Below are 57,131 nucleotides of genomic sequence, written 5' to 3'. Positions count from 1 at the left end.
GTGCTTTTCCGGTCGTTGCGGCCAAGGCGTTTGTGCCACCAGCGCAACAGGTGATCGATCAGGACGCCCAGCACGATCGCGAAAACAACGGCGATCCCGGCGCTCAGCAAGGGGTTGTGATGCAGCCACGGGAAAGAGCTGGCCAGAACGCCGATGCCGAGGGAGTAGATCACCCAGGTGAGGCAGGCGAAAGCGTCCAGGAAGAAAAATCTCCGGTGCGGAAAGCCTGTGGTGCCCGCAACGTAGTTCACTGCCACACGGCCCCAGGGGATGTAGCGGGCCGTGAAGATCAGGACCGCCCCGCGTTTTTCAAGTTCGTACCTCGCCCAGCCGAAGACCTTCTGGACTTTGGGTTTCCGCATCCACCGGAACCGCTCCAGTCCGATCTTCCGGCCCAGCATGTAGGCCATGTTGTCGCCCGCGATCGCGCCGAGGAGCGCCGTCACACCCAGCATCCAAAGGTTGGGCTGACCGCTGTGGCGGGAGTACGCCGCGAGAGCCACAATGAGGGTTTCGCTCGGGACCACCATGGCGAAACCGTCAACAAAGAAGAAGACCAGCAGGAGAGGATATATCCACCACTGGCCCGCTGCATGGAGCACAGCTTCATTAATGAACTCCATGCAGGCATTGCTCCTAGATAAAAATGAGGGACTTAAAGGTGACGTAAATCGCTCCTAAGTGTCCCATGACCGGGGCGGCGTTCGCTACGTTGACTGGCGGGCCGGCGAATTAGGTGCTATTCCGCGCGCGGACCCTGGCCGCGGCGCTTCCGGGCCGGCCGTGTTCCATCAGTGCCGCGGCCTCGCGCCCCGGGGCCGGGCGCCGGAGACTCACCAACGGCGCTTTCCGGGACGCCGCCGCGAAGCCGGCTGATGAGCAGGTCCACGAGGATCCCCAGGACCATTGCGCACACGATGGCGATGACTGCTCCCAGCAGGTGGTTGTCGTCGAACCACTGCCCAAAAAACATGCCGATGGCAACCGAGTACGAGGCCCAGAGCACCGCCGACAGGACGGTAAACCCCACGAACCGCGGTCGCGAAAAATGCGTGGCACCGGCGGTAAGGTTGACCGCCACCCGGCCGATGGGAACAAAACGGGCCACCAGGACAAGGGAGGCCGGCCGTTTTCGAAGCTCGCGGCCCGCCCATCGGAAGGCGGTCTGCATCCGGCGGCCGCGCATCCAGCGCCAGCGGCGGGTGCCCGCTTTTCGTCCGATCAGATAGGCGACGTTGTCACCGCCAAACGCGCCGAGGGCGGCGATCAGCGTCAGCATCATGGGGTTGGGGACGCCCGCTGTGGCCGCCACTGCCGCGAGGCCAACCACCACGGACTCACTGGGGATTGGCGGAAAGAACCCGTCGATCACGCAGCACAGCAGCACCAGGAGAAGGACCCAGGGCTGCCCGGCCGCGGCCAGGATGAAGTCGTTGATTGCCTGCACAGTCTCCCTAACGCACAGCGGGGCACGGATTCTCCCGGGCCGGCGCGCCGCGCTTACATTCAGGCGACGCCCCGCGGGCACCGGTGCGGACGCTGAACCTGGGAGAGTTGTGTCGTGTCAGTGTACTGCCCGCCCGCACCCCCGCTTGCGCTATCACTTTTGGCTGCTAACGCGGGGGTTTAGCAGCCAAAAGTGATAGGGCAAGCAGGCGGGCGGGGACTCAGGAGAGGCGGGCCGGGGGCGCGGACTCAGGAGATGCGGTCGATGATCAGCCGCTGGGCGGGGCGGGAGCCCTCGGGCGCGATGGTCACCGCGTGCGCGAGCGCTTCCTTGGCACGATCGAACTTCTCCGGCGTGTCCGTGAGGAGCGTCATCAGGGGTTCCCCGGCCCGAACAATGGCGCCGGGCTTGGCGTGCATGCGGACACCGGCGCCGGCCTGGACCTGGTCCTCCTTGCGGGCCCTTCCGGCGCCGAGCCGCCACGCGGCCACGCCCACAGCCATGGCGTCAAGCTCCACGAGGGTGCCGTCTGCCGGGGCGTAGATGACCTCGGACTCCTTGGCCACGGGCAGCTTCGCGCGGGGGTCGCCACCCTGGGCGCGGATCATGCGGTTCCAGACGTCCATGGCGCGGCCGTCCTTCAGGGCCGCCCGGGGATCGGCGTCCTGGACGCCCGCGCAGGCGAGCATTTCCTCGGCCAGCCGCACTGTCAGTTCGACGACGTCCTCCGGCCCCCCGCCGGCCAGCACCTCGACGGATTCCGCCACCTCGATGGCGTTTCCTGCGGTCAGGCCCAGGGGCGTGTTCATGTTGGTCAGCAGGGCAACGGTGTTGACGCCCGCGTCCTTGCCCAGGGCCACCATGGTCTCGGCCAGTTCGCGTGCCCGGGCCTCGTCCTTCATAAAGGCGCCGCTGCCCACTTTGACGTCGAGGACCAGCGAGCCGGTTCCCTCGGCGATCTTCTTGCTCATGATCGAGGAGGCAATCAGGGGGATGGCCTCCACGGTTCCGGTGACGTCCCGAAGCGCGTAAAGCTTCTTGTCCGCGGGAGCCAGTCCGGCGCCGGCGGCGCAGATGACGGCACCGACGTCCTGGAGCTGGGCCAGCATTTCCTCATTGCTCAGGTCGGCGCGCCAGCCCGGAATCGATTCCAGCTTGTCCAGCGTCCCCCCGGTGTGGCCCAGGCCGCGGCCCGAGAGCTGCGGGACGGCCACGCCGAAAACAGCCACCAAGGGTGCCAGCGGGAGGGTGATCTTGTCCCCGACCCCGCCCGTGGAGTGCTTGTCGGACGTGGCCCTCACCCCGCCGTCGTGCCGCCGCAGGCTTGAGAAGTCCATCCGTTCGCCCGAGGCGATCATCGCCGTCGTCCAGCGCGAGATCTCCGAACGGTTCATGCCGTTGAGCAGGATGGCCATGTTCAGGGCCGCCATCTGCTCATCGGCAATGACACCGCGGGTGTAGGCGTCGATGGTCCAGTCGATCTGTGCGGGGCTCAGGACACCCTTGTCGCGCTTGACGCGGATGATGTCGACGGCGTCGAACGCCTCTGTGTTGCTTGGGGTTTGTGTCACCGGGGTTCCTCCAGGTCTTGGGGGCCAAATGCATCGGGAAGGACCTGATCCATCGTCTTGATTCCCTGCGTGGTCATGATTTCCATGCCCGGAGCGTGGAATTCGTAAAGCAACTGGCGGCACCGGCCGCACGGCATCAGGATGCTGCCCTGCGCGTCGACGCAGTAGAAGGCGCGCAGCAGTCCGCCGCCGGTCATGTGCAGGCTGCCAACCAGTGCGCATTCCGCACAGAGCGTGAGTCCGTAGCTGGCGTTCTCGACGTTGCAGCCGCTGATGATCCGCCCGTCCAGGGTGAGGGCCGCCGCCCCCACCGGAAACTTCGAATAGGGCGCGTAGGCGTTCCGCATCGCGGCCACCGCGGCGGCCTCCAGCAACCGCCAGTCAACGACGCCGGAAATGCCGGGTGCCCCGCTGTCATCAGGCATCACTCAGCCCTTCACATACGGTATGCCGCTGGCCGCAGGCGGCCGCGAACGCCCCACCAGGCCGGCCACGGCGATCACCGTCAGCGCGTAGGGCAGCATCGCCATGAACTGGCTGGGCACCGGCGAACCGATGATGGTGATGATGCTCTGGAGGTTGTCCGCGAACCCGAAAAGGAGCGCGGCCAGGAATGCTCCGATGGGGTTCCACCGGCCGAAGATCAGCGCGGCCAGGGCAATATAGCCGCGGCCACCGGACATGTCCTTGCTGAAGGCGTCCACCGAGACCAGGGTGAAGAAGGACCCGCCGATGCCGGCAACCGCACCACCCATCAGCACGTTGCGGAACCGCGTCCGGTTGACGTTGATGCCCACGGTGTCCGCTGCCTGGGGGTGCTCCCCCACGGCCCGCACACGCAGCCCCCACTTGGTGTGGAACAGCCCCACGTAAACCACGATGACGGCCACGTACATCAGGTATCCCACCAGCGACTGGCGGAAGAGGATGGGGCCGATGACAGGGATGTCCGCCAGGAACGGGATGTCCACGGGCTGGAGCCGACCGGGCTTGTTCAGGTGCTGCGGGTCCGCAGTCAGCAGGGTGGAGAACAGGAAGCTGGTGAGGCCGCTGATCAGCACGTTGAGCACCACGCCCACAATGATCTGGTTGACCAGGTATTTAATGCTGACCACCGCCAGCACCAGGGACACCAGCGCACCTGCCACTGCAGCGGAGATGAGCCCGAGGTAGACGTTCCCGGTCACAGTGGCCACGACGGCCGCGGAGAACGCGCCAAGCAGCAGTTGGCCTTCGATGGCGATGTTGACCACACCCACGCGCTCACACAGCACCCCGGAGAGCGAGCCGAACACCAGGGGCACAGCGAGTGTCACCGATCCTGCCAGCAGCCCGCCAAGGGAGATAGAGGGCTCGTTGTCGCGGCCCCCGGCCACAATCCAGACCATGAATCCGACCAGGAAGACGACGGCGAAGGTGCCGCCCAGCCAGCGCGGAGTCCGGCGGTGGTTCAGGGTCAGGAAGATGGCATACCCGGCCAGGCCCAGCAGGAGAACCGAGCAGATCCAGCCCAGCGCCATGGAGGGCACGGCGATCTTTTCCACCCCCGCCACGCCCAGCGCTGCAAGGCCGAGGACCACGACTGCCGCTATGGTGGCGGCCGGAACCCAGCGGTCCCCCGCTCCGCCGTTGCCGCGCTGCGTGTTCCAGCGGTATCCCAGGTAGGAGGCGGCCGTCAGCGCCACCACCAAGGTGATCCAGGCAGTGACCGTTGAGGCGTTCGGGTCGCGGGGCTCGGCGATCCGGAAACCCGCCGTCTTGGAGTTGGCCAGGAAGCCGAAAAGGACCGTGGCGAGCAGGGCGAGCAGCCCCAGCCCGATTCCGGCCTTCCAGCTCACGAGCTCCGACGCCCCCGGCTTCATGCGCGGGCCGCCGGAAGGTGCGGCGCCGTCGGCCGTCGGCTGGCTGGCGGGAGGTTGGGTGGTGGCGCTCATGCTGCCGCTCCGCTCTTTACGCCGCCGGCAGCGGACCGTGGGGCCCCGCCTTTAGCGGACTTCTTCGTTCGGGGATTTAGTCCGAATATCGCCCGGACCAGCGGCGGGGCCGCGATGAACAGAACGATCAAGGACTGAATCACCAGCACAATGTCGATGGGGGTTTGGGTCTGGGCCTGCATGGCCACGCCGCCGGCGCGGAAAGCGCCAAACAGGAGGCCGGCAAAGAAGGTGCCCCACGGGGTGGAACGACCCAGCAGCGCCACGGTGATGGCGTCGAAACCGATCGATGCTGCCACGCCGCCGGAGAGGTACTTCTCCGTGCCGGAAACCTGGGCGATGCCGGCGAGGCCCGCCAGTGCTCCGGCGATAGCCATCACCAGGATGGTGCTGCGCGAGACGTTGATCCCCGCGGTCCGGGCCGCGCTGGGGTTGGCGCCGACGGCCCGGAACTCAAAGCCGATCGTGGACCGGTTCAGCAGCCACCACACGAGGGCCGTGGCGAGCACGGCCATCACGAAACCGGCATGAAGCCGGAACTGGGGTCCCAGGAGTTCGGGGAACAGCGCGCTCTGGTCCAAAAACGGCGAGATTGGGTTTGTGGAGCCCTTGCGTTGGAAGGCAGGCGTGGTCAGCAGGAACAACAGCAGGAAGTTGGCAATGTAGTTGAGCATGATGGTCACGATGACCTCATGCGCCCCGGTCTTCGCCTTCAGCAGGCCCACCACCCCGCCCCACACGGCGCCGCCCACCAGACCGGCGAGGATGACTACCAGCAAGTGGAGACCCGCGGGAAGATGCCATGCGAACCCGGTGTAGGCGCCGAACAACGCGCCGAAAATGATCTGCCCCTGGGCGCCGATATTGAACAGACCCGCGCGGAACGCGAGCGCAACGCCCAGTCCGGCGCAGATAAGCGGGGTTGAAACAGTCAGCGTCTCGGTGACCGGATACATCTGGGCGCCCAGGTCGGTACCGGCCCAATTGAAGATGGAGCCCTGGACCAAGGCGGCGTACGGGCGGAAGACCTCGCCGAGGAGGTCACCGGGCTGGGCAAAGAAATAGCCCGCTGTGGCGGCAACCCTGGGATTCGTTACAGCCATCAGGATGCCGCCCAGCACAATGGCCAGGAGCACGGACAACACCGAGACCATGGCGTTGCCGGCGAAAATCTGTCGCAGGACGGAGTCGCCGCTGCCGGGCCGGACGCTGCCGCTCTGACTCGTTGCAGGAACGGCCGACGGCGGGATCTGGCCGCCGGCGGTGTCAAGAACAACCTCCGACGCCGCTGCGTCCGCCGGCGACGGCAAAAGTGTGGTGTCTTCCGCGGGTTCCGCTGCTGTTTGGTTGCGGCCCGGCGCGGCCGGTTCCGGCGTGGTCTTCTCAGACATGTGATTCTCCTTCGTGGCCGGCCGTTTCCGGGACGGCGGGCTGCACGCTGGGGTGGGCGTGCGCTGCGGCGCTGGCTTCGGCTTCCCTGACCGGGACGCCGGCCATCATCAGGCCCAGGACGTCTCGGGAGGTGCTGGCGGGGACTATGCCCACCAGCCGTCCCCTGTACAGCACCGCGATGCGGTCGGCCAGCTGCACCACCTCGTCGAGTTCGGTGGAAACAATCATCACCGGGGTTCCATGGTCGCGTTCGGCAATGACGCGCTTGTGGACGAACTCGATGGAGCCCACGTCCAGCCCCCGCGTGGGCTGCGAGGCGATGAACAGCCGCAACGGCCTGGACAATTCGCGCGCCAGGACCACCTTTTGCTGGTTGCCGCCCGACAACGTGCCGACTGCGGCGGACACGGAGCCGGCGCGGACGTCGAACTCCTCGACCTTTTTCGCGGCGTTCCGGGCGACCACCGAGGCGTTCATCCCCAGGCCCCGGGCGAACGGCGCCTTGTCGTACAGATCCAGGATCATGTTTTCCGAGATCGAAAACGTGCCCACCAGCCCGTCGACGGTGCGGTCTTCGGGCACGAAGCCGACGCCGGCACCCAGGATGTGCTTGACGCTGCGGCCGAGCAGTTCCTCGCCGTCCAGGGTGATCGATCCGGACGCGTGGGGCTGGATGCCGAGGATGGCCTCGGTCAGTTCGGTCTGGCCGTTGCCCTGGACGCCAGCGATTGCAAGCACTTCACCCTTGGCAATATCGAAGGAAAGATCGTCCACCACGTGCTGGCCGTTGTGATCGATCACGGTCAGATGCCGCACTTTGAACGTGGTGTCCCCGGTCTGTGGCGGGTTCTTCTCCAGCGTCAGGCTCACCGCGCGGCCCACCATTGCCGAAGCCAGTTCGGTGGTTGACGCACTGGGCTCCGCCTGGCCCACAACCTTTCCCCGGCGGATTACGGTGATCGTGTCCGAAATTGCCTTGACCTCGCGCAGCTTGTGCGAGATGAAGACAATGGACTTCCCATCGCTCTTGAGCTGCCGGATGATGTCGAGCAGCTCGTCGGTTTCCTGCGGTGTGAGCACCGCCGTCGGTTCGTCCAGGATCAGGACCTCAGCGTCGCGGACCAGGGCCTTGATGATCTCAACACGCTGCTGGACGCCAACGGGGAGGTTCTCCACCAAGGCGTCGGGGTCGACGTCGAACCCGTATTGATCCGAAATCTGGCGGATCCTGCGCCGAGTCGCGTCCAGGTCCAGAAACCCTGCGGACTTCGTGGCCTCATTTCCGAGCGCCACGTTCTCGGCCACGGTAAACACCGGGATCAGCATGAAGTGCTGATGCACCATGCCGATTCCCGCCGCCATCGCCTCTCCGGGGTCCTTGAACACAACGGGCTTGCCGTCGATAAGGATTTCGCCCTCGGTGGGGTCGTAAAGACCGTAGAGAACATTCATCAGCGTGGATTTGCCGGCGCCGTTCTCTCCCAACAGGCAATGCACCTGTCCCGGCTCTACCACCAAATCAATGTGGTCGTTGGCTACCAGGGATCCGAATCGCTTCGTGATCCCCCTTAGTTCGAGTTTCAAAACCCTAACCAATCTGTGTGTATGGATCTGCTCCGGCGCATGGTCAGCGGCAGGGCAACGGGTAGTCACAGCCTAGTGTCCGCAGTGGGCCTTGGGCAGGGCGGCTGGTACACACAGCAAGACGCGCCGCACTTCGGCCGAGGTAACGGCGAAGGGCAGCGCGCCCCACTGTTCAGTGCCTATTTGCTTGTTCAGTGCTTATTTGCTCGGGCTGGACTTCGATTCGACCTTGATCTTGCCGGAGATGATGTCCTTCTTCAGCTGGTCAAGTTCGCTCTTCAGGTCTGCCGGCACGGCCGAATCCAGATCGTGGAACGGAGCAAGGGCCACCCCGCCGTTTTCCAGCGTTCCGATGTACGGCGTGGCATCGAACTTGCCGTCCTTGTCGTCCTTGATGACCGTTTCGACGGCCGTGGACATGGTCTTCTGGACGGAGGACAGGATCACGGACTTGTAGTCGGGAGCCGTCAGGTAGCCGTCGGAGTCGACCCAGATGAGCTTGGCGTCCTTGCCCTTGGCCTTAGCCTCCAGGATGGCGCTGCCCGCTCCGGAGCCGACCGGTCCGGCCACGGGAAGAACAACATCCGCGCCCTGGTCCAGGAAACCCTGGGTCAGCACCTTGCCCTTGTCGACCTGTTTGAAGTCACCCACAAAGGTGCCGTCCTGCTTGTCCTTGTCCCAGCCCACCAGTTGGACGTTCTTTCCCTTTTTCTCGTTGTAGTACTTCACGCCGTCGGCAAAACCGTCCATGAAGATCGTCACGGTGGGGATGTTAATGCCGCCGAAGGTGGCGACCTTCCCGGTCTTGGATGTGCCAGCGGCCAGGTAGCCGGCCTGGAAGGCCGCCTGGGCCGTATCGTAGACGATCGGCTTCACGTTCTTGGGGAATGTGGGGTCGTTGAAGTCGATGATCGCGAAGTGGCTGTTCGGGTTCGCGGTGGCGATTGACTTCGTGGCGTCCCCGAGGAGGAAGCCAACCGTGACGGTGAGCTTGCATCCCTGTTGGACCATGGAGCGGAGGTTGGGATCGTAGTCGGTGTCCGCTTTGGACTGGACGTGCTTCTCCTGGATGCCCAGATCCTTGACCGCCTGCTGCAGACCTTCATAGCCGGACTGGTTGAAGGACTTGTCGTCAAAACCGCCCGAGTCGGACACCATGCATGCGGTGTAGTCCGACTTTGTGGCGCTGCTGGAGCCGCCCGACGAGGACGGAGCGGCACCGCAGCCGGTCAGCAGCAGGGCGGCCGCACCCGCGGTGGCGACGCCGGCCATGGAACCGCGCTTGAAGTTTGCACGCAGGGAGTTCTTCAATTTTCCTCCAGGAAGAAGAGATTGGCGCTACGACGGGAATTCAATGAGTGTCCGTTTCCAATGGTGCACACCGAAATTCTGTTTTCACTGATGGGTTCGCAGCACTGCGCCGAGGCGCACTGATGACAGTCACTGTAGTGGCCTGCGCCACGTCCAGATACCACACTTCCCTGGAAGTTCGAAGATTGTTGAGAACTTGTTACCTACCGGTAGCGGCACCGGCCGCCACCGGAGGGCAGCCTCAGATCCGGACGAGCATCTTCCCGGTGTTGGCGCCGTCCAGGAGGTCCATAAAGGCCTGGGGGGCGTTTTCCAGCCCGTCCACCACGGTTTCGTCATAGCGGATGGTGCCATCGGCAAGCCAGCGGGACATGGTTTCGACGAACTCGGCCATGTATTGCCAGTAGCCGCTGACGAGGAAGCCCTTGAGGGTCAGCTGCTTACCGATAGCCTGCATGAGGTTCCGGGGGCCCGGCGTGGGCTCAGTGGAGTTGTACTGCGAAATGGCGCCGCACATGGCCACCCGGCCACCGACGGTGAGCGCCGACAGGGCAGCTTCCAGGTGTTCGCCGCCGACGTTGTCAAAGTACACGTCGATTCCGCGTTCGCCTGCCGCCGCGGCGAGCTGCTCGGCAACCGGGCCGTCGTGGTAGTTGAATGCCGCGTCGAAGCCCAGCTCCAGCAGGCGGGCCACTTTCTCCGGGGTTCCCGCGCTGCCGATCACGCGTGAGGCGCCCATGGCCTTGGCGATCTGGCCCACGAGCGAGCCGACCGCGCCGGCGGCCCCCGAGACAAAGACCACTTCCCCGGGCTTGAATTCGGCGACCTTGAGCAGCCCCGCATAGGCGGTGAGGCCGGTCATACCCAGCACGCCCAGGAAGGTCGAGGCAGGTGCCAGATCGGTACGCGCAAGCGTGGTGGCGGAGGCGTCAAGCACCGCGTATTCACGCCATCCCAGGGAATGGACGACGGCGTCGCCCACCTTTCGGTCAGCGGAACGGGACGCGATAACCTCGCCGACGGCCCCGCCGTCGAGCGCTGCGCCCAGCGCAAACGGCGCCGAGTAGGACTTCACGTCGTTCATTCGGCCGCGCATGTACGGATCCACCGAGATGAAGCGGTTGCGGACCAGGACTTGGCCGTCCTGCAGCTCAGGCAGCTCCGCCTCGGCCAGGCGGAAGTTCTCCGGAGCCGGACGGCCGTGGGGTCGGGATGCCAGCTGAATCTCTCGCGTGACTGTGGGCAGTGATGTGGTTTCGGTTTTGGCGCTCATGCGGCCACCTCCAGGATCTTGATGTCGACGTTGATGTTGCCGCGGGTGGCGTTGGAGTAGGGGCAGACGTCGTGGGCCTTGGCCACGAGGGCCTCTGCCGTGGCCAGGTCCAACGCGGGCAGGGCGATCTCAAGCTCCGCGGCGATGCCATAGCCGGCGCCGCCGTCGAGAGCTCCGAGGTGGATCTTCGCGGCAACGGCGGAATCGGTCAGGTCCGCCTTCTGCTGACGGCCCACGAGGCGCAGGGCCGAGTGGAAGCACGCGGCGTAGCCGGCCGCGAAGAGTTGTTCCGGGTTGGTGCCTTGGCCGTTCCCGCCGAGCTCAACCGGGCTGGCCAGGTTGACCTCGAGTTTGCCGTCCTTGGTCCGCGCGGTGCCGTCGCGGCCTTCGCCGGACGCCAGCGCTTCAGCGGTGTAGAGGGTCTTCACAATTGTTCCGTTCAGTTGGAGTGGGAATCGTGTGTCAGGGGGGAAACGTGTCAGTGGGAATCGTGGAGGGCCGCGGTGAGGCGGCTCAGGGTGTTGCGGAGTTGATCCAGGTCCGCGGCTGACAGACCGGCGGCGGCCGCGAGCCGTTGCGGGATGCTCTGTGCCTTGGTGCTCAGGCTCACGCCGGCGTCTGTGAGGAATACCTCCACCCGGCGTTCATCCTGGGCCGAACGTCGTCGCTCAACAAGGCCCAGCGCCTCGAGCCGCTTGAGCAGCGGGGAGAGCGTGCCCGAGTCGAGCCCCAGCTCCTCCCCCAGTTCACGGACACTTCGAGGATCGCTCTCCCACAGCACGAGCATGACGAGGTACTGCGGGTACGTCAGCCCAAGTTCCTCAAGCATGGGTCTGTACACCGCTGTGGCTGCCTTCGAGGCGGAATACAGCGCGAAACACACTTGGCGGTCAAGCCTGGGAGCATCGGTCATGGCTATAACCATAGTCCACAATTAAGTTGTGCACAACTAATCACGGCCGAATTAGCGCGAACGGACACTTGAGCCCCTCGACGACGGGGCTTAAGTGCCCGCTCGCGCTCGACGAGGGGGCTTAAGTGCCCGCTCGCGCTCGACGAGGGGGCTACGGGAGGGCGGGGCTTAAAGGTCCCGGACGGTGCGCAGGGCGGCCGCCGTGAGCACCTGGATGCCGAGGCCCAGGGCGCGCTCATCCAGGATGTAGTCTCCGCGGTGAAGGTCGTACTCCTCGCCGCCCGGGGTCTTGGTGCCCAGGCGCATCATGGCGCCGGGCAGGTCCGCCAGGAACCAGGCGAAGTCCTCCCCGCCCATGGACTGCGGCGTGAGAACCACGGCGCCTTCGCCGATCTCGGCCCGGGCGGCGGCCTCGATCAGCGCCGTCTCGTGCTCGGAGTTGACCACCGGAGGCACCCCCCGGGTGTGCTCCAAGTGGACATCCACACCGTAGTGGTCGGCGACCTGCTGAACCACTTCGTCGAGCAGCTCACCGGCGCTGTGCCAAGCGTCGCGGTCCAGGCACCGCATGGTTCCGGCCATGTAGCCGCTGCCCGGAATGGCGTTGGGTGCCGAGCCGGCTGAAATCTGGCCCCACACCACGGAGACACCGCTGCGGACATCGACCCGGCGGGACAGGACGGCGGGTACGTTGACGGCAATCTGCGCCAGCGCAAACACCAGGTCTTCTGTGAGGTGCGGGCGGGAGGTGTGCCCGCCCCGGCCGGAAAGTTCGATCCGGATGGTGTCCGAGGCCGAGGTGATGGCGCCAATACGCGTACCGATCTTCCCCACTTCGATCCGCGGGTCGCAGTGGAGGGCGAGGATCCTGGGCACGCCTTCGAGCACTCCCTGCTCGATGCAGGCGTGGGCTCCGCCCGGCATGGTCTCCTCGGCGGGCTGGAAGATGATCCGGACCGTGGCGCCCAGCGGGGACTCCTGGTGCATGCGGTGCAGCACCAGGGCGATGCCCAACATGGTGGTGGTGTGGACGTCGTGGCCACAGGCGTGGGTAACACCGTGGTTTTTCGAGGCAAACGCCAAGCCTGTTTCCTCGATGATGGGAAGTGCGTCGATGTCTCCGCGCAGCGCCGTGGCGATGGGACCCTCACCAATGTCCACGGTAAGGCCCGTGCCTTCGAGCCGGCGGGGCTGCAGTCCGGCTGCCTGAAGCCGCTCCACCAGCTTGTTGGTGGTGCGGAACTCCTTGAAGGACAGCTCGGGGTGCGCATGCAGGTCCCGCCGGAATTCGATCAGTTCCGGCAGCAGCGGTTCCAACCAGGGACCCACAAGGGCCGTGGGCTCAGCTTCAGTAGTGTAGTTGCGCACGGATCAACTCTAGCGAGCGTCCCCCGAATAGCCGCATCAGGGTCGGCTGGTTACGGTTGGGTGCCTGACCTGCACGGGCACGCGTCCTCAGAGAACGTCGGTGTCGCCGCTGGCCTTGAGCGCGTCCACCGCGGCCTTGACCCGCTGGGAGTTTGCCATGGTGGTGACCAGCAGGGCATCGGGCGTGTCCACAATGACCACGTCCTTGATGCCGATGAGGGCGATCACGCGCTTGGTGTCAGTGACCACCACGCCGCTGGCGTTTTCCGTAAAGACGCGGGCGCCCTCGCCCAGGACGGTGACGTCGTCCACTTCCCTGGCGCTGTTGAGCCGGCCCACGGAGGCGAAGTCCCCGACGTCGTCCCAGCGGAAAGTGCCGGGAACGACGGCGACGTCGCCGGCGGCGGCGGCCGGTTCGGCCACGGCGTAGTCGATGGCGATCTTGGGCAGGGTGGGCCAGACCCGGGCGGTGACTTCATCCCGCTCGGGGGTGTCCCAGGCCTGCGCGATTTCCTGCAGTCCCTTGAAGAGCTCGGGCTGGTTGGCTTCGAGGTGCTTGAGCATGAGCGAAACCGGCGCCACGAACATGCCGGCGTTCCAGACGTAGTCTCCGCTGTCGATGTACTGCTGGGCCACGTCCTCGCTCGGCTTCTCAACGAACTCCACCACGGCCTGGGCGCTGGGCGCCTTCGGAATGCCGAGGTTTCCGCCGGAGCGGATGTAGCCGAATCCGGTCGAGGGGTGCGTGGGCTTGATTCCGATGGTGACGATCTTGCCTGCGGCGGCGGTGTGGATGGCCTCCCGGACGGCGTCCTGGAAGAGTTCGTCAGGACTGATGACCTGGTCCGCGGCGAAGGAACCCATGATGATGTCCGGGTCCCGTTCGTAAAGGATTGCAGCGGCCAGGCCGATTGCCGCGCCCGAGTCCTTCGGTTCGCTTTCGAGGACCAGGTCGGCGTCCTGCACCTCGGGCAACTGCCGGCATACGGCGTCGCGGTGGGCCTTGCCGGTGACAACGAGTACGCGGTGACCGGCGAGCGGCTCCAGGCGGTCGTAGGTGGCGCGCAGCAAAGTGCTGCCAGACCCGGTGAGGTCATGGAGGAACTTGGGGGCTGCTGCACGTGACAGGGGCCAGAGGCGGGTCCCCACTCCGCCTGCAGGAATTACCGCAATGAAACGGCTCAGCGGTGAATCCTGGCTTGTCACTATGTCTGTACTCATCACCGCTACTTTAGCGGAATCCGCACCTGCGGCGGAGAAAAGCCACTCCCAGACAGTCCAATGGCCGCCAGAATGTGGCGTTCGTCTCAAAAACGGACGAAAACCGCGCAGGCCGCCGTCACTCGCGTGTCCCTGAATTGAATAAGCTGTGAGCGAAGCCTAGATTTAGGCTTGAGCTTACGAGTGCTCTCGCAGCAGGCGTTCCCCCCGCGTGGATCCCATGCCAGCGCCGCTGTGTTGCAGGGAGGTTTATTCAGTGCCGACAAAACCAGCTGGCACCTTGTACCGCGGCCGTGAAGGCATGTGGTCCTGGGTTGGACACCGCATTACCGGTGTAGTGATTTTCTTCTTCTTGTTGGTCCATGTGCTGGACACCTCATTGGTGCGTGTGTCCCCGGAGGCTTACACCGCCGTGATCGGCGCCTACAAGAACCCCCTTATGGCCCTGGGTGAAACGGGCCTTGTCGCAGCGATCGTTTTCCACGCCTTCAACGGCCTGCGGATCATCGCCGTCGACTTCTGGAAGAAGGGTGCGAAGTACCAGCGCCAGATGCTCTGGACCGTCCTGGCCCTCTGGGTCATCGTGATGGTGGGCTTCTCCATCCGTCACCTGTCCCTCGCCCTCGGAGGTCACTAAGCCATGACTGCAACGCAGATTCAGAGCCCGCGCAGCGGAAAGATCGATCCCAAGTACCGCCGTGCAGGCTCGTCCAAGGGAAACTTCGAAATGTTCGCGTGGTTGTTCATGCGGCTTTCCGGTGTTGTCCTGGTGGTGCTGATCTTCGGTCACCTGTTTGTGAACCTGATGGTCGGCGAAGGGATCCACGCGATCGACTTCGGCTTTGTGGCCGGCAAGTGGGCGGATCCTTTCTGGCAGGTCTGGGACCTCGCCATGCTGTGGCTCGCCATGCTTCACGGCACGAACGGTGTCCGCACCATCATCAACGACTACGCGGAGAGGGACTCCACCCGCCTCTGGTTGAAGGTGGTCCTCTTCGCCGCCGCTACCGTCATTGTGGTCCTGGGCACTCTGGTCATCTTCACCTTCGACCCGTGCCCCGTTGTCAACGGCGCGCAACTGCCCGGCGGTTTCTGCCCGGCCTTATAGGGCGTCTCTTTACGGCACGTGTCCAGGAATGCCGGAGAGAGCATCTGATTTTGCCTGCACGGTGAGCAGGCAGCGATTTTACGGCGCAGGCTCCGCCTGCCCGTGGTTTTATAGCGAATTTTGAGAGAAAGAGCGTCTGGTATGCAGGTCCATAAGTACGACGTCGTCATCGTCGGTGCCGGTGGCGCTGGCATGCGCGCCGCGATCGAATCCGGTCAGCGCGCGCGCACAGCAGTACTGACCAAGCTCTACCCCACCCGCTCGCACACCGGTGCGGCGCAGGGTGGCATGTGTGCGGCACTGGCCAACGTCGAGGAAGACAACTGGGAGTGGCACACCTTCGACACGATCAAGGGCGGCGACTACCTGGTGGACCAGGACGCGGCCGAGGTCATGGCGAAGGAAGCCATTGACGCCGTGCTGGACCTGGAAAAGATGGGGCTGCCCTTCAACCGCACGCCCGAGGGCCGGATCGACCAGCGCAGGTTCGGGGGCCACACCCGTGACCACGGCAAGGCACCGGTGCGCCGCGCCTGCTACGCGGCAGACCGCACGGGCCACATGATCCTCCAGACCCTGTACCAAAACTGCGTCAAGCACAATGTCGAGTTCTACAACGAGTACTACGTCCTTGACCTCCTGACCGTCGAGGAGGACGCTGTCCGCGAGGACGGCACGCCGTACAAGCAAAAGCGCGTGGCCGGCGTCGTGTCCTACGACCTCGCCTCCGGCGAGCTGCACGTTTTCCAGGCCAAGTCCGTGGTGTTCGCCACCGGCGGCGCCGGCAAGGTCTTCAAGACCACGTCCAACGCCCACACCCTCACCGGTGACGGCATGGGCATCGCGTTCCGCCGCGGCATCCCCCTGGAGGACATGGAGTTCTTCCAGTTCCATCCGACAGGCCTGGCGGGCCTGGGCATTCTCCTCTCCGAGGCTGCCCGCGGCGAAGGCGCCATCCTGCGTAACTCCGAGGGTGAGCGCTTCATGGAGCGCTACGCGCCCACCATCAAGGACCTCGCCCCCCGCGACATCGTGGCCCGCTCCATGGCCAACGAAGTGCGTGAGGGACGCGGCTGCGGCCCGAACAAGGACTACGTCCTGCTGGACCTGACGCACCTCGAGCCGGCGCACATCGACGCCAAGCTGCCGGACATCACCGAGTTCGCCCGCACCTACCTGGGTGTGGAACCGTACACGGAGCCCGTTCCGGTGTTCCCGACGGCGCACTACGCCATGGGCGGGATCCCCACGAACATCAGCGCCGAGGTGCTCCAGGACAACGACACCGTGGTCCCGGGCCTCTACGCCGCCGGTGAGGTGGCCTGCGTGTCCGTACACGGCTCGAACCGCCTCGGCACCAATTCGCTGCTGGACATCAACGTGTTCGGCAAGCGCGCCGGCATTGCCGCCGCGGAATACGCCAAGACCGCTGACTTCGTGGAACTGCCCGCAGATCCCGAGGACTACACGTTGAACCTGCTGGACCACGTCCGCACGGCTGACGGTACCGAGAAGGTGGCCGCCATCCGCAAGGAACTGCAGGACACCATGGACGCCAACATGCAGGTGTTCCGCACCGCGGACACGCTGAACCAGGTCCTGAAGGACATCGCGTCCTTCGAGGAGCGGTACCAGCGCATCAGCGTCCAGGACAAGGGCAAGCGCTTCAACCTGGACCTGCTCGAGGCCGTGGAACTGGGCTTCCTGCTGGAACTGGCCAAGGTGATGACCGTGGCGGCCCTGCACCGCGAGGAATCCCGTGGCGGCCACTTCCGCGAGGACTTCCCCGAGCGCGACGACGAAAAATTCATGAAGCACTCCATGGCGTACAAGGATGAGCATGCTCCGGCGGATGGTACTGCGGTGTCCGCAGAAGCGATTGCGGGCATCCGACTTGCCACCAAACCGGTGGTCTTTACGCGCTACGAGCCGATGGTGAGGAAGTACTAAGATGAGCGCTGAACTCGCTGAGCCAGCATCAAAGATCGAACTGCCGGCCCACGTCGGCGGGGGCGGGGATATCCCGTCCTTCGACGTCCACCTCCGGGTGCGCCGCTACAACCCGGAGATCTCCGACGAGTCCACCTGGGATGACTTCCACGTGACGATGTACGGCACCGACCGCGTGCTCGATGCCCTGCACAAGATCAAGTGGGAAATCGACGGCAGCGTCTCCTTCCGCCGGTCCTGCGCCCACGGCGTCTGCGGTTCCGATGCCATGCGCATCAACGGCCGCAACCGCCTCGCCTGCAAGACCCTCCTGAAGGACCTGGACACGTCCAAGCCCATCACGGTCGAGCCCATCAAGGGCCTGCCGGTGGAGAAGGACCTGATCGTGGACATGGAACCGTTCTTCCAGTCCTTCCGCGAAGTCATGCCCTTCCTGATCAACCGCGGCCACGAGCCCACCAAGGAACGCCTGCAGTCCGCCGAGGACCGCGAGCGGTTCGACGACACCACCAAGTGCATCCTGTGCGCCGCGTGCACCTCGTCCTGCCCGGTGTTCTGGACCGACGGCCAGTACTTCGGCCCGGCGGCGATCGTCAACGCGCACCGCTTCATCTTCGATTCCCGGGATGACGCCGGCGACATGCGCCTGGAGATCCTCAACGACAAGGAAGGTGTGTGGCGCTGCCGCACCACCTTCAACTGCACCGAAGCGTGCCCCCGCGGCATCCAGGTCACGCAGGCGATCGCCGAGGTCAAGCAGGCCATCCTGTCGCGCAAGATCTAGTCATCTCCGTACCACCAAGTAACAGCCGACGGCGCTGCTCACCTTCCGGTGAGCGGCGCCGCCGTCGTTCAGCTCCAAACGAAAGAGAATGCAGTGTCCCGCTCCGAGAAGATCTCCTTTGAAGGTTCCACCGGCGAGGTGCTCTCCGGCATCATCGACGTCCCCGAGGGGCGGGTGAAAGGCTGGGGCGTCTTCTCCCACGGGTTCACGCTCGGGAAGGACAGTCCGGCCGCGGCGCGCATGTGCAAGGCGCTGGCGGACAACGGTGTGGGCATGCTCCGCTTCGACAACCTGGGCCTTGGCGAGTCCGCCGGGCTGTGGTCCGAAGGTTCCTTCAGCCATAAGGTGGCGGACACGGTGAAAGCGGCCGAGTTCATGCGCGACTCGGGCCGGGCAGTGTCGCTGCTGGTGGGACACTCGTTTGGCGGGGCCGCTGTCCTGTCGGCCGCCAGGCACATTCCGGAGCTCGACGCCGTGGCCACAGTGGGCGCTCCGTTTTCACCCAAGCATGTGGCCCACGTTTTCGACGCCGCCCTGGACCGGATTCTCAGCGAAGGCAGCGCGGAGGTGGACCTCGGCGGCAAGCGCGTGGAGATCCGCCGGCACTTCGGGGAGGACCTGGAGAACGCGGACCTGACCGACTGCATTAAGCAGCTGCACAAGCCGCTGATGGTGCTGCACTCCCCCACGGACAATACGGTGGGCATCGAAAACGCCAGCACCATCTTCCAGACTGCCCGTCATCCGAGGAACTTCATTTCGCTTGAAGGCAGCGACCACCTGCTGACCGGCAAAGGCCAGGCGGCGCGGGCGGCAAAGATTATCTCAGCGTGGGCCGATCAGTACCTCGACGCCGGAGCATAGCCGGGCGGGTGACGGGACGCTTTCCCGCTGGCGGAGTGTTTCCCGGCTGAACCTGCCGCGCACCCCAGCCGGTGGTCTTGGCTGCAGGCGCGCTCTTCAGGTCCTCCTCCCGGATGGCGGCCCACGCGGCGGAGACAAGATAGACCTGGCTGACCAGGTTGAACCAGATCAGCAGGCCGATGATGATGGCGAAGGGCGCCAGAATGGGGTTTCGGCCGGAATTGGCAAGCAGCTCTGTGCTGAATATCTGGAGGACGGTGGTTCCCACCGCTGAAAGTATGGTTCCTTCCAGGAGCGCCTGCCGGGCAAGCTTGAGGCCGCCGCCCAACCTGAACATAATGAGGCCCGTTACCCAGCCGAGCAGCAGCGGCACCCCGATCTTGATCGCCGTGGTCAGGGGCCACGCCACTACCGGGTCCAGGTGCAGCTGCCCAGTCACCCAACCGGCCGCCGTGCCGAACACCAGCGAGACCCCGGCGCTGAGGACCAGCGCCGCCCCGAGGAGCAGCAGGGTTCCGGTGTCGCGGAGTTTCTGGATCACGGGATTCATCTTCAGGGGTGGCAGCCCCAGCACACCACGCAGACCGTCGCGGACTCCGGCGATCCAGCCCAGGGACGTAATGACCGTTACGGCAGCGGCGATTACGGCCGCCCAGCCCAGGCCGTTGGGATTGAGAAGGTTCTGCGGATCAACCAGGCCTTCCTTGCCGCCCACTTTCAGAAGTCCTGGAGCGCTGGCTGCCACGCTGCTGATCATCCGGTCCAGTAACGCCGGCTGGCCGCTGAGCAGAAGCCCGGCGACGGAAAAGCCGGTGGCCAGCAGGCCGGTGATGGAAAAGAACATGTTGAAGCCGATACCGGCTGCCATCAGTGGACCGTGCTGCAGGTTGTACTGCTGAAACGCCCGCATGGGCCGGAACGCGTTCAGCCGCGCCAGCAGCCATTGAAACACGGCCACAAGGCCTGGGACGGTGCCGCCGGACCTGCGGACCTTGCCCCATTCCTGCCGCTTCCGGATAACCTCCAGCTTGAGCAAGGCCTGTTCTGTGGGGAGCGGCGCCTCAGCTGCGTTCTGCTGCGCCGGCCGGGCCTCGGGGGTCTTCAGTGTCGGTGCCAAAATCGAGCTCTTCCCGTAGCTGCCATATGCCGTTGATGTCGTGCTCGTAAAGTCCCATGCTAGCCACTGGGAACGTGGCCCTATAGTCCTTGAGCACCGTTTCGGCCTCGTCCAGGCTTTCCGGCGCCACATCGTGGGCAATTGTCACGTGGGGATGGAACGCGAACGGCAGATCACGTTCCAGCGGCCCGGTCTGCAGTTGCTCGTGCAGGTTCACGCAGGCGTCGAAGCCCTCTTCGACGTTGAGGAAGACCACAGGTGAGATGGGCCGGAACGAACCTGTCCCCGCTATGGTCACGGTGAACGGCTGCTGTTTGCGTGCCACCTCGCGGACGTGGGTGCGGGTGGCCTCCCAGTCCTTCGTCGGGGTGGTGGTGACCAGCGTGATGTGCGCCGGAATAACTCCCGCCATGGGATCGCCGAAGGACGCCCGCCAGCGCTGGAGCTCCTCGGCGATGGCGGCCGGGAACCCGAGGATGACGCCGATGCTCATGCCGTCCGTATGGGGGCGCCGGCGCACCGGTGCCGGTCCGCGGCCAAGGGTGTTGTCTTCATCGGCTTCCACGAACTTCCCCGTGCCACGATACGTGGCACGGGCCTTCCCGCTTGCTGAGACCTTGCTGGCGGACGACATGTGGCTAGCGGACCCCCGCCAGGCTCAGCGATGGCAGGAACCCCATGCGCTCATACACTTGGCTCAGCGTCACGGAGGCGATTTCCCGGGCCCGCTCGGCGCCTTGGGCCAGCAGCCGGTCCAGCTCGGCGGGATCTGCCATGAGCTCGTTCGTGCGGTTCCGCAGGGGCGTAATGAAGTCCACCATGACCTCGGCCAGATCCACCTTCAGGTGACCGTACATTTTGCCTTGGTACTCGGCCTCAAGGTCCGGCACCGATTTGCCCGTCAGGGTTGAGTAAATGGTCAGCAGGTTCGAAATTCCGGGCTTCGCCTCGGCGTCAAAGCGGATCTCCGTGCCGGTGTCCGTCACCGCGGACTTGATCCGTTTGGCGGCAATCTTAGGGTCCTCCAGGAGTTGGATGATGCCGTTCGGGGATTCGCCGGTCTTGGACATCTTCGCGGTGGGATTCTGGAGGTCGTAGATCTTGGCGCTGGCCTTGAGGATGGTGGCTTCCGGCACGGTGAACGTCTGGCCGAAGCGCGTGTTAAAGCGCTGGGCGAGGTTGCGGGTGAGCTCCAGATGCTGCCGCTGGTCCTCTCCCACGGGGACCAGATCGGTCTGGTACAGCAGGATGTCGGCGGCCATCAGGGTGGGGTAGGCGAATAGTCCCAGCGTCGCGGCGTCGGCGCCGGACTTCTGGGTCTTGTCCTTGAACTGCGTCATGCGCGATGCCTCGCCGAAGCCCGTGATGCAGTTCAGGGCCCAGGCCAGTTGCGCGTGCTCGGGGACGTGCGACTGCACAAAGAAGATGCTCTTGTTCGGATCGATGCCCGCCGCGATGTACTGCGCGGCAACGACGCGAGTGCGCTTGGCGAGCTCGGCCGGTTCGAAGTCCACCGTAATGGCATGGAGATCGGGAATGAAGAACACGGCATCGTATTCGGACTGCATGTCCACCCAGTTGCGGACGGCCCCGATGTAGTTGCCCAGGTGCAGGGAGTCCGCCGTGGGCTTTGCCCCGGAGAGGATGCGCTTCTTGGAATCAGGTGCGGTTGAGCTAGTCATTCAGAGAAACCTTCAGGGCTTAGAGCCGGTAGTCCACTACCAGCGGTGCGTGGTCGGAGAAACGGGTGTCCCATGACGGCGCCCGGTCCACCACCGCTGAGATTGCGGCGGTGGCAAGTGCGGGCGTTGCCATGTGGTAGTCGATGCGCCAGCCTGTGTCCGTGTCAAAGGCCTTACCGCGCTGGGACCACCAGGTGTAGGGGCCGTCGACGTTTCCCGCCAAGCCCCTGTGGACATCCCTCCAACCGATTTCTTCGCCGAAGAAGCGGTCGAAGTACGCACGCTCCTCCGGCAGGAAGCCGGCACGTTTGACGTTGCCCTTCCAGTTCTTGATGTCCAGCTCGGTGTGGCCCACGTTCAGGTCGCCCACCACCAGGGCGTGGTCGCTGTGCTTTGCCAGCTCAGGCAAGCGCGTGGACATCACGTCCAGGAATCGGTACTTGTCGTCCTGTTTCGGCGATCCTGCCTCGCCGGAGTGAACGTAGGCGCTCACCACGGTCAGCCGGGCCGGGGCCCCTGCGGAGTCGGTCACGAGGAAGTCGGCTTCCACCCAGCGGCCCGCGGTGGCAAAGAAGTCGTCGCCGATCCCGGAGCGGGTGCCCACTGGCTCGGTGCGGGAGGCAATAGCAACCCCTGCACGCCCCTTGGCCTCGGCTTCCGCGTGGAGGATGAACCACCCGTCGCCGAGGAGCTCCCGGACAATCGCGTCCGGGGCGCGCACTTCCTGCAGGCAGAGGATGTCCACTTCGCGGGGCTCAAGCCACTCCGCCATGCCCTTTTTGTACGCAGCACGGAGGCCGTTGACGTTGACTGATGCGATGCGAAGGTGGTCCTTCTTCAATGCCGAGCTCACCCGCACCACTCTAGTCGATGATGGTTCCGCTGACGGGCTCGTCAGCACTGCCCGGGGACTTGATCATGTCGCGGGCATTGGTGGCGGTGATTTCGATCGTTTCCAGGGCCCGCCGGATGGTGTCCTCATCCGAAGCGGCGCCCTTGGCGCGCTCCTGCTCCACAACGCGGACCTGCACCTGCACGATCTTGAACGAGTGGTCCAGCTTCATGTCGCGTACTTCATCCGCGTCGCTGCGGGCTTTGACCAGGCGGGTGCCGCCGTGGTCGGCGCTGGTGCGCGAGGGTGCGCGGCCTGTCGCGGCGTTGAATGCGTTTTGGGCTTCAGTCAGCTTGGCGCCGGCCTTCTTGGCGGCCCGCTGGATGCTGAACACCACAAAGGCCGCCAGCGCAAGCCAGAAGCCGGCAATGATCGCCACCACCCAGCCCACGACGTCGTTCTGGTTGGCTGCGAAGATGACGGCCACCACGAAGGCGACGATGAAGACCATCATGCCGGGCCCGCTGATGCGGAACATGGAGAAGCCGCCCTTGGCCGTGGTGGATGAAGAGTTGGGGTTGCCCAGAGATCGCATGGATTCATTGTCTCAAACCTGGGGCGCCGGGCGGCACCGCTTCCACCGCCGGCGAACGGCCAGTGAGTGATCTGCTATTTGAGGAACAGCTTGCGCAGGCGCCCGGTGGTCAGCAGGACTCCCAGCGCGATCATCACCAGGTAATAGCCGATGTGCAGGGCGGTTGCAGGGCTGAAAACCCCCACGCTGATTTGGCGGAGGAGCTCCACCCCGTGCCACAGGGGCATGGCCTGGATCAGCCACTGGATGGTCTGCGGGTAGACGCTGAGCGGATAAAAAGTGGCGCTGAACAGGAACATCGGCAGCATCACGAAGTTGATCCAGTCCATTTGCTGGAAAGTCTTCATGTAGCTGGTGACACCCATGCCGAAGCTGGCGAACCCGAAGGCGATCAGCACTGAGGCCGGAACCATCAGAATGGCCCAGGGTGTGGTGATCAGGCCCATAATCCCCATCACGGCGGTGAAGCCTGTCGCGTAGAGCAGGCCGCGGAGGAGGGCAAGGAAGATCTCGCCCATGGCCACGTCCAGCGGCCCCAGGGAAGTGTAGAGCATGCCCTGGTACAGCTTGGCGAAGTTCATTTTGAAGAAGACGTTCCAGGTGGAGTCGTACACGGCGCCGTTCATGGCGGAGACGGCCAGCAATGCCGGCGCGATGTACGCCGCATAGCTGATTTCCTGACCGCCGGGCCCCTGCACAGAGCCGACAATGGCCCCCAGCCCCACCCCCATGGAGATCAGGTACAGCACCGGCTCGAAGAAGCCCGAGAGCATCACCATCCAGTTGCTGCTCTTGGTGGCCATGAGTCCGCGGGCTATGACCGCCCTGACGTTCCGTGAGTACATGGGCCCGAAATGGCGGTTGCGGGCGGCGTCCGCGGCACTGTGGCCGGCCGGATTGGGACCGCCGCCCTGCCGGCTCCCGGCCGCGACGCTCACTGACCCATCCTTTTGACGAACTGGCGCCTTGTGAGGACCCACCCCACCGCGGCAAGGCCCAGGAGGAACACGAGGTGCACGACGGTCAGCAGCGCGGACTCCTGATAGCCGTAGCTGAACACACGGCCCAGCTCGGTGCCGTGCCAGATCGGTGAGATCCAGCCGATCCACCGCACGCCGGGAGGCAGGGTGTCCAGCGGGAAAAACGTGCCCGAAAACAGGAAGAGGGGCATAACAATGAACCTCATGACCATGGCGAACTGGCCCTTGTCATGCTTGATCGAGGCCGCGTACGCCATGAGCGGCAGGCCGAAGGACAGCCCCGCCAGCGTGGCAACCGGCACCGTCACCCAGCCCCAGCCGCTGGGGGACGCCCCGAAAAGTGCCACCACAAGGAAGTAAAGGGCGGATTGGAGCAGGAAGCGCAGCGTGACGGCGATGATGTGCCCGGCGGCGATCTGTTCCGGCGTAAGCGGCGAGGCGTGGGGGCCGTAGTACACGCGGCGCCATTTGAAGCCGTCCATAACAGGGAAAGTGAACTCGTTCGCGGCTGTCATGACGGCTGCGGAAATCAGCAGGGCGGGGGCAATGAACGAAAGGTAACTGACACCGCCAAACACCGACTCGTTGTTGGTGTCCACCAGGGTGGCAAGACCCACACCCATGGCGAACAAGTACGCCACGGGCTGCCCGACGCCATACATAACAATGGTCCAGCCGTACCCCTTCATCACGCGCAGGACCTGCTCGGCGTAATAGAAGGCGCCCCAGCGGCGGGCCCTGGCCGCGGAGATGGATGGCGGATGGGCGTGCATGGACGCCGCCGGCTCAGTCAACGAGGCTCCTGCCCGTGAGCCTGAGGAAGACATCCTCCAACGACGAGCGGCGGACCAGCGATGTTCGTGGCCGCAGTCCGCGAGCGGACACCTGTTCCAGCGCGGCCTCACCGTCCTGGGTGTAGATGAGCACCCGGTCCGGCAGCGTCTCCAGCCGTTCGCCAATCCCCTCAAGTTCGACGCCGATGGTGGCGTTCCGTTCCGAGCCGAAGCGCAGCTCCAGGACCTCACGGGTGGAATACTTCCGGATGAGGCTGGCCGGCGAGCCCTCGGCCATGATTCTGCCTTTGTCCACCACGATCAGGCGGTCGCACAATTGCTCGGCCTCGTCCATGTAATGGGTGGTGAGGATCAGCGTGACGCCCTGCTCCTTGAGGCGGAACAACCGGTCCCAGAGGATATGCCTGGCCTGGGGATCCAGGCCCGTGGTGGGCTCGTCCAGCAGGAGGATCTTGGGCTCGTTGATCAGCGAGCGCGCGATGGTCAGGCGCCGTTTCATGCCGCCGGAGAGCGTATCCACTTTGGACTTGGCTTTGTCCGTCAGTTGGGCGAATTCGAGCAGTTCGTCGGCCTTTGGTTTGAGGTAGCTCATCGGCAGCCCAAAATACCGGCCGTACACCAAGAGGTTGTCGCGGACCTTCAGCTCCTCGTCGAGATTGTCCTGCTGTGGAACCACGCCCAGGTGCGCCCGCACCTCGGGTCCATGTTTCTCGGGGTCCAGGCCCATGATGGTCAGGCTCCCGGACGTGCGCTGGGAAACCCCGCCGATCATCTTCATGGTGGTTGACTTCCCCGCCCCGTTAGGTCCGAGCAGGCCAAACGCCTCGCCGGCCGGGACGCTGAAGGAGATGCCATCCACGGCCGTGACGTCGCCATAGATTTTGGTCAGCTTGTCTGCGGTGATGACGTAGTGCATCGGTTGGTCCCGGGTCTGCCGGCTGGCCAGGTCTTCTCCGGAGGAGTCTTCCCGGGAGAGGTCTTCGTTGGACACAATTTCGGACACCCAGACCACGTTAGTACTCGCGTTCGAGCAAATAAAGAGTCAGGTCTCCAAAAAATCCATTCGTTTTCCGAAAAGCCCCGCGTGCGCGCCTCCGGGATATCCGGCGCCGGGCGGGCCCGCGGAAAGAAGGAGCGCTCTCCGCGGGCCCGGCCGGATGGCGTTATCTGGCCGGCCGGCCCCGGTCCTGTTCACGCAGCACCTGCAGCCGCTGGCGGTACTCGTTCTCGTCGATCTCCCCGCGGGCGTAGCGTTCCCGCAACACGCTTTCCCCTCCCTGGGTCGCGGCCCAGTTCCGGTTGCTGCGCCACGCGCGCCGGCCGGCGAAGATCAGTAGCCCGATCACCAGGATCCAGAAGAGTGGGAACAGCAGAAACCAGGGTGAGAACCCGCCGTCGTACCAGGGCATCCGGGCGGGCATCGCTCCTACGGGCGCGGCCAGCACCGTGGCAAGGCCTGCGGTCAATGAGGTAAACATGGCAGTCATCCAAACTCTCGATTCAAGCCGTTTTCCGGCTCTGCATCAAGTCTTCTCCCCCGGGGCCGGTTCCGCGTCCCCCGGCGGGAGTCAGTTGGATGCAGTCCAGTACTCCGTGGGGAGACTGCGGGCAGAGCGCGCGGCTAGCCCGTCCAACCCGGCCGAACGAGCCCCGATTCGTAGGCGAGGACCACCAGTTGCACCCTGTCGCGGACCGAAAGCTTGGCCATGATCCGCGACACGTGGGTTTTGGCCGTCAACGGGGTAATGAAGAGCCGCTCGGCAATCTCGGCGTTGTTCAATCCTTCGCCCACCAGCCGAAGCACTTCGCGTTCACGGTCCGTGATCTGCTCGAGCGCCCGGGGCGGTGTTGACGCCCTCGATTGAAGAGCGAGCTGCGCCATGATCCTCGGGGTCACGGACGGCGAGAGGAGGGCGTCGCCGTCGTGCACAACGCGGACGGCGCGCAGCAGTTCCTCCGGCTCGGTGTCCTTGACCAGGAAGCCGGCAGCGCCGGCGCGCACCGCCTCCGCAATGTACTCATCGAGTTCAAAGGTGGTGAGGATGATGATGCGCGTTCCGACCAGGCCCGGCTCAGCCAGGATGCGCCGGGTCGCCTCGAGTCCGTCTCCGTGCGGCATGCGGATGTCCATCAGCACCACGTCGGGTCTGTCCCGGATGGCTAGCCGCACGGCGTCGTTCCCTGTGCCGCACTCGGCCACCACCTCCATGTCCGGCTCGGCGTTGAGGAGGGCGCGGAACCCTGCCCGGATCAACGTCTGGTCATCAGCGAGCAGGATGCGGATCATTGGCGTTCCTCCCCGGGGGCGGGCGCGGCCCGGGCGCCGGAGTTTGACGCGGTGGAACGTGAGGCGCCGGAGCGTGACGCGCCGGTGAGGGGCAGTACGGCCCGCACCCGCCAGCCCGGCTCCAATGGCAGGAACTGCACCGAGCCACCCAGCGCCGCAGCCCGTTCGCGCATGCCGGTCACACCATTGCCCTCCGCGGCACCGGCGGCGCCGCGTCCGTCATCGTCCACCGTGACGGTCAGCCGCCCGGTTTCCGGCCCGGCCGCCGCTGCCTCGAGCACGACGGCGGCATGGCGGGCGCCCGCGTGCCTCACCACGTTGGTCAGCGCCTCCTGAACGATCCGGTACGCCGTTTCCTGCACGGCACCCGGCACCGGCTGCCCTATCCTTTCGTCGAACCGCACTTCGATCCCGGCGCGGCGCGCATGGTCCATCAGTTCGGGAAGCTTGCCGAGCCCCGGAGCTGCGGCGGGACGAAGCGGCGCATCATCACGCAGCACGCCCAGGAGCTGGCGGACCTCGTCGAGGGACTCCTTACTGGCGCTTTTGATGGCCTCCAATGCGGAACGGAACTGCTCCGGATCCCGGTCCCCCAAGTGCAGAGCCACAGAGGCACGGACGTTGATCATGGACAGGGAATGGGCCACCACGTCGTGGATGTCGCGGGCCAGGGTCAGGCGGTACTCATCGCGGGCGGCCTGTTCCCGGGATTCCTGCTGCTGGCGCCGCTCGGCCACACGCTCGCCCCGCAGCCGGGCGCCCTCGCCCAAAAGCACCAGAATCACCAGCCACGACACCCCTGCCACGGCGCGGACCAGGGCTCCCTCATCACCGCCGGCCGCTACCACCCCGAGCAGGACCGCCGCGCAGGCACCCACCACAATCCAGGTCTGCCACCGCCGGCCCGCGGCGGCAGAGAAAACGATCGCCAGCGCGAGCGAGAGCGGGGCGGGTCCCCAGGGGTACCCGGCCAGCAGATAGGTGATGGTTGCGGCGGCGGCCACCGGCAGCATCACGCCCGGAGCCCGCCGTCGCAGGGACAGCGCCGCCGGGCCGGCCAGCAACAGCCCGAAGGCCACCAGGTCCAGCGGGCGGTGGCCAGGCTGCCGCCCGGCGGCGAACACGGTGCCCACCACCTGGACCACCGCCACCGCGATCACCACGAAGGCAGTGGGCGGACCCTGGAATCGGCGCTGCATACTCCGAGCCTAGCGGCGCGGAGGGCCGGCGTCGTCTGCTTAACGGGGTAGGGCCCCTACTCCCGCGGGAGTAGGGGCCCTACCCGGGTGCCGCTTAGGCGCTCCCCGAGTTGTTTGCCTCTGCCAAGTGGCGTTCCGCGGTTTCCACCACGTTGGCGAGGAGCATGGCGCGGGTCATCGGACCGACGCCGCCGGGGTTTGGGGACAGCCAGGCCGCGACGTCCGCCGCCGCCGGGTCCACATCTCCGGTGACCACGGCCTTGCCGTTGCCGTCATCCACGCGGCTCACGCCGACGTCAAGCACGATGGCGCCCGGCTTGAGGTTTTCCGCCTTGATCATGTGCGGCTGGCCGGCCGCCGCGATCACGACGTCGGCCTGCCGGAGTTCGGCGGGCAGGTCAACCGTGCCGGTGTGGGCCAGGATGACCGTGGCGTTGACGTCCTTGCGGGTGAGCAGCAGGCCAACCGGCCGGCCGATGGTGACGCCGCGGCCCACCACCAGCACACGCTTGCCGTTGAGGCTGATCCCGTGACGGGTCAGCAGCTCCACGCAGCCCTTGGGCGTGCACGGCAGCGGGGACTTCATGGGCCCGCTGACGTTGGCGACGAGCCGGCCCAGGTTCATCGGGTGCAGGCCGTCGGCGTCCTTGTCAGGATCCATGGCCTCCAGGATAACGTCCTGGTCGATGTGCTTGGGCAGGGGAAGCTGCACGATGTAGCCGGTGCATTCCGGGTTCTCGTTGAGCTCGCGGACCACGGCCAGGAGTTCTTCCTGCGTGGTGTCCTCGGGCAGGTCGCGGCGGATGGACGTGATGCCCACCTCGGCGCAGTCCTTGTGCTTGCCGCCCACGTACCAGGTGCTGCCGGGATCGGAGCCCACCAGGATGGTGCCCAGTCCCGGGATGATTCCCTTGGCCTTGAGTGCGGCCACGCGCTCGGTCAGTTCGGCCTTGATGGCAGCGGCGGTAGCCTTGCCGTCAAGAATCTGCGCGGTTTTAGTGATTTCAGTCATGGATTACCACTGCTCGTGCTGCGGGTACAGCGGGAAGTCGGCCGCGAGCTTGTCCACGCGGGCCTGGAGGGCCTCGACGTCCGTGGCGGAGCCCGCCTTCAGCGCGGTGGCGATAATCTCCGCCACCTCGGTGAACTCCTCGGCGCCGAATCCACGGGTAGCCAGCGCCGGGGTGCCGATACGCAAGCCGGAGGTGACCATCGGCGGACGGGGGTCAAACGGCACGGCGTTGCGGTTCACGGTGATTCCCACCGAATGCAGGAGGTCCTCGGCCTGCTGGCCGTCCAGCTGGGAGTTGCGCAGGTCCACCAAGACCAGGTGGACATCGGTACCGCCGGTCAGCACCGAGACGCCGGCTTCGGCGACGTCGGACTGGTTCAGGCGGTCGGCGATGATCTTGGCGCCTTCGAGGACGCGCTCCTGGCGCTCCTTGAATTCCTCGGTGCCGGCAATCTTGAAGGCAACAGCCTTTGCGGCGATGACGTGCATGAGCGGTCCACCCTGCTGGCCCGGGAAGACGTTGGAGTTGAGCTTCTTGGCCCACTCCTGTTTGGCCAGGATCACACCCGAACGGGGACCGGCGAGGGTCTTGTGCACTGTTGAGGTGACGACGTCGGAGTGCGGCACCGGGCTCGGGTGCAGTCCGGCGGCAACCAGGCCGGCGAAGTGCGCCATGTCGGTCCACAGGAGCGCGCCGACCTCGTCGGCGATGGAACGGAATGCTGCGAAGTCGAGGTGGCGCGGGTAGGCGGACCAGCCGGCGATGATGACCTGGGGCTTCTCGGCGATGGCCTGCTGACGCAGCTTGTCCATGTCGATGCGGAAGTTGTCCTGCTCCACCTGGTAGGCGGCGACCTGGTACAGCTTGCCGGAGAAGTTCAGCTTCATGCCGTGGGTCAGGTGTCCGCCGTGCGCCAGGGACAGGCCCAGGATCTTCTCCCCCGGGGTGATCATGGCGGACAGGGCCGCGGCGTTGGCCTGGGCACCGGAATGGGGCTGGACGTTGGCGTACTCGGCACCGAAGAGGTCCTTGACGCGGTCGATTGCCAACTGCTCGGCGATGTCGACGTACTCGCAGCCGCCGTAGTAGCGGCGGCCCGGGTAGCCTTCGGCGTACTTGTTGGTCAGGACGGAGCCCTGGGCCTCCATCACGGCGCGCGGGGCGAAGTTTTCGGAGGCGATCATTTCCAGGGTGCCGCGCTGGCGGCCGAGCTCCTGGTCCAGTACTGCGGCGATCTCGGGATCGAGCTCAGCCAGCGGCAGATTGCTAACGGCGGACGAAGTGGCGGTGGTAGTAGTCACGAGGAACTCCTGGCTAGGCAACGGGTACAGCTAAAGGTCAGGCTACCGGCTGGCCCGCCGCACTGCTCCCAGATTACGGGCAGGACGGCGTCAGGGGGCAGCAGCAACCGCACTGCCTGCCGGCAAGACATGACCCTCGGCCCAGGCGTACGATCCGTGGTCTTCGTGAGTGCCGCTCCCTGATGGTTAGCCATCCAACGCCAGTTGCGACCTGTTAAGACTACCAAAAGCGGGTCTCTGGCGCGGGTAGGCTGGTATTCGTGACTGAAGACCAGCTGACCTCCTCCTATGTACTGACTCTTTCCTGCCCGGACCGCCCTGGAATCGTGCACGCCGTTGCCGGCGCACTCCTTGTGGCGGGCTGCAATATTACGGACTCCCAGCAGTACGGCAGCCAGTCCACCGGCACCTTCTTCATGCGCGTGGAATCCACCACTTCGGCGTCGCTGAGCGAGGTACACGCCGCGTTGGAGCCTGTCGCACAGGCATTCGGCATGCAGTGGAACCTGAGCCCCGCCGGCCGGAAGGTGCGCACGCTGCTGATGGCGAGCAGGTCGGCCCACTGCCTCAACGACCTGCTGTTCCTGCAACGGTCCGGAACCCTTCCGATCGAGATTCCGGCCATCGTCTCCAACCACCGCGACCTGGCCGGGCTCGCGGAGTTCTACGGCATCCCGTTCCACCACATTCCCGTCACCCCTGAGACGAAAGTCCAGGCCGAGGACGCGCTCCGGAAGATCATCGCGGAGGAGGACATCGAGTTGACCGTGCTGGCGCGGTACATGCAGATCCTCTCGAACGAGTTGTGCACCGAGCTGACGGGCAAGGCCATCAACATCCACCACTCGTTCCTGCCGTCATTCAAGGGCGCCAAGCCTTACCACCAGGCCCACGCCCGCGGGGTGAAGCTCATCGGAGCCACCGCCCACTACGTCACGGCAGCCCTGGACGAGGGCCCGATCATCGAGCAGGAAGTCATCCGGGTGGACCACCGCCGCACCGCCGAGCAGTTCGTCCAGATGGGCCGCGATGTGGAGGGACGCACCCTGGCCCAGGCGGTCCAATGGCATGCCGAGCGCCGGGTACTGCTGGACGGCAACCGCACGGTGGTGTTCAACTAGGCCGTGATGCCCGCAACGGAGGAACCCGACAGCGGGCAACCCGCTGTCGGAAAGCCTAGCGGCGGGGATCCCGCCGGCGAGGACCTGCTGGCCGCGTTCTATAACCGGCTCGCTGTTCTCCATCCTCCACGGCCCCTGAGCCCTGAACGGGACGAACAGCGCGGGCGGTTCATTGCCCTGCTCAAGGCCGAAGGCAGGCGCGGGGTGCTGGAGGTCGGCTGCGGAAGCGGCCTCGACGGGCTGAAGTTCGTCCAGGCGGGCATTCACTATACGGGAATCGACCTGTCGGAAGAGTACGTCCACCGTGCCGTGGCCAGGGGCCTGAACGTGTCGGTGGCCAGCGCCAGGCGGCTTCCCTTCGCCGACGCGGTGTTCCCCGCTGTGTGGACCATGAGCACTTTGCTGCACATCCCCAACCGGGACATCGACGACGTCGTCAGTGAGCTCGTGAGGGTGGCCGCGCCGGGCGCCCCGATCGCCGTCGGACTCTTGTCCGGGAACGACGAAGAGGAGCTGAATCCCGAGGACCGGATTGAGCCGGCCCGCTTTTTCAGCAGGCGCAGTGACGACACAGTGAGGCGGATCTTTGGCCGGCACGGCACCATCGAGGACTTCGCGACGTGGCCGGAAGGACCGGACAGGGAGTCAGCGCAGGAACCAGGGCAGGAGGCCGGGACCTGGACGCAGCACTACCAGTACCTGGTCCTGCGCACTCCCCGGACCTGACCCAACTGACTCGCACTTAAGGTCGCGAAACCGGCGAATGACGACCTTAAATGCGAGTCAGTTGGGACCCTAGGTGCCCCTGCGGCTGCTGGCCATGTAGCCGCCCAGGAAACCGCCCGAAATCAGCAGGACCGCCCCCAGCCGTGCCAGCCGGACGCCGAGCCTGTGGCGGTCCCGGAGCCTCGCGGCCAACGATCCCACAAAGACAAGGATGGCCACGGCGTTAAGCCCGGCATGAATGATTCCAATCCTCTGGGTGGGGCGGCTGGCCAGAGCCCACTCTGCCCATCCGGTGATGGCGGTGGGCACGGCGGATACGACGCCGAGGCCCACCAGCCGCGTGGCCGCCCGCTGGGTTCCGGCATCCGGAAACAAGTCGAGGTACAGCGCCATGAACCACGCACCGAGCGGCACATCCGTGAAGATAATGTGCAGCGGGATGCCCGTGGAATCGCCGTGGAAGACACTGCGAAGCCGCCGGTTTTCAACCAGGCGGCGGGCCCGCGGCTCAGCAAGGCGGACGGCCGCGTCCAAGGCTTCCATCCGTTCGAGCCACTGCATCTTCCACTGAAAGAGGCTTGTGCCAGGGGTTCGGGCCGGCCAGGCGAGGAGGCTGCCGGAACGGGCCCGGGAACCCGCGCGTGAAACCAGTCTGGAGAGGGCTCCAGGGTGCCAATGACGTTCCATGTGCCCATGCTAGTGAAGCCTGTCAGCGCCGTCACTAGGCACAAAGACCGCTTGTGCGACGCGGTTCGTGGGGCTTACGGGGGGCTTTGTTCTAGTCTTGGCTCATGGCTCCCGTATATCCCTTTGCCGGCGACACCCCGGCCATCCATTCCTCCGTGTTCATTGCCCCCACGGCCTCAATCATCGGCAAGGCCACCCTGGCCGAGGATGCCAGCGCGTTTTACGGCGTTTCCGTACGGGCCGACACGGCCGCTATCAGCGTCGGTGCGGGCAGCAACCTGCAGGACAACGTGGTGCTCCACGCGGATCCAGGTTTTCCCTGCACAGTGGGAGCGCGGGTCAGCGTCGGGCACTCCGCCGTCGTTCACGGCTGCACCGTGGAGGATGACTGCCTGATCGGAATGAGCGCCACCATCCTGAACGGGGCCGTGATCGGCGCCGGCTCGCTCGTGGCCGCCGGCGCCGTCGTGCTCGAAGGAACTGTGGTGCCGCCCCGCTCCCTGGTGGCCGGGGTGCCGGCCAAGGTGCGCCGGGAACTGACCGACGAGGAATTCGACGGCGTGCGGCACAACGCCGCCCACTACCGCGAGCTGGCGAAAGCGCACCGGGAACTCCACGCCGGCTAACTACGGCCAGGACTCTTCCACGCCGGCCCGTCAGTCGAGGCTGATGGGCCCAATGTCGTCGAGCAGCTCACCGGGTCCGGGGTTGCCGGGCGCCGAGGAGCCGCCGAGATGGTTCACCACGCCCCACACCGCGTTGAGCCCGGTGGTGACCGCGCCCTCGGCCCAGCCGGCCGTGAAGGAGACGTCGTCGCCTGCCAGGAAGATGCCCCGCTGGCTCATCGGAAGCTTGTCCTGCTTGAAGTGGGTGAACAGCCGCTGCTGGTAGCGGTAGTGCCCCGGCAGGTTGGCCTTGAAGGCGCCCATGAAGTTGGGGTCCGCCTCCCACGAGACGGTGATGGGCTGGCCCACGATGTGACTCGCGATGTTCACGTCCGGGTAGATCTGCTCCAGAGAGTGAAGCATGAGCTCCACCCGCTGGTCCGCGTCCAGGGCCAGCCACTTCAGCGCGTCATCGTTCCACGTGTAGGAAAGCAGGATGACCGCCGGCTTGCCCGGGCCGTTGTCCAGCAGGTAGGTGGCCCGGTTCAGCCGGTCGGTCAACGTCATGGACAGCACCTCCCGCCCGGTGTCCGGATCGATGTCCTTCCAGAAAGGCCGGTCCACCATCACGAACGTCTTGGAGGACTGCATATAGTGCGACCGCTCGATCGCCGTCCAGAGCGGAGCCGGGAAGAGTGCCTCGTCGGTATGGATCCGCGTTGACAGCAGCCACGACTGGCAGGTGGTAACAACGGCCGGATAGCTGGATTCCCGGCCCCAGCGTTCCCTGATGCGCAGGTCGCCGTTGGCGTCGCGGCTGATCTTGTCCACCGCTCCCCGCGGTGAGCCGGAGTGGAGGGAGGCCAGCGATGTGCCCTCGGGCCAGTGGACCATGCCCGACGGCGCGTGCTGCCACAGTGCCTCGGGGAGCCGCTGCGCTCCCCCGGCGATGAGCCGATGCTGGTCATCGGCGTCCGTATATACAACCCGCAGGATTTCCAGGATGGAGTTGGGGAAATCGGTATCCCAGCCGCCGGTGCCGAACCCGACCTGGCCGAAGGCTTCGCGGTGGGCAAAGCCCGCCTCCTTGAAGGATTCGCTGCCGGCAATGAAGCCGTAGAACGTCTGCTCGTCCAGGCGCGGCAGGAGTTCGTTCCAGAGCTCCTTGATCCGGGCCGTATCCCGCGCCCGGATGGCCTGCTGCATCCCGGCGAACTGGGCGCCGTCGTTCACTGCCGCTTTCCACGCGTCCGCCACCTCGCGGAAGAAGGGCGGCAGGTCCGCCGTCGTATTCGCGTAATGCTTCTCCCCCGCGAGCTCTATCACCGTGCTTGAGGTGACCGGCGCCAAGGGGTTCGGGAAGTCCTGGGTCTGCAGGCCCAGCAGGTCCACGTAGTGGTAGAACGCCTTGCCGGACACCGGGAAGCGCATCCCGCCCAGGTCCGCCACGACCCCCGGCGCGGACGGAAAGTTTGCCGTGCGGAGCCGGCCGCCGATCTGGTCTGCCTCGTACATCACGGGGCGCAGGCCGAGTTTCATGAGTTCGTACGCGGTGACCAGGCCGGAGAGTCCTGCCCCCACTACGGCCACCTCTGTTCCATAGAGCTCGGGAGGGACCGAGCCCAGTCCCTCGGGGTGCGCGAGGTAGTGGTCGTAGCTGAACGGGAAATCCGGGTTAAGCATGGTGATGGGGGCTTCGGCCGGCGGTGCGCCCGGGATGGACGTTGTGCTGGACGGATCGGAGGCCGGCAGTTCGGTGGCGATGGTCATGGGGTGTCTGCCTTTATCGGTTCAGGGTTGAAGGTTCGGGAGCGGAAGGTTCCGGGGTTGCCGCTGGCGCACGGCTGGATAGTTCACCGTATTCCTCGTGGCTCAGCGCCGCCACCCGGGAGTTCTTCCTCCCGTAGCCGAAGTAGGCGGCGAGGCCCACCAGCATCCAAACCCCGAAGACCAGCCAGGTGTCCGCACCCAGGTTGGCCATGAGGTAGGTGCACATCAGCGCGCCGAGGATCGGGGTCATTGGGAACAGCGGGACGCGGAAGGTGCGCTTGAGTTCCGGCCGGTTGCGGCGCAGGTAGATGACCGCCACGTTGACCAGGGCAAAGGCGAACAGCGTGCCGATGCTGGTGGCGTCGGCCAGCGCACCCAGGGGCACCAGTCCGGCGGTCAGTGCGACGGCGGACCCCACGATCAGGGTCCCGGCCACGGGAGTGCCCGTGCGGGTTGAGACGCGGCCGAAGATCCTGGGGACGAGTCCGTCTCGTGACATGGACAACAGGATGCGGGTCTGGCCGTAGAGAACGGTCAACACGATGCTGGCGATGGCGAGGACCGCTCCCACCGAAAACACGAGGGCGATCCATGGCTGTCCGGTGGTTTCTTCAAGGATCCGCACCAGCGCGGCGTCCGTGCCGTCGAACCATTCCCAGGGCCGGGCGCCGATCGCGGCCACTGCCACCAGGACGTAGATGGACGTGACGATCAGCATGGAGAGCATGATGGCGCGGGGCAGGTCACGCTTGGGGTTGCGGGCTTCCTCACCGGCGGTGGAGGCGGCGTCGAAGCCGATGTAGGAGAAGAACACGCGGGAGGCGGCAGCTGAGACGCCCGCGGCGCCCATGGGCAGGAGCGGCTCAAAGTGGGCGCCGTTGAATGCGGTGAACGCCACGGCACAGAAGAACAGCAGGATGCCCACCTTGACCACAACAATGGCAGTGTTGATCCAGGCGCTCTCCTTGGCGCCGCGCACCAGCAGGATCATGGCGAGTGCCACGGTGATCATGGCCGGGATGTTGATGACGCCTCCGTCGCCCGGCGGCTGGGAGATGGCATCGGGCAGGACCTGGCCGAAAACGGCGAGGGTTTCATTCACGTACTGCCCTGCGCCCACCGCCACGGCGGCCACGGAAACCGCATATTCCAGCACCAGGCACCAGCCGCAGATCCAGGCCATGCCTTCGCCCATGGTGGCGTAGGTGTAGGAGTAGCTGGAGCCGGCCGCCGGCACCAGTCCCGCCATTTCCGCGTAGGAGACCGCGGAGAGCAGGGCCGCAATGCCTGCGATGGCGAAGGAAATCCAGATGGCGGGTCCGGCCAACGGAACGGATTCGCCCAGGATGACCAGGATTCCGGTGCCGAGGGTGGCGCCGACGCTGATCATGGTCAGCTGGAGGACACCGAAGCTGCGGATCAGGCGGGTGCCGCCGTGCCCGGTTTCGGCTTCATCGACCATCTGTCCGATCGGCTTGCGGCGCAGCAGTTGCGCGGCCAGACCCGGACGGCGAGCGGCGGCCGGCGGCTGTCGGGTGAGGGTGGGCACAGTCATCATTGACGTCCGTTCGTGAGTAGTTTCTGGTTTTCCCCGTGGTCCAGCTTAGGTTTGTGAGCCACCTCTCACGGTTGTGCAGAATGACCTATAGTGTTCTGGCATGAGACTTAATGCACACTTCAACCCTTCGCCTTCCGAGGCGTTTTCGGGACAGCCCGGCGTGGATAATTCCGCGGCCTTCCATGTCGCCTGACCCGGCCACCGAGCGGCTCGGCTTCGTCACGCTGGAGCAGTTCCTGCGCAAGCTGCCGCCCCGGCTGAAGCTTCTTCACGACGGCGGCAACGGCGCCGGGCTGCTTCGCTGGGTGGAGCCGAGCGAGCTGGAGGATCCCACCCCGTACCTGCTTGACGGCGAATTCCTGCTCACTTCCGGGTTGCCGTTCCTCGGCGACGGCGGTGCTTCCGAACCGGTGGACGCTTACGTACGGCGGCTGGTGGGGGCCGGCGTGGGCGCCTTGGGGTTCGGTCTTGAGCCTTATTTCGACGCCGTTCCGGCCAGCCTGGTTGACGCCTGCCGCCGCCACAACCTGACCCTCGTCGAGGTCCCAAAGACGGTCCCGTTTGCAGCAATCGGCCTGGAATTTTCGCAGCTGCTGGAATCGGAGAATGCTAGGGTCTTCCGGCAGCTGGCGGACACCAACCGGCAGCTGATGCGGGCGGTTCTGTCCGCACGGCCGGAACACGAGCTCTTGGCCGCCCTCGTGCAACGGGTTCCGGTGTGGGCGATGCTGATGGGCGCGGACAGACGCGTCCGCGCCCGCGCCTCCGCCGGCGGGACCGGCCCGAACGGAACGGCTCCCAGCGGCAAAAACGCCTGGTCCGGCGTCGAGCTTTCCGCGTTGCAGCCGATGCTCGAGCGGCTGCTCGCCGGCAGCGGCCCCCGGGTGGAAATGGATTCCTTTGATATGCCCGGCTCGTCCCTGGTGTTTGGCCATCCGCTCCGCAGCACCCGGGACGCCAACCTCGGGGCACTCGTCCTGGGCACCGACGAGCCGCTTACCCCGGCGCAGAACAGCGTGGTCTCCTCCGTCGTCGGGCTCCTGGAACTGCTGGTACGCCAGCGGACCAGTGGTTCGCTCGCCCCCAGCCAGCTGGCCACCGCACTGCTGCTGCATCCGGAGAGCGTGACATCCGGCAGCACGCGGCACGTCAACGGGCTCAAGGACCTGCTGGCGCAGAGCATCGCTTCCACCCGCTCCGCCCCGCTCCGCGTGATCCAGGGCATCAAGGCGGATTCGCCGGGCTCGGCAGGCGGCGACAGTCCGGTCCGTGAGCTGCTGCAGTGGCGCAGGATGTTTGACACCAAGCTGGTGGAGATTACCGACTACGGATTCGCCGCGATCACCCGCCTCAAGGTCGATGACGCCCTGCTCGCCGAGGTCGAGAAACTTGGCTGGCGGCTGGTGGTGGGCGACGCCGGCGAATTCTCCACACTGGCCGCGGGCTACCAGCGCGCTACCGCCTTGCGCGCCCGGGTGCAGGCCACCGGCACGAGCGCCCGTGTGGATGAAGTCACGTGGTCGGTGGCCGGACTGTTGGGGCGCGAGGCCGGAACCATGCTGGCAGCACGCCTTCTGGAGCCTGTCCTGCACCAGGATTCCGAGCGCCGTGATGCCCAGCTCTCAGTCCTGCGGACCTGGCTCGGCGAGAACGGCAGCTGGGACGCCACGGCGAAGGCACTGGGCCTGCACCGCAACAGCATCCGCCGGCAGGTCAATGCCCTGGCGGAGCTGCTGAACGTGGACCTCAACCTGGCCCAGGTCCGGGCGGAACTCTGGATCGCGCTGCAGTACGTGGATTAGCCGCCGCGCCACGCCCGCGTCTGTTCAGCTTTCCCAGTCGCGATAGAGGTGGGGACGGCGCTCCCTGAGATACGGGACGGCGTCCCGGGCCTTCAAGGCCTCGCCGGCGCTGACCTCTGCGAACAGCAACTCGGGCCGCGTCCCCGCCGAGGCGAGCAGGGCACCGTCCGGACCGGCGATGACGCTGCCGCCCAGGAACTGGCAGCCGTCCTCAGTGCCGCTGTGGTTGGCGTACACCACGGTCAGCTGGCTTTCCAGGGCCCTGGCGCGGAGCAGGATCTGCGGCACGGAGTCGAACCCCTGCGACAGGGCGGTGGGCACCAGGACCAGCTCGGCGCCGCGGTCCGCGGCGGCGCGCACTGTTTCGGGGAATTCGACGTCGTAGCAGATCACCAGCGCGGTCTTGATTCCATGAAAATCCACGACGTCGGGAGCTGAGTCGGCGGGCTCGAAGACCTCGCGCTCCTCCGCTCCAAACAGGTGCACTTTGGCGTAGTGGAGCAACTCCACGCCCTGGTCATCCACCAGCGTGGCGGTGATCCGCCACCGCCCTTCCGCCGTGATTTCGGGGAGGCTATAGACCAGGGCAATGCCGTTCCGCCGGGCAATACCGGCCAGGATGGCCCTGATCGAGGGGAGCCGGGCAGGATCGAGGCCTGCCCGGACCTTGAGCGGCGCGTAGCCCACCGGGAACAATTCCGGCGTAACCAGTATCCGTGCTCCGGCGGCGGCGGCCTTCCGGGCGGCGTCGTTTATCACCTCGCAGTTCACGTCAACATCCAACACGGCGGAATTCGCCTGCATCAGCGCCAGCAGCATCATTACCACCTTCACCTTTCACGCCCGCCGGAAATGCGGGGACTCTCTTCCACCAGCGTAGCCATGAGGTGCAGACTGTCCCTAGGTGCATTTCCGCCCGGGCTCCGGGCCGGCGGGGCGGATCGTCCGTCACCCCCGGGCCTGACCCGCCGGTGTCCTGTTGCGTTAACTTCTTGACTGCAAGGGCATGGATGGTGCACGCTTCATTGCATGCCCGCAACACCGCGCTCAACGAGGAGCCGAACCAAAAATCCCGGTTCACAGTCCGCACTGAGGCACCTGAACCAGCAACGGATCATCGAATGCCTGCTCAATGGCCCGTCCACCCAAGCCGAACTCGCCCGGCAGACGGGGCTGTCCACCGCCACCGTGTCCAACATCGTCAAGATCATGCAGGACGCCGGACTGGCATCCACGGAGCCCATCACCAGCTCCGGCCGCCGCGCACTGAACGTCCGGCTCAATAGCCAGGGGGCCGTGGCCGTCGGCATCGACTTCGGCCGGCGGCATCTGCGCGTTGTGCTCGCCACCCTCGGATACCACATCATTGCCGAGGAATCGGTGCTGCTCCCCCTGGGGCATCATGCGGACGAAGGCATCGCCGCCGCCGTCGCCCTGCTCTCGAAATTACTGGACGAAAGCGGCGTGGAGCGCAGCGCCATCGTGGGTGCCGGGGTGGGTATTCCCGGCCCCATTGACCGTCGCACGGGAACGGTGGCGCAGGGCGCCATCCTGCCCGAATGGGTGGGCATCAACATACTCCAGCACCTCGAAAATACGCTGAATTTCCCTGTTTTTGTGGACAATGACGCCAACCTGGGCGCGTTGTCGGAAGTGACATGGGGCCCGCACACAGGCATCAGCAACCTGATGTTCCTCAAGATCGGTTCGGGCATCGGCGCGGGCCTGATCCTCAACGGAGCCCCGTACTACGGCAACGTCGGAATCACGGGTGAAATCGGGCACGCCACCATCCACGAACACGGGCTGATCTGCCGCTGCGGCAACAGGGGATGCCTTGAGACCATCGCCTCCACCACCACCATGATCGAGCTCCTGAGCCGCGGCGAGGAAAAGCCCCTCACCCCGGAAGACATCGTCCGCAAGGCCCTGGCCAGGGACTCCGCCACCCTCCGCGTGGTGGATGATGCCGGCTTGGCAGTGGGACGCGCGCTGGGCAACGTGGCCAATCTGATCAATCCCGAAGTCATCGTGGTGGGCGGGCCGCTGGCAGGGCTCGGGGAGCTGCTGCTGGATCCCATCCGGCGGGGCTTGATCCGCCATGCCGTGCCAGTTATTGGCGAGACAACAACGCTGACCATGTCCTCCCTGGGCGACCGGGCGGAAGCCCTCGGGGCCGCCGCCCTGGTCTTTCAGCACGCCGGAATCCGGCGTGCCTAACCTTTTCGTTATCGGGCCGTTGCGTTAAAGACTTGACGACAAGCCCTGTGATCCAGTTTACTTTTTCATCAGACGGCCCTGCGGTTTGCGGGGCGGACAACGAAGTCATGCATTGGAGGCGTAAGGGCAAATGACGTCCCTCAACACGCACAGCGATCCGATACTTCTCGAGATGCGCTCCATCACCAAGGAATTTCCCGGCGTTAAAGCTTTGTCGGACGTGAACCTGCGGGTGAAGGCCGGCGAGATCCACGCGATTTGCGGTGAAAACGGCGCCGGGAAGTCCACGCTGATGAAGGTCCTCTCGGGGGTGTACCCATATGGCACCTATACCGGCGACATCGTTTACCAAAACGAGGTCCAGCAGTTCAAGGACATCCGCGCCAGCGAGCACGCCGGCATCGTGATCATCCACCAGGAGCTCGCCTTGATTCCCGAGCTCTCCATCATGGAGAACATCTTCCTGGGCAACGAACCCACCAAGCGCGGTGTCATCGACTGGGCCGAGGCCCGCACCCGGTCCACCGAGCTGCTGGCCCGGGTGGGTCTCCGCGAGGACCCGGATACCCCCATCAAGGAGATCGGCGTCGGCAAGCAGCAGCTGGTGGAAATCGCCAAGGCGCTGAACAAGTCCGTGAAGCTGCTCATCCTGGACGAGCCCACCGCAGCGTTGAACGAGTCGGATTCCCAGCATCTCTTGGACCTCATGCTCGGCCTCAAGGGCCGCGGCATCACCTCCATCATCATTTCCCACAAGCTCAACGAAATCGAACAGATCGCGGATTCCATCACCATCATCCGCGACGGCAAGTCCATCGAAACGCTGGACGTCAAGGCCGACGGCGTCGACGAGGACCGCATCATCAAGGGCATGGTGGGGCGCACCCTGGAATCCCGTTTCCCGGACCACGAGCCCAAGATCGGCGAGGTGTTCTTCGAGGTCAAAAACTGGAACGTCGGCCATCCGCAGATCCAGGACCGGCTTGTTTGCAAGAACTCCAGCTTCTTCGTCCGCCGCGGCGAGATCGTCGGCTTCGCCGGACTGATGGGCGCCGGGCGCACCGAACTCGCCCGTTCCGTCTTCGGCCGTTCCTACGGCCGCTTCATCTCCGGCCACATCTACAAGGACGGCAAGGAGATCCAGCTCCGCTCCGTCAAACAGGCCATAGACGCGGGCCTGGGCTACGTAACGGAGGACCGCAAGTCGCTCGGGCTGAACCTCCTGGACGACATCAAGGCCACCACGGTCTCCGCGAACCTGAAGAAGATCAGCAGGCACAACGTGGTGGACGCCAACAAGGAATTCACCGTCGCGGAGGAATACCGCAAATCTCTGCGCACCAAGGCGCCGTCCGTGCAGGAGGGCGTGGCCAAGCTCTCCGGCGGCAACCAGCAGAAGGTGGTGCTGGCCAAGTGGATGTTCACCGACCCGGACCTCCTGATCCTGGACGAACCCACCCGCGGGATCGACGTCGGCGCGAAGTACGAGATCTACGGCATCATCCAGCAGCTAGCCAACCAGGGGAAAGGAGTCATTGTCATTTCCTCCGAACTGCCCGAACTCCTGGGTCTCTCCGACCGCATCTACACCATCTTCGAAGGCGCCATCACCGGCGTCCTGAACAAAGACGAAGCCAGCCAGGAAAGCCTCATGAAACTCATGACTTCCGCCCGCAAGACCGCCTGACCCTCTGGAAACCCTCCAGAACCTTCGGACACAAGGACTGACATAATGAACGCGCTCAAGAAGCTCTTTGGCGGCAATACCCGCCAATTCGGCATGATCTTCGCCCTGGTTGCACTGATCGTCTTCTTCCAGATTTTCACAGAGGGCCGCACGCTCACCCCGGGCAACGTCATCAACCTCTTCAACGGAAACTCCTACATCCTGATCCTGGCCATCGGCATGGTCCTGGTCATCATCGCCGGCCACATCGACCTCTCGGTCGGTTCCGTCGCCGCCTTCGTTGGCGTCACAGTGGCACTGGCCATCCGCGACTGGGGCATTCCCTGGTACGCCGGGGTCCTGCTCGGTCTGGCCCTCGGAGCGCTGATCGGCGCCTGGCAAGGGTTCTGGACGGCCTACGTGGGCATACCGGCGTTCATCGTGACCCTGGCCGGCATGCTCCTGTTCCGTGGCTTCAACCAGTACGTGGGCAAGTCCAACACCATTCCGGTGCCCGCGGACTTCCAGTACATCGGCTCCGGCTACCTTCCCGAATTCGGGCCGAACACGGGCTACAACAACTGGACCCTGATCCTGGGCCTCCTGGCCGTGGCGTTCGTGATCTTCAGCGAGATCCGCTCCCGCCGCCGGGCCGTCGCACTCGGCGCCGAGGTCCCCGAAGCATGGGTGGTCATCCTCAAACTGGTCCTGATCTGCGCCGCCATCCTGTACGCCACGTACCTGTTCGCCACCGGCCGTCCCGGCACGTCCTTCCCCATCCCCGGACTCATCCTCGCCGTGCTGGTGATCATCTACGGCTTCATCTCCTCCAAGACCGTGGTGGGCCGTCACGTCTACGCCGTGGGTGGCAACCGCCACGCGGCCGAGCTCTCCGGTGTCCAGTCCAAGAAGATCAACTTCCTGGTCATGATGAACATGTCCATCCTGGCCGGCCTGGCCGGCATGATCTTCGTGGGCCGCTCCACCGCTTCCGGTCCGTTCGACGGCGTCGGCTGGGAACTGGACGCCATCGCGGCAGTCTTCATCGGCGGCGCGGCAGTCACCGGCGGCGTCGGCACCGTGATCGGCTCGATCGTCGGTGGCCTCGTGATGGCCGTCCTGAACAACGGCCTGCAGCTGCTCGGCGTCGGCGCCGACCTCACCCAGATCATCAAGGGCCTGGTGCTCCTGATTGCGGTCGCCTTCGACGTCTACAACAAGACCCAGGGCAAGAAATCCATCATCGGCATGATGATGAAGAACTTCGGCCGCGGCAGCACCGAGCTCCAGCCGGATGAGACGACGGCCACCAAGGACGTCATCCGCAAGGAAGCCTGAACGGCTTTCCCCATTACTTCCTCAATCCATCAACAGAAAGTGAACCAAGCAATGCAAATGATTGGTAAAGCAGGAAAGGCAGCAGCGATCGCTGCTATTGCGGCACTGGCGCTGACAGCCTGCGGCCGCGCGGACACCGGATCTACGGGCTCGAGCTCAGGCGGCGAGGCGTTCCCCAAGGGCTCCTCGATCGGCGTCGCGCTCCCCCAGAAGACCAGTGAGAACTGGGTCCTGGCGGAGAAGCTGTTCAACGACGGCCTCACCAGCGCCGGTTTCAAACCTGACGTGCAGTTCGCCAACGGCGGCGTTTCGGAACAGCAGAACCAGATCAGCGCCATGGTCACCAAGGGTGACAAGGTCATCATCGTGGGCGCCATCGACGGCGCCCAGCTGGGCACCCAGCTGAAGCAGGCCAAGGATGCCGGCGCGACCATCATCGCGTACGACCGTCTCCTGCTGAACACCGAGAACGTGGACTACTACGTGGCCTACGACAACTTCAAGGTCGGTGTCCTCCAGGGGCAGGCCCTGCTGGACGGAATGAAGGCCAAGAAGGCCTCCGGCCCGTACAACATCGAGCTGTTCGCCGGTTCCCCCGATGACGCCAACGCGAAGGTCTTCTTCGACGGGGCCATGAGCATCCTCAAGCCGAAGATCGACGACGGCACGCTCAAGGTCCTTTCCGGCCAGACGACCTTCGAACAGGCCGTGACCCAGGGCTGGAAGGCAGAGAACGCCCAGCGTCGTGCCGACACCCTGCTCAGCGGTACCTACGGCTCGGCATCCCTCGACGGGGTGCTGTCCCCGAACGACACCCTGGCACGCGCAGTCCTGACCTCGGTCAAGGCCGCCGGCAAGCCGCTTCCGATCATCACCGGACAGGACTCCGAGGTTGAGTCCGTGAAGTCCATCATGGCCGGCGAGCAGTACTCCACCATCAACAAGGACACCCGCAAGCTCGTTGAGCACGCGATTGTTATGGTTCAGGACATCCAGGCCGGCAAGAAGCCTGAGATCAACGACGACAAGTCCTACAACAACAAGGTCAAGACCGTTCCGGCGTACCTGCTGCAGCCGGTCATCGTGACCAAGGACAACGTCAAGACGGCCTACAAGGACGATCCGGTACTCGGACCGATCACCAAGTAGCGTTTCGGCGGCTGTCCGGTAGCTCAACGCCTCATAAGACCCGGGCAGTTCGAAGGCCCCGGCTCACCCGAAAGGGTGGCCCGGGGCCTTTTCCGTGCCGGAGCGTTTTCCGCCGGAGGGTTCCGCTGGGGTCTTCACAGTCCATTCATAGCTTCGGCCCGTTACCTGCACAGCCACCCGCACCACAGTTGGTTCAACAGCCGGCCATTCCGTCCGGTCAGAGATCCTAGGAGTACAGTGAGCGTCCTCGCCCGAAGTGTAGGCAATGCCTTCAGAAACAAGGTCCGGACCGGGGCCGTGGTTGCGGTGCTGGCCGTGGCCATCGGCCTGGCCCTTTCCATGCTGGTGGCCAATCAGGCGGTTGCCGCCAAGGTCACCGAGCTTAATGCCTCGGTTGGGACTGTCCTGACAGTCAACCCGGCCGGAGGCCAGGGCTTCGAAGGCGGCGGCGAGCCGCTCACCGCCGCGCAGGCCGCCACGGCGGCCGCGGTCCCGAACGTGACCGCGGTCGTCGGGACCAAAGCGCTGCGCCTCCGCAATGCCACCGAAGCGGCAGCTCAGGCCGCTGCCGGCCAGTCCGGAGCGCAGGGCCCCGGCGGCCCGGCCGCTCCCGGCGGGCAGACCACCACCACGCTGACCACCAGCCTCAGCGCCGCCGTGGATGCCGGAACACTGGGCAACCGCAACCAGGCCAGCAGTGGGACCACCGGCTCCACCGGAACGGCAACCACGCAGCCGGCACGGTCGCTTCCCATCACCGCCACCGGGATAGGGGCCGAGGTCGACAGCACCGGCAAGGCGCTTGAGCTCACGGATGGCACGGGCCTGGGCGACTATGCCGCAGCCTCCACCAAAGCACTCCTTGGTAAGACGCTGGCGGAGAAGAACAACCTCAAAGTGGGCTCCACTTTCACCATCAAGGACCAGACCTACACCGTGGCCGGGCTGTTCGATGCCGGCACCGCCTTCGGCAACAACGCCCTGTACGTCACCCTTCCCACAGCCCAGACCCTGGCCGAACTTCCCGGCGAGCTGTCCACCATGATCGTGACGGTCAACAGCATGGAAAACGTGGACGCTGCCAAGACAGCCCTGCAAAGCGCCCTCGGTAGCGACAAGGCCGACGTCACCCAGGGGCAACGGAACCTTCAAACCGCCGTCAGCTCACTGGACAGCGTCAAGAACATCTCGTTCATCGCCTTCGTTGCGGCACTCGGAACTGCGGGGCTCATCATCCTCCTGATCATGGTGATGCTGGTCCGCGAGCGCCGTCGTGAAATCGGCGTGCTCAAGGCGATCGGCGCCCCCAACCGCACCATCGGACTCCAGTTCGTCCTGGAGGCGCTGGTCCTTGTGGCCCTCGGCAGCGTGGTGGGTGCCGCCGTCGCGTCCTTCGCCAGCGGCGGAATCGCCTCCGCACTGATCAGCTCCAACACCGCCACCGCTGCGGCCGGCACCCCCGGAGGCCAGCGCGGTGTTCCCGGCGGAGCCGGAGGCTTCCCCGGAGGCGGCGTCGGCAGCCCCTTCGGCGGGGCGAACCAACTACTGAGCTCCGTGACCGCGAGCGCCTCCCCCGGCGTGATCGCCGCAGGGATCGCCGCAGTGTTCGGCGTGGCCATCATCGGGGCACTGGTCCCGGCCCTGCTGACCGCCCGCATCCGTCCCATCGAAGTCCTCCGAGGAGAATAGCCATGATCGAAGTCAAGAACCTCGTCCGCACGTTCAAGTCCGGCGACCGCACCATCAAACCCGTCAACGATGTCAGCTTCGAGCTTGAGCAGGGCACCCTCGCGTCCATCGTGGGCAAGAGTGGCAGCGGCAAGAGCACGCTTCTCTCCCTGCTCGGTGCCCTGGACAAGCCCACGAGCGGAGACGTCGTCGTCAACGGCGTCAGCCTGGCGAGCATGCCGGACGGCAAGCTGACAGAGTACCGGCGCCGCGACATTGGTTTTGTGTTCCAGCAGTTCAACCTGATCCCCAACCTGTCCGCACTGGACAATGTGATGCTGCCGATGGAGTTTGCCGGGGTGCGGAAAGCGGCACGGGTGGCGCGGGCCAAAGAGCTACTGGAGCAGGTCCAGCTCGATCCGGAGAAGCATGTGCGCCGCATCAACCGCCTCTCCGGCGGCGAGCAGCAGCGTGTGGCGATCGCCCGGGCGCTGGCCAACGAGCCCAAGCTGATCCTCGCCGACGAGCCCACAGGGAACCTGGATGAACAGACCGGCGAACACATCATCGAGCTGCTGAGCTCGCTGAGCCGCGACCACAACACCACCATCCTCGTGGTCACCCACGACCGCTCGCTGGCCAACAAGACCGACCGCCGGTTCCGCCTTCAACAGGGACGGCTGACGGAGGAAGCCGCACGGCCCCGCGTGGCGGCCGCTGCCGTGTAGTTGCACGTTGGCGGAGTCGCCCGCATAAGTTGGCCCCCTGCCGGAGGAGGGTCTCCCGGACCTCCTCCGGCTCTCGCCGCTCCCCGTCCGAGGTCCTGCTCCCGGGTCCGGGGGCCTGCTGCCCCGCTCCGGCGCGAAATCCCCGCACCCGGCCCTTGCCAGTGAGAGTATTGCGTCATGAGTGCCCCCATCGCGAAGCCGTGGCTGTTCAGCCAGCCGGACCAGGATCCCCGCTCCTCCACCGGGACCACACTGAAGTGGGGTGTGGTGGCCACGGGCGCCATCGCCAAGTCCGTGACCCGGGACCTTGCTCTTCTTCCGGACGCGGAACTCTACGCAGTCAGTTCGCGCACCCAGGCGTCCGCCGATACTTTCGCCGCAGAAGTCGGTTTCGCCAAGGCCTACGGTGACAACGCGGAAGGCCCGGGTTACCGCCGGCTGCTGGCCGACGACGCCGTGGACGTTGTGTACGTGGCCACACCGCACGCCCACCATCACGAAGTGGCCCTGGCAGCCCTCAATGCCGGAAAGCACGTGCTGTGCGAAAAATCCTTTACCGTGAACGCCCGGGAAGCGGCGGAGCTCATTACCCTGGCACGCACCAAGAAGCTCTTCCTCATGGAAGCAATGTGGAGCCGGTTCCTTCCCAGCATGCAGCGGGCGTTCGACATTGCCGCATCCGGGGAACTCGGCACCGTGGAGTGGGTCAGCGCGGACCTGGGCTTCCCCGCCGTCTACTCCCCCACTGCGCGGCTGTGGGCTCCCAAGGACGGCGGGGGCGCCCTTCTTGACCTGGCCGTCTATCCGTTGCTTTGGCCGCTGGGAACCTTGGGATTCCCGCAAACAGTCAGTGCCACCGGCTCCGTGAACGACGACGGCGTGGACGCCCAGAACGCGCTGACGCTCGGCTACCACCACGGTGCGCAGGCCCAGCTCACCTCCTCGCTGCTGGCTTACGGCCCGCGATCCGCCACCGTGGCCGGAAGCCTCGGATATCTGCAGACTGTGGGCTCGGTCAACAATCCGAAGACCATCACGGTGCGGGTGGGTCTGGGCGAAGCCCGGACCGAGCACTTCGACGTGGTGGGCCACGGGTACTCGTATGAACTCCGCGAGGTGACCCGTTGCATTCAACAGGGCATCACCGAGAGTCCTGTCATGCCCCTTGAGGACTCGCTGAATATCATGCGGCTCTTCGACGGCGTCCGCGCGCAGCTTGGCGTGAGCTACCCGAACGATGCCCGCTGACGTCCGCGGGCGAATAATCAATTCGTCGGATTTTTTCCTCGAACCTCTGGACGCCGTCGTCTGAACGTGCCTAGGCTGAACCCAATCGTCGATTTTTCGGGGAGCGGGGGTGTTGAAGATGGTCGCATCAGATTTGGTCTCATCAAACTCGCCCAAACGTGCCCTGCGCCCTGCTCGCTCCCTCCTTATTGCCGGTGCCGCCGCCATCGCCTGGCTCGCTTTATCAGCTCCGGGCGCCAGCGCGGACGCCGGATTGGACCCTGATTCCCTGTTCGGCGGGGCCGGTTCAACAGTTTCCGCACCTACTACTCTGGCTCGAAGCGCTGCGGCCGGCGTACCCGTCAGTCCTCCGCCGGCGGTGCCAGCTGACGGCCTCCTTCATTCTCCCGCCGCCAACGCAGCCAGCATCGATCAGCTGCTCAGCTCAGTACCCGTTGTGGACCAGATGGTGCCGGCGGAGACTGCCGCCACGGTCACCGCTCCCATAGTCGATGTTGCGGACTCGGTCGTTGGTGATGCCGCCGGAGCTGCAATACCCGCCGTCGCCGGCGCGCTTCCGGTGCTCAGTGATGCACTTCCGGCGTTGGAGCCCATTGTTGGGCCGGTCACGGATATCGTCACCGAATCCGCCACCCCAGAGCTTCCTCCCTTGGGGGTGGGGCAACTTCCGGCGCCGGAACTTCCCGCAACCGCTGCCCCCGCCGTTCTTAAAAGTGCCCCGTCAGACGACGTCGCGACTCCGGAGTCCGGTAGTTCGCCGGCCTCCGACGAAACGCTGGAGGGCCCGCCCGCATCTGCACCAAGCGGACCTGTTAGCTTTCTGAGCTCGTGGAGCCCCGGGTCGCCCGGCAACGGTGGTCGGGCGCCCGAACCCTCCTTGCCGGCCACGGTGCCGGGTTCAGTCGCCGGCAGCGGCCAGTCTTCCGGTACTGCCGGGGGCCCGGCTGCCTGGCTTTCAGAGGTCCGTCCTGCCATCCCGCCGCTGGGCGCATTCCCTGTTGGCGGCCCTCTCCAGAATGTCCCCTCACCGGTGTCCTTGGACCCCGGCTCCTCCCCTGACTAGTTGCGGCTTTCGGCGCCTTCGCGCCACACAGGCCAATCGGGCCGCCCTGCGCGCCCACCATCAACTTTTCAGGAGAAAACCATGCATGCACATATCCGCAAGGGGCTGCTCAGCACCCTTTTTGCCGGAGGCTTGTTAGCCCTCGGCGCCACCGCCGCCAACGCGGCGGAAACAACAAGCGGTACAGACGGGCTCGTGTCCGGAACCACCGCCACGGTCTCAGCGGCAGTCACCGCAAACTCGTCGCTGGGCCTACTGGGTGGCTCAGCGCCGGACACCACCACCAACGACCTAAGCGCCGCTGTCTCCCTCGGAACCGGCACTGCCGGAACCAGCACAACCGACACCACCACGGCGAACGTCACCGCCAACGTCAACCTCGGCACCGGCGGAACCGACACCACCACGGCGAACGTCACCGCCAACGTCAACCTCGGCACCGGCGGAACCACCGCTTCAGCAACGGACCCGGCCACAACGGCGGACGCCACCGCCAACGTCAGCCTGGGCAGCGGCGGAAGCACCGTGTCAGGAACGGACCCGGCCACAACGGCGGGCCTCGCCGCCGACGTCAACCTCGGCACCGGCGGAACCGGAACCGGCGCAACCGACCCGGCCACAACGACGGCCCTCACCGCCAACGTCAACCTCGGCACCGGCGGAACCGGAACCGGAACTGGCGCAACCGACCCGGCCACAACGGCGGGCCTCGCCGCCAACGTCAACCTGGGCAGCGGCGGAAGCACCGCCTCGGGAACGGACCCGGCCACAACGGCGCGTCTCTCCGCCGCCGGAACCCTCGGGACTGGATCCGCCGAAACTGCCCCGGCCACAACGGCGGGCCTCGCCGCCAACGTCGACCCCGGCACTGGTGGATCAGCTGCTGTCGGACCCGGCACGGTGGTCGATCTTGGTGTCGATTCGGGTACCGGTGGTTCTGCGGCAGCAGGTGGAACCGTCCCCGGCGACACAGGCGTGGTAGCCGAGGGTGTCGGCACCACCGCCCCGGGCGGAGCAGCTGCGGGCAGCGGGGCGGCTCCGGCAGCCGCTGTTCCGTCAGGAATAGGAGCAAATCCGGCAACAGCAGCAGGAACTATCCGAACCGAAGGTGCTGTAAGCAGTGGTGAGGGGCTCGCCAGGACGGGTGCCGACGTCGGCCTCCTCCCCGCAGCGCTGCTCCTGCTGACCGTTGGCATGATCCTGGTCCGGCGCGTGTCGCGCAGGAAGAAGGCTTGAGCAGGCCGGTCGCGGGAGCGGCTGACGGCTCATCCGGCAGCCGCACACACTCATAGAATGGGGGATCGGCCAGCCGGCCCCGGGCGCCTCTCGTGGCGCCCGGGACCGGACGTCCGTCCGCTCCCTAACGGGTGCAGTCAAGGTTGCGCCTCTTCCTTGGTCTGATCCAGATACCCGTCCCCGTATTATTCTTGGAGGGCGCTCCGAGGGAACGCGGGAAAGGGACGGGAACATGGTGGACGGTTCGCCCAGTGAAGTGACGGCTGAGCTCCTTGGGGGCCGCTACCGGCTCGGGGAAGTCATTGGCCGCGGCGGGATGTCGTCGGTCTACTCGGCCCGGGACGAAAAGCTCGGCCGCGAGGTGGCGCTCAAGCTGTTCGCGCCTCAGACCCCTGACGCCGACGAGTTGAAGCGCCAGGAAGCGGAAATCGAATTGCTGGCCACGCTGAACCATCCCAGCCTGGTGACGCTCCTTGATGCGGGAATTGACACCCGGATTCCCGACGAGCCCCGCCCGTTCCTCACCATGGAACTTGTCGCGGGCCAGGATCTCCGCAGCCGGATCCGGCACAGCCCGGTGCCCCTGGATGAGCTCGCGGTCATCGGTGCCGGTGTGGCCGACGCTTTGGCCTATGTCCACGGCCTCGGCATCATCCACCGGGATATCAAGCCCGCCAATATCCTCCTGGTTCAGGTGCGCCCGGGCGAACCCCTCCGGCCCAAACTGACGGACTTCGGCATCGCCCGGATTGTGGACGGCACGCGCCTGACCACAACGGGCACTATGGTGGGAACCGCCGCGTACCTCAGCCCCGAGCAGGCCCGCGGCGCAGACATGGGTCCCGCCAGCGACATCTATTCCCTCGGGCTGGTGTTGCTTGAATGCATCAAGGGTTCGGTGGAGTATCCGGGTAGCGCAGTGGAGTCGGCGGTCGCCCGCCTCCACCGGGCACCGCTGGTCCCGAACACCGTTCCCACCGAGTGGGTGGAGCTGATCCGCTCCATGACTGCCCTCGATCCGATGGACCGTCCAACAGCGTCAGAACTGGAAAACGCGCTGAGGCACGCCTTGGTGTCGCCAGAATCCATCCCCGCCCGTATTTCCGGAGAACCCACCCGGGTTCTGCCGTCCCTGCCTCCACAGCCTCCACAGCCCCCGCACGCGCCCCTGAGTTTCGCCCCGGGCGCGCTGACCGTGGCGGATGGCACGCAGACCATGACTCTGGGTATCGTTCGCGAGGCGGAGCCGGGCGGTGCGCCGCGGAGCGTCCCCGCGGCGCCGGTCCGTCCCCGCCTCAGGCGGCGCCTCGGCGGGCTCGGCCAGCGTGGCGTCGGGCAGCTCGGCGGGCTCGGCAAGCGTGGCAAAATCGCAGGCGGTCTGGCGCTGCTCGTCGTGATCGCGGCGGCCGGGATGATCCTGCTTTCAATCAACACACCGAAAACACCCGACGTCGTCCAGTATCCTGCCGTTACCGGCACGGTAGGCGAGCACCTTGAACAACTGCAGAAGAGCGTGAATCCGTGAACCCGGCAAAGATGGGCGGTCGCGTCCCGGTCGCGGCAGGCGTTTGGAAGATCACAATGGCGTGGGTAGTTGTGTGCGGCGCCCTGGCGGGCTGCAGCCCAGCGGCACCCGAGCTGGAAACCGACGCGGCCCGGCAGTTCCAGGCCAGGGTCCTAAGCATCACCCAGGCCGCGGCAGCAAACGATGATGCCACTGCCCTGAAATCGCTCGATGACCTTATAGCCCAGCTGGACGCCGCGACCGCCGATGGGAAAGTATCCTTCAAGCGGCACCAGAGCATCCAGTCCGCCATCGACGCCGTTCGCGCCGATCTGACGGCGCAGGCCCAAGCCAAGGCAAAGGCCCAGGCTGATCAGGCGGCCGCAGTAGCCGCCAAGGCTGCAGCCGATGCGGCCGCAGCGGCCGCGGCTTCCCAAGCCGCCACGGCCCCGGACGTCCAGGCACCGGCAGTGCCCGCGCCAGGGAACGCCGGGCCGGGCAAGAGCGACAAGGGCAAGGGAAAGGGCTGAGCCGGCGGCAGTGCCGGACCTCAGCGGCCGGGATTCTCGAGCCGTTTTTTCGTCAGCAAGCTTACTATTTGCCGTGATTCCCGCTAGGTTGGTTAAGCGGGCCCACAAGGCCCACCACGATCAGAACCGCGGACCACGGGTCCGCCAGCTGAAGGAGTGAAGTAAGCATGGCAACTGTCCAGGAATCCATCAACGTGAATGTCCCGCTGAGCCAGGCCTACAACCAGTGGACTCAATTCGAGGACTTTCCGCACTTCATGAGCGGCGTCGACTCCATCCGGCAGCTCGATGACACGACCGTTCATTTCAAGACCAGCATCGCTGGCGTAAAGCGTGAGTACGACGCCCGCATCACCGTCCAGCAGCCGGACCAGCGCGTCACTTGGGAAAGCCTCGACGAGCCCCGCAACGCGGGAACCGTCTGGTTCGAAGCGCTGAATCCCACCGAAACCAAGGTCAGCGTTGAATTGACGTGGGAGCCCGACTCTGCGGTGGAAAAGCTCGGAGCTGCCGTGGGGCTCGACTCCCACCAGGTGTCCGCAGACCTCAAGCGCTTCAAGAAGTTCATCGAAGAACGTGAAGTTGAAACCGGTGCCTGGCGCGAGCGCGTCAGCGGCGGCGAGGTGAGCGGCTCGGCGGCCACAGGTTTCCAACGGGAGGCCACAACCGCTGTGCCTCTCCAGGAAGAAGTGGGGTACGACGCCGTTCCGACCGAACGTCCCGTCAATACCGATCCGGATATGGCCACGGAGCCCCCGTTCGGCAAGCACGTCCAGCGCTAGCCAACATCATCAAAGAAGCCCCGCCTCCCATTTGGGAGGCGGGGCTTCTTTGGGCCTGAAGTCTCTTGACCCGGGACCTTGGACCGGGGAACTACTTGGTCAGGCCGGAAAGAACTTCTGAGAACTTCGCGGACGGACGCATCACTGCGGCTACCTTGGCCACGTCGGGGTGGTAGTAGCCGCCGAGGTCAACCGGGGATCCCTGAACCGCGAGCAGCTCGGCGATGATGGTGTCCTCATTGGACGCCAGTGCCTCCGAGACAGCAGCGAAATCGGCGGCAAGTTCGGCGTCGTCGGTCTGCTGCGCCAGTTCCTGGGCCCAGTACTTGGCCAGGTAGAAGTGGCTTCCACGGTTGTCGAGTTCGCCCACCTTGCGGCGCGGGGACTTGTTCTCCAGCAGGAAGGTGCCGGTGGCGCGGTCCAGTGTGTCGGCAAGGACCTGGGCGCGCTTGTTGCCGGTGGTCGTGGCCAGGTGCTCGAAGCTGACGGCCAGGGCAAGGAATTCACCCAGGCTGTCCCAGCGCAGGTGGTTTTCCTTCAGCAGCTGCTGGACGTGCTTCGGGGCGGATCCGCCGGCACCAGTTTCAAAGAGACCGCCGCCGTTGATCAGCGGAACAACGGAGAGCATTTTGGCGCTTGTGCCGAGTTCGAGGATCGGGAAGAGGTCCGTGAGGTAGTCGCGGAGCACGTTGCCGGTCACCGAGATGGTGTCCTCTCCCTTCCGGATGCGCTCCAAGGTGAAGGCGGTCGCCTTTTCCGGGGACATGATCTCGATCTGCAGGCCCTCGGTGTCGTGGTCCTTGAGGTATTCCTTGACCTTGGCGATCAGGTTGGCGTCGTGGGCGCGCCCCTCGTCCAGCCAGAACACGGCCGGCATCTGGGAGGCGCGGGCGCGGGTGACGGCCAGCTTGACCCAGTCACGGATCGGGACGTCCTTGGCCTGGCATGCGCGCCAGATGTCCCCCGGGAAGACCTGGTGTTCGATCAGGACGTTGCCCTTGCTGTCAACGAGCTGGACGCGGCCGGCAGACTGGATCTCGAAGGTTTTGTCGTGGCTGCCGTATTCCTCCGCGGCCTGGGCCATGAGACCCACGTTGGGAACGGTGCCCATGGTGGTGGGGTCAAATGCGCCGTGGGCACGGCAATCGTCAATGACAACCTGGTAGATGCTGGCGTAGCTGCTGTCCGGGAGGACGGCGAGAGTGTCGGCTTCCTTGCCGTCCGGACCCCACATGTGGCCGGAGGAACGGATCATGGCGGGCATGGAGGCATCCACGATAATGTCGCTGGGAACGTGCAGGTTGGTGATTCCCTTGTCGGAATCCACCATGGCCAGGGCGGGGCCCTCTGCGAGGCCCTTCTTGATGGCCGCCTGGACGCCTTCACGGACATCCTCCGGCAGCTCTTCGAGGCCGCCGAGGATGGATGCCAGTCCGTTGTTGGGGCTCAGCCCCGCAGCAGCGAGCTGGTCTCCGTAGGTGTCGAACAGTTCGGAGAAGTAGGCCTTGACCACGTGACCGAAGATGATGGGGTCCGAGACCTTCATCATGGTGGCCTTCAGGTGCGCCGAGAAGAGAACGCCTTCCTCTTTCGCCCGCGCAATCTGGGCGGCCAGGAACTCGTCCAGGGCGGCGGCGCGCATAACGGTTCCGTCCACGACTTCGCCCGCCAGCACGGGGAAGGGCCGCTTCAGGACCTTGACCGTGCCGTCTTCCTTGACGAACTGGATCTTGACGTTGTCATCGGCCTCGATGACAACCGACTTCTCGTTGGCGCGGAAGTCCTCGGCGGCCATGGTGGCCACGTTGGTCTTGGAGTCCGGGCTCCAGGCGCCCATGGAATGAGGGTTCTGGCGTGCGTAGTTCTTCACCGAGAGCGGCGCGCGGCGGTCGGAGTTGCCTTCGCGCAGGACCGGGTTGACGGCGGATCCCTTGATCTTGTCGTAGCGGGAGCGGATGTCCGTCTCCGTGTCGGAGGAGGGGTTGTCCGGGTAGTCCGGAAGGTCGTAGCCCTGGGCCTGGAGCTCAGCGATGGCGGCCTTCAGCTGCGGAATGGACGCGCTGATGTTGGGCAGCTTGATGATGTTCGCTTCCGGCTTCTTCGCCAGGGCGCCCAGTTCGGCGAGGGCATCGCTGACCCGCTGCTCTTCCGTCAGGAAGTCGCCGAAGGCGGAGATGATGCGGCCAGAGAGTGAAATGTCGCGGGTCTCGACTTCCACACCAGCAGTCGAGGCATAGGCCTCGACAATCGGCAAGAACGAATACGTGGCCAGCATGGGGGCTTCGTCAGTGTGGGTATAAATAATCTTGGCCATTGCTTGGGCGTCTCCCTGAAGGTATACATACAAATCTGGCGTTATTTCAACATACTTAACTTACCCGAGGGGGCCCGGTTGACGCCTACCGGCGTCGGGAGGCCCGCTGAGCATGACCCTCAAAGCCTCGCGCGCAAGGGCGGGAAAGCGGTCACCGGGCCGGCGCTCCACCCTCAAATACAAGAGTTGAATATCTCTTTACAAAGTTGTCATGGCTGGATTAGGTTCAGTCCCACCAGCGGTGGCCACCACCAGAGGCCCGCCGCATCCCGACTGGTTAGGACACCATGACGAAATCGAAGACTCTGGCCACCAGCCTCTTGAGCCTCTCCGCGGCAGCCCTGCTGGCAATCTGCGCACCGGGCGGCGCAACGGCCGCACCCGCAGCCCCGCAGGACAACGGGGCCAGCCAGGTTTCGAGCCAGTCCGTGGACAGCGGCGGCGGCGCCAGCTACTGGACGCCCGAACGCATGCGCGCCGCTATCCCCGGGGACGTGCTGGCCGCAAAGGCCCTCGCCCGTGGAACCGGCTCCCCGGCGTCGGCGGTGGAGAAGGGTTCTCCGGCCAAGGTGGCCGGCAAGTCCGGCAAGGGCAAGACCGTCCTGCATACGGATGAAAACCCTGTGTCCCACATCGGAAAGGTCTTCTTCACCATGGGCGGCAGCAATTACGTCTGCTCCGGCAACTCCGTGACCTCGACCAATAAGAGTACGGTTTCCACGGCAGGCCACTGCGTCAACGAGGGCCCGGGCGCCTTCGCCACCAATTTTGTCTTTGTCCCCGCATACCTCGATGGAGCAGCGCCCTACGGCAAATGGGCGGCCAAGGCCCTGTACGCCCCAACCCAGTGGAGTTCCGCGGGCGACATGCAGTACGACACAGGTTTCGCGGTGGTC

52 protein-coding genes (2 of these 52 cut by a window edge) are annotated in these 57,131 nt (G+C 65.4%); 21 read left to right on the top strand and 31 right to left on the bottom strand.

Annotation, left to right across the window (positions count from 1 at the left end; translation table 11 throughout):
• The 13 genes from ACP4XC_RS05745 to ACP4XC_RS05685 form a co-directional block, all read right to left on the bottom strand.
• Positions 1–623, bottom strand: the 5' portion of a protein-coding gene (locus ACP4XC_RS05745) for a DedA family protein (protein ID WP_427173897.1). 97 nt of this gene lie to the left of the window's left edge; the window shows 623 of its 720 coding nt (coding positions 1–623); it begins with the start codon at positions 621–623; the stop codon falls past the left edge of the window.
• A 116-nt stretch (positions 624–739) separates the two neighbouring features.
• Positions 740–1,447, bottom strand: coding sequence for a DedA family protein (locus ACP4XC_RS05740; RefSeq protein WP_427173896.1), 708 nt, complete (start codon positions 1,445–1,447; stop codon positions 740–742).
• Between the two features lie 248 nt (positions 1,448–1,695).
• Complete coding sequence (locus ACP4XC_RS05735; RefSeq protein WP_427173895.1) at positions 1,696–3,018, bottom strand: thymidine phosphorylase; 1,323 nt, start codon at positions 3,016–3,018, stop codon at positions 1,696–1,698.
• Positions 3,015–3,443 (bottom strand): cytidine deaminase, encoded by a 429-nt coding sequence (locus ACP4XC_RS05730; RefSeq protein ID WP_427173894.1) that lies wholly within the window; start codon positions 3,441–3,443, stop codon positions 3,015–3,017. The genes ACP4XC_RS05735 and ACP4XC_RS05730 overlap by 4 nt, the downstream gene beginning before the upstream one ends.
• Positions 3,444–3,446: 3 nt before the next feature.
• Positions 3,447–4,952, bottom strand: coding sequence for an ABC transporter permease (locus tag ACP4XC_RS05725; protein ID WP_427173893.1), 1,506 nt, complete (start codon positions 4,950–4,952; stop codon positions 3,447–3,449).
• Positions 4,949–6,343: an ABC transporter permease gene (locus ACP4XC_RS05720; RefSeq protein ID WP_427173892.1), complete on the bottom strand. Its 1,395-nt coding sequence runs from the start codon at positions 6,341–6,343 to the stop codon at positions 4,949–4,951. Before ACP4XC_RS05720 ends, ACP4XC_RS05725 begins: the two co-directional genes overlap by 4 nt.
• A complete protein-coding gene (locus ACP4XC_RS05715; protein WP_427173890.1) occupies positions 6,336–7,928 on the bottom strand; it encodes an ABC transporter ATP-binding protein in 1,593 nt (530 codons plus the stop codon). Before ACP4XC_RS05715 ends, ACP4XC_RS05720 begins: the two co-directional genes overlap by 8 nt.
• A 198-nt stretch (positions 7,929–8,126) precedes the next feature.
• Positions 8,127–9,239, bottom strand: coding sequence for a BMP family lipoprotein (locus ACP4XC_RS05710; RefSeq protein ID WP_427173889.1), 1,113 nt, complete (start codon positions 9,237–9,239; stop codon positions 8,127–8,129).
• A 241-nt stretch (positions 9,240–9,480) separates the two neighbouring features.
• The gene (locus tag ACP4XC_RS05705) at positions 9,481–10,512 is read right to left on the bottom strand and encodes an NADP-dependent oxidoreductase (RefSeq protein ID WP_427173888.1); all 1,032 of its coding nucleotides are present in this window, start codon (positions 10,510–10,512) and stop codon (positions 9,481–9,483) included.
• Complete coding sequence (locus tag ACP4XC_RS05700; protein ID WP_427173887.1) at positions 10,509–10,940, bottom strand: organic hydroperoxide resistance protein; 432 nt, start codon at positions 10,938–10,940, stop codon at positions 10,509–10,511. The genes ACP4XC_RS05705 and ACP4XC_RS05700 overlap by 4 nt, the downstream gene beginning before the upstream one ends.
• Before the next feature lie 50 nt (positions 10,941–10,990).
• Positions 10,991–11,425: a MarR family winged helix-turn-helix transcriptional regulator gene (locus ACP4XC_RS05695; RefSeq protein ID WP_427173886.1), complete on the bottom strand. Its 435-nt coding sequence runs from the start codon at positions 11,423–11,425 to the stop codon at positions 10,991–10,993.
• Between the two features lie 168 nt (positions 11,426–11,593).
• Positions 11,594–12,793, bottom strand: coding sequence for an amidohydrolase (locus ACP4XC_RS05690; protein ID WP_427173885.1), 1,200 nt, complete (start codon positions 12,791–12,793; stop codon positions 11,594–11,596).
• A gap of 87 nt (positions 12,794–12,880) precedes the next feature.
• Positions 12,881–14,014, bottom strand: a complete 1,134-nt coding sequence (locus ACP4XC_RS05685) for a mannose-1-phosphate guanylyltransferase (RefSeq protein WP_427173884.1) — start codon at positions 14,012–14,014, stop codon at positions 12,881–12,883.
• A gap of 256 nt (positions 14,015–14,270) precedes the next feature.
• On the opposite strand from ACP4XC_RS05685, the gene sdhC reads away from it, so the two are divergent.
• From sdhC to ACP4XC_RS05660, 5 genes are all read left to right on the top strand, one after another.
• A complete protein-coding gene (sdhC, locus tag ACP4XC_RS05680) occupies positions 14,271–14,651 on the top strand; it encodes a succinate dehydrogenase, cytochrome b556 subunit (protein WP_427173883.1) in 381 nt (126 codons plus the stop codon).
• A 3-nt stretch (positions 14,652–14,654) separates the two neighbouring features.
• The gene (locus ACP4XC_RS05675; protein WP_427173882.1) at positions 14,655–15,122 is read left to right on the top strand and encodes a succinate dehydrogenase hydrophobic membrane anchor subunit; all 468 of its coding nucleotides are present in this window, start codon (positions 14,655–14,657) and stop codon (positions 15,120–15,122) included.
• Positions 15,123–15,263: 141 nt separating this feature from the next.
• Positions 15,264–17,072 (top strand): succinate dehydrogenase flavoprotein subunit, encoded by a 1,809-nt coding sequence (gene sdhA / locus ACP4XC_RS05670; protein ID WP_427173881.1) that lies wholly within the window; start codon positions 15,264–15,266, stop codon positions 17,070–17,072.
• Position 17,073: 1 nt separating this feature from the next.
• A complete protein-coding gene (locus tag ACP4XC_RS05665) occupies positions 17,074–17,856 on the top strand; it encodes a succinate dehydrogenase iron-sulfur subunit (RefSeq protein ID WP_427173880.1) in 783 nt (260 codons plus the stop codon).
• Positions 17,857–17,949: 93 nt separating this feature from the next.
• Complete coding sequence (locus ACP4XC_RS05660; protein WP_427173879.1) at positions 17,950–18,720, top strand: alpha/beta hydrolase family protein; 771 nt, start codon at positions 17,950–17,952, stop codon at positions 18,718–18,720.
• Here ACP4XC_RS05660 and ACP4XC_RS05655 read toward each other — a convergent pair.
• The 13 genes from ACP4XC_RS05655 to glyA all read right to left on the bottom strand — a co-directional run bounded on the left by ACP4XC_RS05655 (position 18,677) and on the right by glyA (position 30,520).
• Positions 18,677–19,837 (bottom strand): YihY/virulence factor BrkB family protein, encoded by a 1,161-nt coding sequence (locus tag ACP4XC_RS05655; protein WP_427173878.1) that lies wholly within the window; start codon positions 19,835–19,837, stop codon positions 18,677–18,679. The genes ACP4XC_RS05660 and ACP4XC_RS05655 overlap by 44 nt on opposite strands.
• A complete protein-coding gene (locus ACP4XC_RS05650; protein WP_427175025.1) occupies positions 19,782–20,330 on the bottom strand; it encodes a 2'-5' RNA ligase family protein in 549 nt (182 codons plus the stop codon). Before ACP4XC_RS05650 ends, ACP4XC_RS05655 begins: the two co-directional genes overlap by 56 nt.
• Before the next feature lie 145 nt (positions 20,331–20,475).
• Positions 20,476–21,519 (bottom strand): tryptophan--tRNA ligase, encoded by a 1,044-nt coding sequence (gene trpS, locus ACP4XC_RS05645; RefSeq protein ID WP_427173877.1) that lies wholly within the window; start codon positions 21,517–21,519, stop codon positions 20,476–20,478.
• 19 nt (positions 21,520–21,538) lie between these two features.
• On the bottom strand, positions 21,539–22,372 hold the full coding sequence (locus tag ACP4XC_RS05640) for an exodeoxyribonuclease III (protein WP_427173876.1): 834 nt from the start codon (positions 22,370–22,372) through the stop codon (positions 21,539–21,541).
• 10 nt (positions 22,373–22,382) lie between these two features.
• Positions 22,383–22,946 (bottom strand): hypothetical protein, encoded by a 564-nt coding sequence (locus tag ACP4XC_RS05635; protein WP_427173875.1) that lies wholly within the window; start codon positions 22,944–22,946, stop codon positions 22,383–22,385.
• Positions 22,947–23,020: 74 nt separating this feature from the next.
• Positions 23,021–23,884, bottom strand: a complete 864-nt coding sequence (locus tag ACP4XC_RS05630) for an ABC transporter permease (protein ID WP_427173874.1) — start codon at positions 23,882–23,884, stop codon at positions 23,021–23,023.
• The gene (locus tag ACP4XC_RS05625) at positions 23,881–24,753 is read right to left on the bottom strand and encodes an ABC transporter permease (RefSeq protein WP_427173873.1); all 873 of its coding nucleotides are present in this window, start codon (positions 24,751–24,753) and stop codon (positions 23,881–23,883) included. Before ACP4XC_RS05625 ends, ACP4XC_RS05630 begins: the two co-directional genes overlap by 4 nt.
• Positions 24,713–25,636, bottom strand: a complete 924-nt coding sequence (locus ACP4XC_RS05620; RefSeq protein ID WP_427175024.1) for an ABC transporter ATP-binding protein — start codon at positions 25,634–25,636, stop codon at positions 24,713–24,715. Before ACP4XC_RS05620 ends, ACP4XC_RS05625 begins: the two co-directional genes overlap by 41 nt.
• 247 nt (positions 25,637–25,883) lie before the next feature.
• The gene (locus ACP4XC_RS05615) at positions 25,884–26,207 is read right to left on the bottom strand and encodes an SHOCT domain-containing protein (RefSeq protein ID WP_427173872.1); all 324 of its coding nucleotides are present in this window, start codon (positions 26,205–26,207) and stop codon (positions 25,884–25,886) included.
• A gap of 134 nt (positions 26,208–26,341) precedes the next feature.
• Positions 26,342–27,007 (bottom strand): response regulator, encoded by a 666-nt coding sequence (locus ACP4XC_RS05610; RefSeq protein ID WP_427173871.1) that lies wholly within the window; start codon positions 27,005–27,007, stop codon positions 26,342–26,344.
• Positions 27,004–28,206 carry a sensor histidine kinase gene (locus ACP4XC_RS05605; protein WP_427173870.1) on the bottom strand — a complete coding sequence of 401 codons (1,203 nt, stop codon included), beginning with the start codon at positions 28,204–28,206 and terminating at the stop codon, positions 27,004–27,006. Before ACP4XC_RS05605 ends, ACP4XC_RS05610 begins: the two co-directional genes overlap by 4 nt.
• A gap of 94 nt (positions 28,207–28,300) precedes the next feature.
• The gene (locus ACP4XC_RS05600) at positions 28,301–29,218 is read right to left on the bottom strand and encodes a bifunctional methylenetetrahydrofolate dehydrogenase/methenyltetrahydrofolate cyclohydrolase (protein ID WP_427173869.1); all 918 of its coding nucleotides are present in this window, start codon (positions 29,216–29,218) and stop codon (positions 28,301–28,303) included.
• A 3-nt stretch (positions 29,219–29,221) separates the two neighbouring features.
• Positions 29,222–30,520, bottom strand: coding sequence for a serine hydroxymethyltransferase (gene glyA, locus ACP4XC_RS05595; protein ID WP_427173868.1), 1,299 nt, complete (start codon positions 30,518–30,520; stop codon positions 29,222–29,224).
• Positions 30,521–30,780: 260 nt separating this feature from the next.
• On the opposite strand from glyA, the gene purU reads away from it, so the two are divergent.
• Positions 30,781–31,641: a formyltetrahydrofolate deformylase gene (gene purU / locus ACP4XC_RS05590; RefSeq protein ID WP_427173867.1), complete on the top strand. Its 861-nt coding sequence runs from the start codon at positions 30,781–30,783 to the stop codon at positions 31,639–31,641.
• Positions 31,642–31,647: 6 nt separating this feature from the next.
• On the top strand, positions 31,648–32,367 hold the full coding sequence (locus tag ACP4XC_RS05585; protein WP_427175023.1) for a class I SAM-dependent methyltransferase: 720 nt from the start codon (positions 31,648–31,650) through the stop codon (positions 32,365–32,367).
• Between the two features lie 69 nt (positions 32,368–32,436).
• On the opposite strand, the gene ACP4XC_RS05580 is transcribed toward ACP4XC_RS05585, so the two are convergent.
• The gene (locus ACP4XC_RS05580) at positions 32,437–32,928 is read right to left on the bottom strand and encodes a DUF2231 domain-containing protein (RefSeq protein ID WP_427173866.1); all 492 of its coding nucleotides are present in this window, start codon (positions 32,926–32,928) and stop codon (positions 32,437–32,439) included.
• A 230-nt stretch (positions 32,929–33,158) separates the two neighbouring features.
• Here ACP4XC_RS05580 and ACP4XC_RS05575 point away from each other — a divergent pair, with 230 nt between their 5' ends.
• Positions 33,159–33,680: a gamma carbonic anhydrase family protein gene (locus ACP4XC_RS05575; RefSeq protein WP_427173865.1), complete on the top strand. Its 522-nt coding sequence runs from the start codon at positions 33,159–33,161 to the stop codon at positions 33,678–33,680.
• 30 nt (positions 33,681–33,710) lie between these two features.
• On the opposite strand, the gene ACP4XC_RS05570 is transcribed toward ACP4XC_RS05575, so the two are convergent.
• Both ACP4XC_RS05570 and ACP4XC_RS05565 read right to left on the bottom strand, forming a co-directional pair.
• Positions 33,711–35,429, bottom strand: a complete 1,719-nt coding sequence (locus ACP4XC_RS05570; protein WP_427173864.1) for an FAD-dependent oxidoreductase — start codon at positions 35,427–35,429, stop codon at positions 33,711–33,713.
• 13 nt (positions 35,430–35,442) lie between these two features.
• On the bottom strand, positions 35,443–36,984 hold the full coding sequence (locus ACP4XC_RS05565) for an amino acid permease (RefSeq protein WP_427175022.1): 1,542 nt from the start codon (positions 36,982–36,984) through the stop codon (positions 35,443–35,445).
• A 185-nt stretch (positions 36,985–37,169) separates the two neighbouring features.
• On the opposite strand from ACP4XC_RS05565, the gene ACP4XC_RS05560 reads away from it, so the two are divergent.
• Positions 37,170–38,789 carry a PucR family transcriptional regulator ligand-binding domain-containing protein gene (locus tag ACP4XC_RS05560; RefSeq protein WP_427173863.1) on the top strand — a complete coding sequence of 540 codons (1,620 nt, stop codon included), beginning with the start codon at positions 37,170–37,172 and terminating at the stop codon, positions 38,787–38,789.
• Between the two features lie 24 nt (positions 38,790–38,813).
• On the opposite strand, the gene ACP4XC_RS05555 is transcribed toward ACP4XC_RS05560, so the two are convergent.
• Positions 38,814–39,611 (bottom strand): nitrilase-related carbon-nitrogen hydrolase, encoded by a 798-nt coding sequence (locus ACP4XC_RS05555; RefSeq protein ID WP_427173862.1) that lies wholly within the window; start codon positions 39,609–39,611, stop codon positions 38,814–38,816.
• A gap of 207 nt (positions 39,612–39,818) precedes the next feature.
• On the opposite strand from ACP4XC_RS05555, the gene ACP4XC_RS05550 reads away from it, so the two are divergent.
• From ACP4XC_RS05550 to ACP4XC_RS05500, 11 genes are all read left to right on the top strand, one after another.
• Positions 39,819–41,009: an ROK family transcriptional regulator gene (locus ACP4XC_RS05550; protein WP_427173861.1), complete on the top strand. Its 1,191-nt coding sequence runs from the start codon at positions 39,819–39,821 to the stop codon at positions 41,007–41,009.
• Positions 41,010–41,139: 130 nt separating this feature from the next.
• Entirely contained in the window at positions 41,140–42,696 is a 1,557-nt protein-coding gene (gene mmsA / locus ACP4XC_RS05545) for a multiple monosaccharide ABC transporter ATP-binding protein (protein ID WP_427173860.1), read from the top strand.
• A gap of 45 nt (positions 42,697–42,741) precedes the next feature.
• Entirely contained in the window at positions 42,742–44,013 is a 1,272-nt protein-coding gene (gene mmsB, locus ACP4XC_RS05540; RefSeq protein ID WP_427173859.1) for a multiple monosaccharide ABC transporter permease, read from the top strand.
• Positions 44,014–44,064: 51 nt separating this feature from the next.
• The gene (locus ACP4XC_RS05535) at positions 44,065–45,162 is read left to right on the top strand and encodes a substrate-binding domain-containing protein (RefSeq protein WP_427175021.1); all 1,098 of its coding nucleotides are present in this window, start codon (positions 44,065–44,067) and stop codon (positions 45,160–45,162) included.
• Between the two features lie 237 nt (positions 45,163–45,399).
• Positions 45,400–46,851 carry an ABC transporter permease gene (locus ACP4XC_RS05530; protein WP_427173858.1) on the top strand — a complete coding sequence of 484 codons (1,452 nt, stop codon included), beginning with the start codon at positions 45,400–45,402 and terminating at the stop codon, positions 46,849–46,851.
• 2 nt (positions 46,852–46,853) lie between these two features.
• Positions 46,854–47,558 carry an ABC transporter ATP-binding protein gene (locus ACP4XC_RS05525; protein ID WP_427173857.1) on the top strand — a complete coding sequence of 235 codons (705 nt, stop codon included), beginning with the start codon at positions 46,854–46,856 and terminating at the stop codon, positions 47,556–47,558.
• Positions 47,559–47,735: 177 nt separating this feature from the next.
• Positions 47,736–48,806, top strand: coding sequence for a Gfo/Idh/MocA family protein (locus ACP4XC_RS05520; protein ID WP_427173856.1), 1,071 nt, complete (start codon positions 47,736–47,738; stop codon positions 48,804–48,806).
• 1,144 nt (positions 48,807–49,950) lie between these two features.
• Positions 49,951–51,105: a hypothetical protein gene (locus ACP4XC_RS05515; protein WP_427173855.1), complete on the top strand. Its 1,155-nt coding sequence runs from the start codon at positions 49,951–49,953 to the stop codon at positions 51,103–51,105.
• 232 nt (positions 51,106–51,337) lie between these two features.
• A complete protein-coding gene (locus tag ACP4XC_RS05510; RefSeq protein WP_427173854.1) occupies positions 51,338–52,630 on the top strand; it encodes a serine/threonine-protein kinase in 1,293 nt (430 codons plus the stop codon).
• A 56-nt stretch (positions 52,631–52,686) separates the two neighbouring features.
• Entirely contained in the window at positions 52,687–53,139 is a 453-nt protein-coding gene (locus tag ACP4XC_RS05505; RefSeq protein WP_427173853.1) for a mucin-associated surface protein, read from the top strand.
• 167 nt (positions 53,140–53,306) lie between these two features.
• A complete protein-coding gene (locus ACP4XC_RS05500; RefSeq protein ID WP_427173852.1) occupies positions 53,307–53,921 on the top strand; it encodes an SRPBCC family protein in 615 nt (204 codons plus the stop codon).
• 91 nt (positions 53,922–54,012) lie between these two features.
• Here ACP4XC_RS05500 and ACP4XC_RS05495 read toward each other — a convergent pair whose 3' ends face one another.
• Positions 54,013–56,235 carry an NADP-dependent isocitrate dehydrogenase gene (locus ACP4XC_RS05495; protein WP_427173851.1) on the bottom strand — a complete coding sequence of 741 codons (2,223 nt, stop codon included), beginning with the start codon at positions 56,233–56,235 and terminating at the stop codon, positions 54,013–54,015.
• Positions 56,236–56,522: 287 nt separating this feature from the next.
• Between ACP4XC_RS05495 and ACP4XC_RS05490 the strand changes: the two genes are divergently transcribed.
• Positions 56,523–57,131, top strand: the 5' portion of a protein-coding gene (locus tag ACP4XC_RS05490; RefSeq protein ID WP_427173850.1) for a trypsin-like serine peptidase. 372 nt of this gene lie beyond the right edge of the window; only the first 609 of its 981 coding nucleotides appear in the window; it begins with the start codon at positions 56,523–56,525; its stop codon lies beyond the right edge, outside the window.

Origin of the sequence: Arthrobacter sp. 92, assembly GCF_050260325.1 — a bacterium.
Lineage (GTDB): Bacteria > Actinomycetota > Actinomycetes > Actinomycetales > Micrococcaceae > Arthrobacter.
Note: the sequence above shows the minus strand (reverse complement) of the source record. Positions and strands in the feature narration are given on the sequence as shown.

What these genes read in the sequence shown, in the direction of transcription:
- ACP4XC_RS05535 (WP_427175021.1), top strand. Translation starts at nt 44,065, where the DNA reads ATGCAAATGATTGGTAAAGCAGGAAAGGCAGCAGCGATCGCTGCTATT.
- ACP4XC_RS05555 (WP_427173862.1), bottom strand. Translation starts at nt 39,611, where the DNA reads ATGATGCTGCTGGCGCTGATGCAGGCGAATTCCGCCGTGTTGGATGTT.
- ACP4XC_RS05625 (WP_427173873.1), bottom strand. Translation starts at nt 24,753, where the DNA reads ATGTCTTCCTCAGGCTCACGGGCAGGAGCCTCGTTGACTGAGCCGGCG.
- ACP4XC_RS05510 (WP_427173854.1), top strand. Translation starts at nt 51,338, where the DNA reads ATGGTGGACGGTTCGCCCAGTGAAGTGACGGCTGAGCTCCTTGGGGGC.
- ACP4XC_RS05695 (WP_427173886.1), bottom strand. Translation starts at nt 11,425, where the DNA reads ATGACCGATGCTCCCAGGCTTGACCGCCAAGTGTGTTTCGCGCTGTAT.
- ACP4XC_RS05650 (WP_427175025.1), bottom strand. Translation starts at nt 20,330, where the DNA reads ATGAGCATCGGCGTCATCCTCGGGTTCCCGGCCGCCATCGCCGAGGAG.
- ACP4XC_RS05580 (WP_427173866.1), bottom strand. Translation starts at nt 32,928, where the DNA reads ATGCAGTGGCTCGAACGGATGGAAGCCTTGGACGCGGCCGTCCGCCTT.
- ACP4XC_RS05505 (WP_427173853.1), top strand. Translation starts at nt 52,687, where the DNA reads ATGGCGTGGGTAGTTGTGTGCGGCGCCCTGGCGGGCTGCAGCCCAGCG.
- ACP4XC_RS05575 (WP_427173865.1), top strand. Translation starts at nt 33,159, where the DNA reads ATGGCTCCCGTATATCCCTTTGCCGGCGACACCCCGGCCATCCATTCC.
- ACP4XC_RS05550 (WP_427173861.1), top strand. Translation starts at nt 39,819, where the DNA reads ATGCCCGCAACACCGCGCTCAACGAGGAGCCGAACCAAAAATCCCGGT.
- ACP4XC_RS05720 (WP_427173892.1), bottom strand. Translation starts at nt 6,343, where the DNA reads ATGTCTGAGAAGACCACGCCGGAACCGGCCGCGCCGGGCCGCAACCAA.
- ACP4XC_RS05495 (WP_427173851.1), bottom strand. Translation starts at nt 56,235, where the DNA reads ATGGCCAAGATTATTTATACCCACACTGACGAAGCCCCCATGCTGGCC.
- ACP4XC_RS05705 (WP_427173888.1), bottom strand. Translation starts at nt 10,512, where the DNA reads ATGAGCGCCAAAACCGAAACCACATCACTGCCCACAGTCACGCGAGAG.
- ACP4XC_RS05600 (WP_427173869.1), bottom strand. Translation starts at nt 29,218, where the DNA reads ATGACTGAAATCACTAAAACCGCGCAGATTCTTGACGGCAAGGCTACC.
- ACP4XC_RS05500 (WP_427173852.1), top strand. Translation starts at nt 53,307, where the DNA reads ATGGCAACTGTCCAGGAATCCATCAACGTGAATGTCCCGCTGAGCCAG.
- ACP4XC_RS05525 (WP_427173857.1), top strand. Translation starts at nt 46,854, where the DNA reads ATGATCGAAGTCAAGAACCTCGTCCGCACGTTCAAGTCCGGCGACCGC.
- ACP4XC_RS05635 (WP_427173875.1), bottom strand. Translation starts at nt 22,946, where the DNA reads ATGCGATCTCTGGGCAACCCCAACTCTTCATCCACCACGGCCAAGGGC.
- mmsA (WP_427173860.1), top strand. Translation starts at nt 41,140, where the DNA reads ATGACGTCCCTCAACACGCACAGCGATCCGATACTTCTCGAGATGCGC.
- mmsB (WP_427173859.1), top strand. Translation starts at nt 42,742, where the DNA reads ATGAACGCGCTCAAGAAGCTCTTTGGCGGCAATACCCGCCAATTCGGC.
- ACP4XC_RS05685 (WP_427173884.1), bottom strand. Translation starts at nt 14,014, where the DNA reads ATGAGTACAGACATAGTGACAAGCCAGGATTCACCGCTGAGCCGTTTC.
- ACP4XC_RS05730 (WP_427173894.1), bottom strand. Translation starts at nt 3,443, where the DNA reads ATGCCTGATGACAGCGGGGCACCCGGCATTTCCGGCGTCGTTGACTGG.
- ACP4XC_RS05610 (WP_427173871.1), bottom strand. Translation starts at nt 27,007, where the DNA reads ATGATCCGCATCCTGCTCGCTGATGACCAGACGTTGATCCGGGCAGGG.
- trpS (WP_427173877.1), bottom strand. Translation starts at nt 21,519, where the DNA reads ATGACTAGCTCAACCGCACCTGATTCCAAGAAGCGCATCCTCTCCGGG.
- ACP4XC_RS05585 (WP_427175023.1), top strand. Translation starts at nt 31,648, where the DNA reads ATGCCCGCAACGGAGGAACCCGACAGCGGGCAACCCGCTGTCGGAAAG.
- ACP4XC_RS05605 (WP_427173870.1), bottom strand. Translation starts at nt 28,206, where the DNA reads ATGCAGCGCCGATTCCAGGGTCCGCCCACTGCCTTCGTGGTGATCGCG.
- ACP4XC_RS05560 (WP_427173863.1), top strand. Translation starts at nt 37,170, where the DNA reads ATGTCGCCTGACCCGGCCACCGAGCGGCTCGGCTTCGTCACGCTGGAG.
- ACP4XC_RS05515 (WP_427173855.1), top strand. Translation starts at nt 49,951, where the DNA reads ATGCATGCACATATCCGCAAGGGGCTGCTCAGCACCCTTTTTGCCGGA.
- ACP4XC_RS05570 (WP_427173864.1), bottom strand. Translation starts at nt 35,429, where the DNA reads ATGACCATCGCCACCGAACTGCCGGCCTCCGATCCGTCCAGCACAACG.
- ACP4XC_RS05565 (WP_427175022.1), bottom strand. Translation starts at nt 36,984, where the DNA reads ATGACTGTGCCCACCCTCACCCGACAGCCGCCGGCCGCCGCTCGCCGT.
- ACP4XC_RS05615 (WP_427173872.1), bottom strand. Translation starts at nt 26,207, where the DNA reads ATGACTGCCATGTTTACCTCATTGACCGCAGGCCTTGCCACGGTGCTG.
- ACP4XC_RS05520 (WP_427173856.1), top strand. Translation starts at nt 47,736, where the DNA reads ATGAGTGCCCCCATCGCGAAGCCGTGGCTGTTCAGCCAGCCGGACCAG.
- ACP4XC_RS05675 (WP_427173882.1), top strand. Translation starts at nt 14,655, where the DNA reads ATGACTGCAACGCAGATTCAGAGCCCGCGCAGCGGAAAGATCGATCCC.
- ACP4XC_RS05620 (WP_427175024.1), bottom strand. Translation starts at nt 25,636, where the DNA reads ATGCACTACGTCATCACCGCAGACAAGCTGACCAAAATCTATGGCGAC.
- sdhA (WP_427173881.1), top strand. Translation starts at nt 15,264, where the DNA reads ATGCAGGTCCATAAGTACGACGTCGTCATCGTCGGTGCCGGTGGCGCT.
- ACP4XC_RS05725 (WP_427173893.1), bottom strand. Translation starts at nt 4,952, where the DNA reads ATGAGCGCCACCACCCAACCTCCCGCCAGCCAGCCGACGGCCGACGGC.
- ACP4XC_RS05665 (WP_427173880.1), top strand. Translation starts at nt 17,074, where the DNA reads ATGAGCGCTGAACTCGCTGAGCCAGCATCAAAGATCGAACTGCCGGCC.